Genomic DNA, 56,608 nt, shown 5'->3' with positions numbered 1-56,608 from the left:
AATCCCAGCAGGGCTGCCGTGAAGAAGATGGGGCTGAAGTTGTCAATCAGCAAGGTCAATGGCCGCGGCGGCCGCGCCTCTTCCTCGCCCGGCTGCACGCGCATGGCCAGCACCGCCAGCAGCAGGAAAGGCATGCTGGGCAGTATCTCGCTGGGACCGGATTCGGCCAGCGCGTGCAGGGTCAGGTAATTATAGGCGCCCGCGCAGGCGGCGTAGCACCACAGGAACACACTGAGCAGAAGGTAGAAGCGCCCTTGTGCGCCATCGCGGCGGTGCGCCAGCAGGCGCAGCGAGGCGCAACAGGCCAGGACGAGGTTTTCCACGTTGTACGTCGTCACCAGCAGGCTGGCAGGTATCGGCGCGATCGAGCGCTGGTCGAAGGGCGAGACGGAAAAGATGGCCGTGTAGGTCAGGTAGGCCGCCAGCAGCACTTGCACGGCGTCCAGCCATTGCAGGGTGCGCGAAGGGTGCCGGTCGCTGACGGAGGAAATGGCCAGCAGCAAGGGCGCGCCATACATGAAATAGGCAAAATCGGAGAAATACGTCGTGTCGGACGCCACATGGCCGCTCAGGTCTTGCCAGGCAGAAAGGGCCATGCCCACGCTCCAGAACAGCATGGCGGCCGCAAACAGGCCCCAGCCCGTGCGCACGACGCCGGGTGCGCTCAGGCTGGCGTTGCGGCAGCAGGCGGCCAGCGCCAGCAGTGGCGCCGTCACGCCGAACAGGTAGCTCACGGCGGGACCGCGCGTCCCGGCCCAGGCCGTCAAGGCCAGCTGCGCCAGCACGTAGCCGCCCGCCAGCGCCAGCCAGAATGTCGTGGTCTTCCTCGCATACTGCATGGATGGGACTCCCCGCTCGAATTGCCAACACAGCATGATTGCATGCCCTGCTCTTGTTGCAGGGTAAAGCGATCATTGCGCTATCGCAAGCGAAGATTCATTCCGCAAGGAAATTGTGCTGCTTTGAGGGAAAGGTTGCCGGAGGAGGGGGATGGCGCGCCTGCCTGGCGCGCCATCGGGGGAACAGCGGTTTTACGTGTTGGCGGGGCGGGCCTTGGTGGGCGGCGTGCCCATCACCTGGCTTTTATACGCCCACACGAGCAGCGCGATGGCGCCGACGATCATCGGCAAGGACAGCATCTGGCCCGACGTGATCGGCACGCCCAGCCACACGACTTCCCAGTCCGGCGTGCGGAAGTATTCCGTGAAGAAGCGCGCGCAGCCGTACAGCAGGGTGAACATGGCGCCCACGGCCATGCGCGGACGCTGCTTGCGCGCATACAGCCACAGGATGATGAACACCAGGATGCCGTCGACCAGCATCTGGTAGATCGGCGACGGGTGCACGGGATACGGGATGCCCGGCCATTGCATGGCCCATGGCAGGGTGTCCGGGGCGATGCGGCCCGGCAGTTCGGCATTGATGAAGTTGCCCAGGCGGCCGGCCGCGTAGCCGAGCGGCACCAGCGGCGCGATGAAGTCGAGCACGTCGAACAGGTTGCGGCCCGCCTTGCGGCTCCACAGGTACATGGCCAGGATGACGCCGAGGAAGCCGCCGTGGAAGGACATGCCGCCATGCCACACCATGAAGATCTCGAGCGGATTGTGCATGAAGTATTCGGGGCGGTAGAACAGCACTTCGCCCAGGCGACCGCCGATCACCACGCCCAGCATGCCGTAGAACAGCATGTCGTCGAGGTCTTCCTTCTTCCAGCCCAGCACGGCGATATGCGGCTGCTTGATGCGCACGCGGCCCAGGATAATGAACAGGGCGAAGGCCAGCACATACATCAGGCCGTACCAGTGCACGGCGAGCGGGCCGATCTGGATGGCTATCGGGTCGGGCATCGGGTGTATCAGCATGGGGTTTCTTTCTTTGTTTAAAGCTAAGGTTGCGTAGTATGGGGGCGCTTGCGGTTTTTTGCCTTAGCGGCCACTTAATTTAACTGGCAGTACCGCCGATCTGCTTGCGCAGCAGCGCCAGGAAACCTTGCAGCACGGCGGAAGGGTTGTCGCGGCGCCAGGCCAGGCCTGTTTCCACCAGCGGCGTGGCGTCCTGCAGCGGCCTGTATTCTACGCCCGGGCGCATCAGATTCGATACCGATTGTGGCACAAGCGCGATGCCCATGCCAGCCGAGACGAGGCTGACGATGGTTTGCATCTGGATCGCTTCCTGGCCGATCTGAGGCGTGATGCCGGCCGCGCGGAACACGCCGAGGATGGCGTCATGCAGGGCGGGCGAGATCGCGCGCGGGAAGATGATCAGGGGCAGGGCCGGCACGTCGCGCAGGCGTACGGGGCCCGGCGTGTTCAAGATGTCGAGGCCGGACGGCGCGGCCAGCACCAGCGGTTCGGCCAGCACGGGCAGGTAATCGAGTTCCCCCTTCGCCTTCTCGGGCAGGGGCGGGATCAGCAAGCCCGCATCCGTGCGCCCGGCCAGCAATTCGTCCAGCTGCAGGTCGGACGTGGCTTCCTGCAGCGCGATCTGCACCTGCGGATAAGCCGTCTGATACGCGCGCAGCAGCGGCGGCAGCACGCTGTAATCGGCCGAGGAAACAAACGCCAGGCTCAGACGCCCCGCCTCGCCCTGCGCGGCCCGCCGCACCAGCGCCGGCAAGTCCTGCGCCTGGGCCAGCAGCCGGCGCGCCTCGGGCAGCAGGGCGTTGCCGGCCGGCGTCAGCTGCACCTCGCGCCGGGTGCGCACGAACAGGGGCGCGCCCAGCAAGTCTTCCAGGGCCATGATGGTTTGCGACAGGGGCGGCTGCGTCATGTGCAGGCGCGCGGCGGCGCGGCCGAAGTGCAATTCCTCGGCTACCGTGACGAAATAGCGAAGTTGTCGTAATTCAAGATTCATATGCATTTCCATGCTGATCGGATGCTGTGATACATAAAACGACTCACAGACACGTGCATCATATATTTGACAGTGGGACGCGCGCAAGGCAATCTGGCGTACCCCCACTGCATGCAGGGTTTTACTGCAAATTTTTCTGTAAGCCCGCACAGTCAGGCACCAACACTTTTGGAAGGTCCATCATGCCGCAATACCGCTCCCGCACCACCACCCACGGCCGCAACATGGCTGGCGCCCGCGCCCTGTGGCGCGCCACCGGCATGAAGGATGGCGACTTCGACAAGCCGATCATCGCCGTCGTCAACTCGTTCACCCAGTTCGTGCCCGGCCATGTGCATTTGAAAGACCTGGGCCAGATGGTGGCGCGCGAAATCGAAGCGGCCGGCGGCGTGGCCAAGGAATTCAACACCATCGCCGTCGATGACGGCATCGCCATGGGCCACGGCGGCATGCTGTATTCGCTGCCGTCGCGCGACCTGATCGCCGACTCCGTCGAATACATGGTCAACGCCCACTGCGCCGACGCCATGGTGTGCATCTCGAACTGCGACAAGATCACGCCGGGCATGCTGATGGCCGCCATGCGCATCAATATCCCCGTCGTGTTCATTTCCGGCGGGCCGATGGAAGCGGGCAAGGTCGTCAAGGTCGTCAACGGCACGCAGAAGATCATCAAGCTGGACCTGGTCGACGCCATGATCAAGGCGGGCGACAGCACGGTGTCCGACGCCGATGTGGCGGAAATTGAACGCTCGGCCTGTCCGACCTGCGGTTCCTGCTCCGGCATGTTTACGGCCAACTCGATGAATTGCCTGACCGAGGCGCTGGGCCTGGCCCTGCCCGGCAACGGCACCATCCTGGCCACGCACTCGGACCGCCAGCAGCTGTTCCTGCGCGCGGGCCGCCTGATCGTCGAACTGGCCAAGCGCCATTACGAGCAGGACGATTACAGCGTGCTGCCACGCTCGATCGCCACCAAGGCCGCGTTTGAAAACGCCATGGCGCTCGACGTCTCCATGGGCGGCTCGACGAATACCGTGCTGCACTTGCTGGCCGCCGCGCACGAGGCGGAAGTGGCATTCACGATGGCCGATATCGACCGCATCTCGCGCAAGGTGCCGTGCCTGTGCAAGGTGGCGCCGATGACGGACAAATACCATATCGAAGACGTGCACCGCGCGGGCGGCATCGTGGGCATCTTGGGCGAACTGGCGCGCGCCGGCCTGCTCAACACGACCCTGCCGACGATCCACGCGCCCACCCTGGCTGACGCCATCGCGCAAAACGACATCATGTGCACGGACAATCCGGCCGTGCATGAACTGTTCCGCGCCGCGCCGGGCGGCGTGCCGACGCAGACGGCGTTCTCGCAGTCGGAGCGCTTCGCCGCCGTCGACACGGACCGCAGTACGGGCTGCATCCGCGACAAGGCCCACGCCTACTCGCAGGATGGCGGCCTGGCCGTCTTGTACGGCAACTTGGCCGAAAAGGGCTGCATCGTCAAGACGGCGGGCGTCGATGAAAGCATCCTGAAATTCTCGGGCAAGGCGCGCGTGTTCGAAAGCCAGGACGCGGCCGTCGCTGCCATCCTGGAAGACACCGTGCATGAAGGCGACGTCGTCATCATCCGCTATGAAGGCCCGAAAGGCGGCCCCGGCATGCAGGAAATGCTGTACCCGACGTCCTACATCAAATCCAAGGGCCTGGGCAAGGCGTGCGCGCTGTTCACGGACGGGCGCTTCTCGGGCGGTTCCTCGGGCCTGGTGATCGGCCATGCGTCGCCGGAAGCGGCCGAAGGCGGCGCCATCGGCCTGGTGGAAGAGGGCGACTTCATCGACATCGACATCCCCGAGCGCACGATCAACCTGCGCGTGACGGATGCCGAACTGGCCGCGCGCCGCGCCGCCATGGAAGCGAAGGGCGATGCGGCCTGGCTGCCCGTCAACCGCGACCGCTACGTATCGCAGGCGCTGCAGGCGTATGCGGCCCTGACGACGTCGGCCGACCGGGGCGCCGTGCGCGACCTGTCGCAGCTGAAGAAGCGCTGATTTGTTGCGCAGGTAAGACAGCCGGCCCCGATCTGCTGCGCGGGGCCGGCTGTCGTTACATCGCCTTACAAACAACATGGTCATGGGCGCGCAGATGGGGCAGAATATGACTGCCTCTCGTCTACATTGCGTTACTACATTGAAACGCTTGATCTGGGCTCGTGGTGCATCTGCGGAAACACAGTAAAATGCCGCAGGAAGTAACTTTGGAGAAAAGACAATGAAACGTTTTATGTTGGTGAGTGTATTGACCGTATCGGCTCTGGCATCGCAAGCAGCGTTGGCCAATCCGGACCTGGCGAAAGCAAAAAACTGCATGGCTTGCCACGCGGTGAGCACGAAACTGGTGGGCCCTGCGTTCAAGGACGTGGCAGCCAAGTACGCTGGCCAGAAAGACGCGGAAGCCAAGCTCGTGGCGAAAGTCATGAAGGGCGGTTCCGGCACCTGGGGCGCGATCCCGATGCCAGCGAACCCGCAAGTGAGCGATGCTGAAGCCCACACCCTGGTCAAATGGGTACTGGCACAGAAATAATCTGTGCCGCAGTACCTGCAGTCAGCGCGCCGGCAATCCCGGCGCATTTTTTTTGTCTGCCGCCTTCAGATTGCCCATGCCTTCCAGTGTCGCCCGCACCGCCTCGTCGAGCGGCGTATGCGCTTCCTGGCCCAGCACGGCCAGCAGCCGCGCATTGTCCATGGATAGGGGCGTTTGCCACAGATAGCGCATCTCGCGCATTTCGCGCAGGGTCGCCACGAACGGCGACGCCAGCGCCACCAGCCACCACGGAAAACGCCGGATGACAGGTGGCGCGCCCGTCGCCTGCTCCACCGCGCGGGCAATCGCGCCAGTCATTTGCAGGCCGTCGTGGTCCCAGTGGCCCGCCATGTGAAAGCGCGCAAAGGCGGGCAAGGTGGCGCGCATGGCCAGCAATCGCACCATCGTGCGCGCCACGTCGGGCAGGTAGGACCACTGGTGGCCCACGCCGGGCGCGCCCGGATACAGGATGCTGCGTACGCTCTGGCCCGGTTTCACCAGCCCCTGCGAAAACCAGTTATTGCCGGCGCGGGGGCCGAAGAAGTCGCCCGCGCGCACGATCAGCACCCTGGCGCCCTGCGTGGCGGCCCGTTCCAGGCGCGCTTCCAGTTCCACGCGGATGGCGCCCTTGCGCGTGAGCGGGCGCTGCGGCGCGTCCTCTGTCAAGACAGGAAAGGCGTTGGGGCCGAAGTTGTACACGGTGCCAGGCAGCACGATGGTGGCGTTTTCGGCAATCGCCGCGGCGATGGTGTTGTCGAGCATGGGCAGCACCAGCTGGCCCCAGTGGCGGTAGCCGGGCGGATTGACGGCGTGCACGATGACGGCGCAGCCTTTCGCGGCCGCCAGCACGTCTGCGCGCGACAGCGCATCGCCGCGCAGCCATTCGACGTGATCGCCCCGTGGCGACGGCGTTTCTCCCCGCGTCAGGGCGCGCACCTGCCAGCCCGCCGCCAGGAGCTGGCGCACCATCTCGCCGCCGATGCCGCCCGTGGCGCCCAGTACCAATGCCGTGTTTTTCGTGTTTTCCATCCTGACCTCCGTGTGGTTGATGGAGCCAGTATCTGCCGCGCAAGGTTAATTGGGAATTGACGAGTATCGATCACAGGCTATACATTTATGTATGACTACCGCCATCGCCTGGGAATACTATCGTTCGCTGCTGGCCGTGCTGAAGCACGGTTCCCTGTCCGGCGCGGCCCGCGCGCTGGGCATCACGCAACCCACCGTCGGCCGGCATATCGCCGCGCTGGAACAGGCGCTGGGCGCGACCCTGTTTACGCGCTCCCAGCTGGGCTTGCTCCCCACGGAAGTGGCGCTGGCGTTGCGGCCCCATGCGGAAACCATGGAGCACACTGCCGCCCTGATGGAGCGTGCCGCCAGCAGCCAGGGGCAGGGCGTGGCCGGCGTCGTGCGCATCGCGGCCAGCGAAGTGGTGGGCGTGGAAGTGCTGCCGACTATCCTGGCCCGCCTGCGCGCGCGCCATCCGGACTTGACCATTGAATTGGTATTGAGCAATAAAGTGCAGGATTTGCTGCGCCGGGAAGCGGACATCGCCGTGCGCATGCTGCGCCCCCGCCAGGAGCAGCTGGTGGCGCGCAAGGTGGGGGACATTGAATTGGGCCTGCATGCGCACGCGGATTACCTGGAGCGGCACGGCACCCCACTGGCATTGGCCGACCTGGCGCGCCATGCCGTCATCGGCTACGACGAAGTGAGCCCCTTCGTGCGCAACGCGGGCGCCGCCTTCCAGGGATTTTCGCGGGACAACTTTGCCTGGCGCAGCGACAGCGACCTGGCGCAGCTGGCCCTGATCCGCGCGGGCGCGGGCATCGGCGTGTGCCAGGCGGGGCTGGCGGCGCGCGATCCGGCCCTGCGGCGCGTGTTGCCGCAGGCGTTTGCGCTGCCGATGGAAACGTGGGTCACCATGCATGAAGACTTGCGCGGCAGCCTGCGCTGCCGCGCCACCTTCGACGCGCTGGCCGAAGGATTATTGGCTTATGTGGCCGGACAGCAAGAACCGTAGCGAGCGGATGTGAGTTGTGGCTGAGAAGCGGAGCTGTGCAAATGCACAGTGAGCATCGCAGGCCGCAAATCGCGCCGCGCAGTAGGTTCTATTATTTGACCACTTCCATCTTGGTCTTCTTGCCATCTCGATAGGTGAACAAGGTCAGCGCGCCATCCTTGATGTCGCCGTTGGCATCGAACGAGATCGGCCCCGTCACGCCCTGGTAGTGCACCTTGGCCAGGAATGGCAGGTAGACGGACGGTTTCGACGACTTGGCGTCGGCCATGGCGGTGGCCATGGTCATCACGGCATCGTAGACGTAGGGCGCGTACAGCTGCACTTCCATGTTGTATTTCTGCTTGTAGCGGGCGCGGAAATCGTCCATGCCTTTTTGCTGCGCGCCCGTCACGCCGCCCGCTTCCGCGCAGGTGACCATGTCTTCCCCCACGGCGTCGCCCGCCAGCTTGCCCAGCGGTTCCGTGCACAGGCCGTCGCCGCCCATGAACTTGGCCTTGATGCCCAGCGCCTTCATCTGGCGCAGCATGGGGCCGCCCACGGAATCCATGCCGCCAAAGAAGATCAGGTCGGGATTTTTCGACTTGATGCTGGTCAAAATGGCATTGAAATCGGTCGCGTTGGCATTGGTAAATTCCTTGCCGACGATTTGCACGCCTGGCGCTGCCTTCTTGGCGCCTTTGACGAACTGTTCCGCCACGCCCTGGCCGTAGGCCGTGCGGTCATCGATGACGGCGATTTTCTTCGCCTGCAGCTTGCCCACGGCATACGCGCCCAGGGTGCCGCCCAGCTTGTTGTCATTGGCCACCACGCGGAAGGCCGTGTTGAATTTTTGCTGGGTATACGTGGGGTTGGTGGCGGCAGGGGAAATTTGCGGAATGCCCGCATTGAAGTAAATGCGCGAGGCGGGAATCGTCGTGCCCGAATTCAGGTGGCCGACGACGCCGTTGACCTTGGCGTCGACCAGCTTTTGCGCCACGGCCGTGCCCTGCTTGGGATCGGCTGCGTCATCTTCGGGCACCAGCACGAATTTGACGGCTTTGCCGTCGATCTTGAAGCCTTTGGCGTTCAAATCCTCTATGGCCATCTTGGCCGCGTTCTCGTTATCCTTGCCCAGGTGGGAGCTGGCGCCAGAGACCGGGGCGACGTGGCCGATCTTGATGATTTCCTGCGCGCCCGCATGGCCGGCAAAGGCGAGGGCGAGGGCGAGAGGAAGGACTTTGGTCTTGAGCAGCATAAACATTCTCCAATGGATAAAGATACGGCGGCGTCTCGTGAAAACCGCTTCGAGGGGCGGTGCATTTGAAGAAGGTACAACAAAAAACAGGCGGCGCAAAGCCGCTTTTTGGGCTTTTTGCATTTTGTCGCAACAATCACCAAAGTGAGGCGCGATGCACCGATTTCGCAGGCGCGAGCGCACCAAAGAATGGCGTTGGGAGGGATACAGGTGTAGAGAAATCAGGCCAAATATGCCTAGTAAACTGACAGCACCTGATAAAACCGTAGCGAGCGGAAGGAAGAGGTGGCTGAGAAGCGCAACCGTACTAGGGTACGGTGAGCATCGCAGGCCGCCTATACCGACGCGCAGTAGGTTTTTGCAGGTGTCTTAGTGCGCGGGAGGGTGCAGGTGACCCAGCTCGTGGCTGACCGCATGCGCCACGATTTGTTCCAGCGACTGCTGCAAGTCCTCGCGCAGGGCGCCGCGCATGCCGATCAGGGCGTTTTGCAGGGCCGTCTGCAGGACGTGGGCAATGCGCTCTTCCAGCAGGTGGTCGATCTTGCCTTGCACCTGGTGCAGGATGCGCTGCGTCAGGCGCTGTTCGATGGCGTCCCAGTCGGGTTGCACTATGCTCGGGGGCAACACCGGCGCTTCCTCGACGGCAGGCGCAGCCGCAGCTGGAGCGACAGGTTCCGGTACTTCCGGCCCCAGCAGTACTTCCGTCAGCAGGGGGATGCCCTGGTCGAATGGTTGATCACTCATGACTTGCCTGCCACGAAGTGGGTCGGTTGCACGTTTTGCTGGCGGTAGTGCAGGAAGCGCTGGCGGCCCGCCTGCGCATCTTGCTCATCCATGGAAACGATCTCGAAGACGCGCTGGAATTGCGCGTAATTAGCGGGCGGCAACTGCGACAGGTTGACGAGGATGTCGTGGTGCGGCAAGTCCGCCGCTGCATCATCGGTCAGGATGATGGGTGTCTGCGCCGCCAGCGGATCGCCGGCCAGCACGTGGGGCAGGAAATCCGTGGCGGAAATGGTCCACATGGCGCTGTTCAAAGCGTCGAGCTGGGCACCATCTTGCGCCAGCACGACGACCTTGTTGCCGGCCATATAGGCCTTGCGCGCCAGGCGGCAGGCGTAGGCCAGCTTGTCCGGCACGTTGCTGTGAAAATCGACGCGGCTCATGGCGATCAAGCGGCCATGCCGCTGTGGCGCAGCAGGGCGTCGATCGATGGTTCGCGGCCGCGGAAGGCCGTGAACGATTCCAGCGCGGGGCGCGAGCCGCCGACGGACAGAATTTCCTGCAGGTAACGCTTGCCCGCTGCCGTGGTGGCGGCAGGCCCCAGCACCTTGGCTTCTTCAAACGCGGCATACGCGTCGGCGGACAGCACCTCGGCCCACTTGTAGCTGTAGTAGCCAGCCGCGTAGCCGCCGGCGAAGATGTGCCCAAAGGAATTCTGGAAGCGGTTGAACGGCGGCGGAATCAGCAGCGAAAACTTGGCGCGCACGCCGTCGATCAGCTGCTGCACGCTCTGGCCCGTGCTGGCATCGTAGTCATAGTGCAAATGCATGTCGAGCAAGGAAAATTCCACCTGGCGCAGGGTTTGCAGGCCGGACTGGAAATTCTTGGCCGCCAGCATCTTGTCGTACAGCGCGCGCGGTAGCGGCGCGCCCGTGACGGCATGCGCCGTCATGTGCTCGAGCACTTCCCATTCCCAGCAGAAATTTTCCATGAATTGCGATGGCAGTTCCACGGCATCCCATTCGACGCCGGCAATGCCCGACACACCCAGCTCGTCGACCACCGTCAACATGTGGTGCAGGCCGTGGCCGAATTCGTGGAACAGGGTGATGACTTCATCGTGCGTGAACAGGGCTGGCTGTACCTTGCCGTCGACCACGGCTGGTTCCGTGAAGTTGCAGGTGAGATAAGCGATCGGCGTTTGCACGTGTTGCGCGTCGGCGCGGCGGCCGCGCGCGTCGTCCATCCAGGCGCCGCCGCTCTTGCCCGCGCGCGCATACAGGTCCAGGTAGAACTGGCCGATCAGCTTGCCGTCGCGCTCGATGCGGTAAAAACGCACATCCTTGTGCCAGACGGGCGCCGTATCCAGCTTGATCTCGACGGCGAACAGGTTCTGGATCTGGCGGAACAGGCCGTCGATCACCTTGTGTTCAGGGAAATACTGTTTGACTTCCTGGGCCGAGAACGCGTAGCGGCGTTCCTGCAGCTTTTCGGAAGCGTACGGCACGTCCCATGCTTGCAGTTCGGCAATCCCCAGTTCTTCCTTCGCGAATTGTTTCAGTTCTAACAAGTCTTTCTCGGCGAACGGGCGCGCGCGTTGGGCCAGGTCTTCCAGGAAAGCGATGACTTGCGCGGGCGAAGTGGCCATTTTGGAGACCAGCGACACTTCGGCGAAATTGGCGTAGCCGAGCAGTTGTGCCTCTTCGTTGCGCAGTCGCAACAGGGTCACGATGTTGTGCGTGTTGTCCCACTCGTCCTTCTTGCTGAAGACGTCGCCCTGGTCCGATGCCTTGGTGGCGTTGGCGCGGTAGATGGTTTCGCGCAGCGCGCGGTTGTCGGCAAATTGCAGGATCGGGTAATACGAGGGGAAGTGCAGCGAGAATTCATAGCCTTGCTTGCCCGCCTTGTCGGCGGCGGCGCGCGCGGCAGCCTTCACGTCGTCGGGCAAGCCGGCCAGGTCAGCTTCGTTCTCGACCAGCAACTTGTAGTCATTGGTGGCGTCGAGCACGTTTTCGGAAAAGCGCGTCGACACGGCCGCGTGTTCTTCCTGGATGGCGCCGAAGCGCTCTTTCTTGTCCTCGGGCAACTCGGCGCCGCCCAGGCGGAAGTCGCGCACGGCATTGTCGACGATGCGCCGGCGCGCCGGCGACATACTGGCGAAAGCGGGGCTCGCTTGCAGTTGCTTGTATTTGCCGAAGAGGATGTCGTTCTGCTCCAGTTCGGTCCAGAATTCCGTCACCTTGGGCAGGTTCGCATTGTAGGCGGCGCGCAGTTCCGGCGTATCGACCACGCTGTTGAGATGGTTGACGATGCTCCAGGCGCGGCCCAGGGTTTCGTCGATCTGGTCCTGTGGCGTGACGAAGTTCTCCCAGCTCACTTCTTCCATGGGCGCTTCCAGCTGCACCACCGTGGCGCGCGCCTGGGCCAGCAGGGTATCGATGGCAGGCGTGACATGCTCGTGCGTGATCGCGTCGAAGCGTGGCAGGCCGGAAAAATCAAGCAGGGGATTGGTATTCATCGTCGGTTCGTCCATTCTGTCTTCATATATGGAGCGCCTGAAAAATGTTCAAGGCCAGGCAACGCCACCATGAGCATTGTCTCAGGTGCTCCTCTTAAATGCGCTCGGCGGCTTCGACCGTGTTCATCAGCAACATGGTAATCGTCATCGGACCCACGCCACCCGGTACCGGGGTGATGTGGGAAGCGATATTTTTCACTCCGGCAAAATCCACGTCGCCGCACAGCTTGCCGTCATCGTCGCGGTTCATGCCTACGTCGATGACGATGGCGCCCGGCTTGACCATGTCGGCCGTCAGGGTGTTGCGGCGGCCGACGGCGGCCACGACCACGTCCGCCTGGCGCGTGTACAGGCCCAGGTCCGGGGTCGCACTATGGCAGATGGTGACGGTAGCGTTCGCTTGCAAGAGCAGCAGGGCCATCGGCTTGCCGACGGTATTGCTGCGGCCGATGACGACGGCGTGCTTGCCGCGCAAGTCCACACCCGTGCTTTCGATCAGTTTCATGCAGCCATACGGCGTGCACGGGCGGAAGCCGGGCAAGCCCGTCATCAGTTCGCCGGCGCTCAGGACGGAATAGCCGTCCACGTCTTTCGTCGTGGCGATCGCTTCGATGACCTTGTGCGGGTTGATGTGCTTGGGCAAGGGCATTTGCACGAGGATGCCGTGGATGGCCGGGTCGGCATTCAGGCTGGCGATGCGTGCCAGCAAGTCCGCTTCGGACAGGTCCGCTTCATATTTTTCCAGCACCGAGTGGAAACCCACGTCGCCGCACGCCTTGACCTTGTTGCGGACATACACCTGGCTGGCCGGGTCTTCGCCGACGAGAATCACGGCCAGACCGGGCTGGGTGCCCTTGGCCGTGAGGGCAGCGGCGCGCGTGGCGATCTCGCTGCGCAGTTTTTGGGAGAGGGCGATTCCGTCGATCAGTTGTGCTGGCATGGTAGGGAGGCTGTGTGGGAGGGAAAAGACAGATTATAAAGCCGGGCGGCGCAAAGGGGCGGTTTTGGCGCCAAGCCTTTAAGTTAAGCAGTGCCATGCGTTTAAAAGCGCAAGGCTTAACAACAGCGGGCCGGAAACGCGGGCCTGAGAAAATGCCGATGGCGGCGTTGCAGCTCCTTGCCGTACTGGCGTACTGTCTGCGTCGCCGCGCCTTGCCCTCGACATTTTTCAGGCTCGCTTGGCCCGGTATACCTGTGCGGACGACCGGGGTTTAAATTCGGTTTGTTGGTGTGCTCGTGAGCCGTACCCCTCCCGAGATTTGCTTTCAAGGGGAGGGCGGCGCTCACTTGCCGGCATTCCGCTTGTGGCGCCGCTATTTGCTACTCTGATCACCCTAATTTCCGGGCAGAATTTGCGGCAGTGCAGCATAAATTTCATAGGGTGATTTCACAATGCGAAATGCTATATCGTAATTTGAAAAATAGTAAATACGCTGTTAGAATCCCCACACTAAACCGACTTAATAGTAAATAATCAGCGAAATACCGTCCGACAGCGATCCGGAAAATCGGGGTGGGGCGTTCACAAAGGAGACTCAACAGATGTCAGCTCAACTGAACCAGGTAACGACACAGATCGGCACCGACCCGGATATGCAGGAAACCAAGGAGTGGCTGGACGCGCTCGAAGCCGTGCTGGAAAATGAAGGTCCGGAACGCGCGCATTACCTGATGGAGCGCATGGTTGACCTGGCCCGCCGCCGCGGCGCGCAGATCCCGTTCTCCAGCACCACCGCCTACGTCAATACCATCCCCACCAAGCAAGAAGCACACTGCCCCGGCAACCTGGAATACGAAGAGCGCCTGCGCTCGTGGATGCGCTGGAACGCCATGGCCATGGTCGTCAAAGCCAACCGCGCCGACGGCGACCTGGGCGGCCACTTGTCCTCGTTCGCTTCGCTGGCGAACATGCTGGGCATCGGTTTCAACCACTTCTGGCACGCGCCGACGGCCGACCACGGCGGCGACCTGCTGTACATCCAGGGCCACTCCTCGCCCGGCGTCTACGCGCGCGCCTTCCTCGAAGGCCGCTTGACGGAAGAGCAAATGCTGAACTTCCGCAAGGAAGTCGACGGCAAGGGCCTGTCCTCGTACCCGCATCCGAAGCTGATGCCTGACTTCTGGCAGTTCCCGACCGTGTCGATGGGCCTGGGCCCGCACATGGCGATCTACCAGGCGCGCTTCCTGAAGTACCTGCACGCACGCGGCATCGCGAAAACCGACAACCGCAAGATCTGGGCCTTCTGCGGCGATGGCGAGATGGACGAGCCGGAGTCCTTGGGCGCGATCGGCCTGGCCGCACGCGACATGCTCGACAACCTGGTCATCGTGGTCAACTGCAACCTGCAGCGCCTGGACGGCCCTGTGCGCGGCAACACCAAGATCATCCAGGAGCTGGAAGGCGAATTCCGCGGCGCCGGCTGGAACGTCGTCAAGGTCATCTGGGGCCCGGGCTGGGACGCCCTGCTGGCACAGGACAAGGAAGGCATCCTGCAGCGCGTGATGATGGAAACCGTCGACGGCGAATACCAGAACTACAAAGCGAAAGACGGCGCCTACGTGCGCAAGCACTTCTTCGGCAAGCATCCGAAGCTGCTGGAAATGGTTGCCAACATGACGGACGACGACATCTGGCGCCTGACCCGTGGCGGCCACGATCCGCACAAGATCTATGCGGCATTCAAGATCGCCCAGGAACACAAGGGCCAGCCGACCGTCCTGCTGGTGAAAACCATCAAGGGCTACGGCATGGGCAAGTCCGGCGAAGCGCGCAACACGGCGCACCAGACGAAAAAACTGGACGACGAAGCCATCCGCGAAATGCGCGACCGCTTCTCGCTGCCGATCCCGGACGACAAGCTGGCCGACATCCCATTCTTCAAGCCAGCCGACGACGCGCCGGAAATGGTCTACCTGCACGAGCGCCGCAAGGCCCTGGGCGGCTACCTGCCGCAGCGCCGCCAGAAGTCGGAAGAAACCCTGCCCGTGCCTGGCCTGGACGCGTTCAAGAACGTGCTGGAAGCGACTCCTGAAGGCCGTGAAATCTCGACCACGCAAGCGTTCGTGCGCGTCATTTCGACCCTGCTGAAAGACCCGAACCTGGGGCAGCGCGTCGTGCCTATCCTGGTCGATGAATCGCGTACCTTCGGCATGGAAGGCCTGTTCCGCCAGATCGGCATCTACAACCCGAAAGGTCAGTTGTACGAGCCGGTCGACAAGGACCAGGTCATGTACTACCGCGAAGACAAGGCTGGCCAGATCCTGCAAGAGGGCATCAACGAAGCGGGCGGCATGAGCTCGTGGATCGCCGCGGCGACGTCGTATTCGACCAACGACCGCATCATGATCCCGTTCTACACCTTCTACTCGATGTTCGGCTTCCAGCGCATCGGCGACCAGGTATGGGCTTCGGCCGACATGCGCGCCCGCGGCTTCCTGATGGGCGGCACGGCTGGCCGTACGACCCTGAACGGCGAAGGCTTGCAGCACGAAGATGGCCACAGCCATATCTTCGCCGCGACCATCCCGACCTGCATGCCGTACGACCCGACCTTCAGCCATGAAGTCGCCGTCATCATCCAGGACGGCCTGCGCCGCATGATCGCCAACCAGGAAGATGTGTTCTACTACATCACGATCATGAACGAGAACTACGCCCAGCCAGGCATCAAGCCAGGCCAGGAAGAAGGCATCCTGAAAGGCATGTACAAGCTGCAGGAAGGCCCGGCCGACGCCAAGCTGCGCGTACAGCTGATCGGTTGCGGCACCATCCTGCGCGAATCGATCTTCGCCGCCGAATTGCTTGCCAACGACTGGGGCGTGGCTGCGGATGTGTGGTCTGCGCCGTCGCTGACCCTGGTGGCCCGTGATGGCCAGGATGCGGAACGCTGGAACATGGTCAACCCGTCGAAAGAGCAGCGCGTGCCTTACGTGACGTCGCTGATGCAGGACACGGACGGCCCGATCGTCGCCACGACCGACTACATGCGCGCGTTTGCAGAACAGATCCGCGCCTTCATGCCGAAGGGCCGCACTTATAAAGTGCTCGGCACCGATGGCTTTGGCCGCTCGGACAGCCGCGCCAAGCTGCGCGAGTTCTTCGAAGTGAACCGTTATTATGTCACCGTGGCTGCGCTCAAATCGCTGGCTGACGAAGGCAAGATCGACGTGTCGGTGGTGGAGCAGGCGATCGCCAAGTACGGCATCGACGCCAACAAACCGAATCCGGTGACCCAGTAATCGTTGTGCGGACCCGATGATGCCAGGGCGGTGCGAAAGTGCCGCCCTGGCGTGTGTGCGGGTCCATCTGACAAATAAAATAACGGAGCAAGCTATGAGCATTGTGGAAGTCAAAGTCCCGGATATCGGCGATTTCAAGGAAGTCGAGATCATTGAACTGATGGTCAAGCCAGGCGATACGGTCAAGGTCGACCAATCCCTGATCACGGTCGAATCGGACAAGGCCAGCATGGAAATTCCATCGAGCCACGCCGGTGTCGTCAAGGAATTGAAAGTCAACGTGGGCGACAAGATCGCCGAAGGCTCGCTGGTCCTGCTGCTGGAAGTGGCGGACGACGCCTCGGCCACGGCTGCCCCTGCGGCCGCACCGGCGCCAGCCGCCGCGGCACCTGCGCCTGCCGCAGCCCCCGCGGCCGCGCCAGCACCTGCCGCCCCAGCCGGCGCGCCGGCCCTGGTCGACGTGACCGTGCCCGATATCGGCGACTTCAAGGAAGTCGAAGTCATCGAACTGATGGTCAAGGTGGGCGACAGCATCAAGGTCGACCAGTCGCTGCTGACGGTCGAATCGGACAAGGCCAGCATGGAAATTCCATCGAGCCACGCCGGTATCGTCAAGGAATTGAAAGTCAAGGTCGGCGACAAGGTGGCCAAGGGTTCGCTGGTGCTGGTCGTGGAAACGACCGGTGGCGCCGCTCCTGCCGCTGCCGCCCCGGCCGCAGCGCCGGCGCAAGCTGCCGCCGCACCTGCCGCCGCAGTCGCTTCGGCGCCGGTCGCCGCTGCTGCCCCGGCACCAGTTGCCGCCGCCCCTGCCGTGAATGGCAAGCTGGCGCACGCGTCGCCTTCGATCCGCAAGTTTGCGCGCGAACTGGGTGTGGACCTGGCCCGCGTGGGCGGTTCCGGTCCGAAGGGCCGCATCACCCAGGAAGACGTGCAGAACTTCGTCAAGGGCGTGATGTCGGGCGCCGTCGCCGCGCCGAACGCACCGGTCGCTGCCAAAGGCGGTTCGGGCGTGGGTCTGGACCTGCTGCCTTGGCCGTCGCTGGACTTCAGCAAGTTCGGCACGACCGAATTGCTGCCGCTGTCGCGCATCAAGAAAATCTCGGGTCCGAACCTGCACCGCAACTGGGTCATGATCCCGCACGTCACGCAGTTCGACGAAGCGGATGTGACGGACCTGGAAGCGTTCCGCGTCGACACCAACGCGGCCAACGCGAAGAACAAGGATGCGGCCAAGCTGACCATGCTGGCCTTCGTCATCAAGGCGTCCGTCGCCGCGCTGAAGAAATTCCCCGCGTTTAACGCTTCCCTGGATGCCAAGGGCGAGAACCTGATCCTCAAGCAGTACTACAACATCGGCTTCGCTGCCGACACGCCGAACGGCCTGGTGGTACCCGTGATCAAGGGCGCGGACCAGAAGTCGGTCTCGCAAATCGCCCGCGAAATGACGGAACTGTCGCTGCAGGCGCGCGAAGGCAAGCTGAAACCGGCCGACATGCAGGGCGCCAGCTTCACGATTTCGTCCCTGGGCGGCATCGGCGGCACGCACTTCACGCCTATCGTCAATGCGCCGGAAGTGGCCATTCTGGGTCTGTCGAAAGCCTCGATCAAGCCGGTATGGGATGGCAAGGCCTTCCAGCCGCGCCTGATGATGGGCACCTCGCTGTCCTACGACCACCGCGTGGTCGATGGCGCGATGGGCGCGCGATTCTCCGTGTACCTCGGCGAAGTCCTGGCCGACATGCGCAAAATTCTGCTGTAAGGAGCGATTGATGAGCACAGTAGAGGTAAAAGTACCGAATATCGGCGACTTCAAGGAAGTCGAAGTCATCGAACTGATGGTCAAGGTCGGCGACACCATCAAGGTGGACCAGTCCCTGATCACGGTCGAATCGGACAAGGCCAGCATGGAGATTCCATCGACCCACGCAGGCGTCGTCAAGGAAGTCAAGGTCAAGGTCGGCGACAAGATCGCCGAAGGCAGCGCGCTGCTGGTGCTGGAAGCATCTGAAGGCGCGGCGGCAGCCGCACCGGCAGCCGCTCCTGCGCCTGCAGCAGCTGCTCCGGCGGCTGCCCCAGCGGCAGCACCGGCAGCCGTTGCCGCCATCCCGGCCGGAAATTACAGCGGCCAGGTTGACATCGATGTCGACATGATGGTGCTGGGCGGCGGTCCTGGCGGCTATTCGGCGGCGTTCCGCGCGGCCGACCTGGGCATGTCAACGGTCATCGTCGAGCGCTACGCCACCCTGGGCGGCGTGTGCCTGAATGTGGGCTGCATCCCGTCGAAGGCGCTGCTGCACGTCGCGTCCGTCATCGATGAAACGGCGCACATGTCGAACACGGGCGTGACGTTTGCCAAGCCCACCATTGATATCGATCAGGTACGCAAGTACAAGGAAGGCGTAATCTCGAACATGACGGGCGGTCTGGCCGGCATGGCCAAGGCGCGCAAGACGCAAGTCGTCACGGGCGTGGGCCAGTTCCTCTCCGCGAACCACATCGAGGTGACGGCAGGCGACGGCTCGAAAAAAGTCGTGCAGTTCAAGCAAGCGATCATCGCCGCCGGTTCGTCCGTGGTGAAGCTGCCCTTCGTGCCGGAAGACCCGCGCATCGTCGATTCGACGGGTGCGCTGGAATTGCGCCAGATCCCGAAACGCATGCTGGTCATCGGCGGCGGCATCATCGGCCTGGAAATGGCGACCGTCTATTCCACCTTCGGCGCGCGCATCGACGTGGTCGAAATGATGGATGGCCTGATGCAGGGCGCGGACCGCGACGCCGTCAAGGTGTGGCAGAAGTTCAACGAGAAGCGCTTCGACAACATCATGACCAAGACCAAGACGGTGGCCGTCGAGGCGTTGCCGGAAGGCATCAAGGTTACGTTCGAAGCGGCCGAAGCGGGCGCCACGGCGCCGGCGCCGCAGATCTACGACCTGGTGCTCGTCGCCGTGGGCCGCAGCCCGAACGGCAAGAAGCTGGCAGCCGACAAGGCCGGCGTGCAGGTGACGGACCGCGGTTTCATCAACGTCGACAGCCAGATGCGCACCAACGTGCCGAACATCTTCGCCATCGGCGACCTGGTGGGCCAGCCGATGCTGGCGCACAAGGCCGTGCATGAAGCCCACGTGGCCGCGGAAGCGGCTTCCGGCCAGAAGTCGCACTTCGACGTCAAGGTGATCCCGTCGGTCGCCTACACGGATCCGGAAGTGGCATGGGCCGGCATCACGGAAGACGAAGCGAAAGCCAAGGGCATCAAGGTCGAGAAGGGCCACTTCCCGTGGGCCGCCTCGGGCCGCGCCGTGGCCAACGGCCGCGCCGAAGGCTTCACCAAGCTGCTGTTCGACGCGGAAACGCACCGCATCATCGGGGGCACCATCGTCGGCACGCATGCGGGCGACATGATCGGCGAGATCGCGCTGGCCATCGAAATGGGCTGTGACGGCACCGACATCGGCAAGACCATCCATCCGCACCCTACCCTGGGCGAGTCGATCGGCATGGCCGCCGAAGTGTACGAAGGCGTGTGCACGGACTTGCCGCCGCCGCGCAAGCGCTGATGCTGTAGCCGTACCTTGTTACACTCAAAAACCCGCAAGCGATTGCGGGTTTTTTATTGGAGCGGGCTACCACCTGCACCCGCCCCTGCGTGAATCGATCTGCAGGTTGAAAAAACCGCGGAAGTGTACGAAGGCGTATGCACGGACTTGCCGCCGCCGCGCAAGCGCTGATAAAGAGTTAATTTTCAGTACAAAAAACCCGCAAGCGATTGCGGGTTTTTTTATATCCCTTGATCCTGGCAGCGTAAACCGCAGATGGGGCGTGGCGGATAAGCCCCATGTGAAAATTGGTGAGTATTGCCGTATGGAAAAAGTGGCAGAATGGAGGTCTGTCACCATGTTCTTCTTTTTGCTGCAATGGAAGCGTGTGATTTTTCCAGGAATGTTGCCAGCGTGGGGTTCGGTCAAGTTCCGCTGTATCGATGAAAGCCTGCCCCGGTGGATGAATGCATCCCCTGCTGGCGCCCCTCGGAAGCGGGGACTGCGGTGATCGTCGTCGCGTGGCTCGCCCCGCGTGCTCCTCACGCCTTGTCCGTGCTCCTGATGAACTGCCAGCAGAAGACGCTCCCTACTGGGATAGGCCCCAAGAAAGTTTTGCAACAATGAAAAAATTTACCGCCCTCCATATTGCCGACGTCCGTTTGCGCCGGGCCGATGAGCAAGAGCAAGCCGTGATGCTGCATGCCTTGTACCAGGATGTGGCCGCTATCCTGGCGGCGGGTAAGAGGATCGATGCGATTTTCTTCACGGGCCAGCTGGTGGCGCCCGACGCCTGTGCCGACACGACGCCCGTGTATGTCTACGAATACTTCCTGCGTCCCTTGCTGCAGGCGGCCAGCCTGCCGGGCGCGCGTTTTTACCTGGTGCCGGGCAGCCGCGCGCAGGGTGTCGCGGCGGCGGCGCTGGGCAATGCCGGCTTCAGCTTTTTCTCCGCCGATGAGCATGCAAGTGCCGAGCAGCGCGCGCACTACAAGAATATCCACGCCGTGTTCCATGGCCACCAGCATACGGGCGATGCCAGTTCGCTGATGAAGTCGCTGGGCATCTTGTTCAAAAGCAATCCCGGCAGCCTGTACGGTGCGCATGGCCAGATGGCGGCGTTTGCCGTACTCGAGTTCGGTGCGGATGCGGACGCGGCCGATGACGGCAAGGCAGGCACGCAGTGGACGGTGTCCCTGCGCGAGTTCGATGACGTGAGCAAGAACTTCGCCCTGTCGGTGCTGTACACGCCGAATGGGCAGGAAACGGGGCAGGTGGATGCCGAGTATGTGTTTGCCACCTTGCTGCCGCAGCTGGCAGGCGAGCGCGCCTATCTCGATGGCTTGCTGGGCATGGCGGGCGCGCCGCGGCGCGTGGACGCCGGCGCGGCTGCCGATGCGCGCGAATTCCTGATGGAGCTGGCGTTCGTGATGTTCGAAGCGAAGACCGTCTTCCTCAGCGCAGCGGAGCTGGAGCGCTTTGCCGGCGACTATTGTGGCGTGAAGGGCTGGAACATGGCGGCCGGGGACTGGCTGGCGCCGTTGTATGCGCATGGCTTGCTGCTGCGGGCCGATGGCCAGGTGGCGTTTTCCTTCGATTACTTCCGCACGTATTTCCTGGCGCAGCGCTTTGAAACGTCGTTCGACCTGATGCGCTATGGTCCCGAGCGCTACGATGGAAGTGAGTCTTCACTCAGTCTCGATGGCGCATCGGCGGCCCAGCCTTTCCTGCGCGCGCTGGGCTTGAACGATGAACACGCCGACGCGGCGGTGACGGAAGACTGCAGCCGCCCCGGCTGACCTGGCGGGTCAGCCGTCCCGCGTCAGTCCGCCAGTGGCTGGCGCAGGGTGCCGCGCAGGAACAGGTCGAGACTGACCGTCACCTTGGCGCGCAATTGCGCCACGTCCGGTTGCGCCTGCGGCGGGAACAGCAGGCGCGACATCTGGTCGCCCAGCAGGCAATTGAGCAGGTGCAGCGCCAGCATGGACGGCGTCAGTTCTGCGCGGAACAGGGGCGCGATGTCGGGTCGGCTGAAAAACTTGACCAGCATCTCGCGCGTCTGCCCCGGCCCCACCTTGTAAAACGTTTCCGCCAGTTCCGGGTGCGTGGCCGCCTCGGCCACCACCATGCGATTCAGGCGGATCGCCGCCGGCATGGTGACGAGCTGCACGAACAGCAGGCCGAACTCGCCCAGGATGGTGGGCAGGGGCCGCATATCCGTTTCCAGCGCCGGCATGGTCGAGAAGTAGGCGGCGCGGCGCAGTTCCACCACGGCATTGAACAAGCCCGACTTGCCGCCAAACTTCACATAGATCGTGCGCACGGCCACGTGGGCTTCGCGGGCGATCATTTCCAGGCTGACCTTTCCATACCCCTTTTCCAGAAACAGGCAACCGGCCGTGTGCAGCAGGTTTTCCATGCGCGCTTCCATGTCGGCCGCGCGCGGGCGGCCGGCTGGCTTGCCGCAGCAGGAAAGCTCCTGGGCAGCTTCGTCGGATTCTTTATCGGTTGGCAAGGTATCGCTGAGGCCGGGATCGGGCATGGTCTGGGTCTCTTTATAAGTGGGAAGGTAAGTGATGGCTCACACTGTAGTGCAAATTAAAATGAAATGCAATCGTTTCATTTCTTGACTTTGGCTTTTCTTTGCCCAATAATGAACCTACATCATTTCATTTCCGGAGCGAGTATGTCCAACCAGCCAGGCCAAGCAGAGCACAAGGTGCTGAGCGCCGTCCCACCCGTGGCCCCGGCCGCACCTTCCGCACCTTCCGCGCCCGCCGCTTCCGCCAGCTCCGCAGCACCGAATAACCGCGTGAAAATCATCGCCGGCCTGATCGTCCTGGTCGCCCTGGGCGCCGGCGCGCGCATGTGGTACCGCAGCCACTACTTCGTGGAAACGGAAAACGCCTATGTGGCCGGCCACGTGCATCCCGTCTCGGCGCGTATTTCCGGCGTCGTCACCAAGGTCTTCATCGACGACAATCAAATCGTCAAAGAGGGCGACGTGATCGCCGAACTCGACCCGTTCGACCAGCGCGTGAAAACCGAGCAGATCGCCGCCCAGATCGCCAGCGCCGAACAGCAGGTGCTGCAGGCGGACGCGCAGATCGCCCAGGTGCAGGCGCAAGCCAGCGGCGCCCAGGCGCAAGTGGCGCAAGCGGACGCGCAATTGCTGCGCGCGAAACAGGATGCGGAGCGTTATGGCCAGCTGTACACGAGCCAGATGAAAGCCGTCTCGAAAGCGGAACTCGACGCGGCCAATGCGGCCCGCTCGAGCGCCGTGGCCGACCTGGCCGCCCGCCGCGACAGCGCTTCGGCCGCCAAGGCGCAGATCGGCGCCGCCCAGGCCGCGCGCGACGTGGCCAAGGCACAAGTGGCCGTGCTGCGCGTGCAATTGAAGGACGCAGAACAGCAGCTGCAATACAACCGCATCCTGGCGCCCGTCGCCGGCCGCATCGGCAAGCGCAACGTGGAAACGGGCATGCGCGTGCAGCCTGGCCAGCAATTGACGGCCATCGTGCAGGACAACGTCTGGGTCACCGCCAACTTCAAGGAAACGCAGCTGGCCGACCTGCATCGCGGCCAGAGCGTGCACGTGACGATCGACGCCATGCCGGGCAAGAAACTGGTGGGCACCGTGGACAGCTTCGCCCCTGCCTCGGGCGCGCAATTCGCCTTGCTGCCGGCCGATAACGCCACCGGCAACTTCACCAAGATCGTCCAGCGCGTGCCGGTGAAAATCGTCTTCCAGCCGGAAGACATCAAGGCCATGAATGGCCGCCTGGTGCCGGGCATGTCGGTGATCGCCGAAGTGGAAGTGAACCAGCCCGTGTCGGAAAAGGATGCGCGCCACGCCGCCGCTCCTGCCGCCCAGACCGCCACCCGCTAAGCTTCCATGAGCAGCTCCTCCACCACGCTGGCGAAGCCGCCAGCGTTTCCCGTGATCGACGAGAAAGTCTCCGGGCGCACCTGGCTGGCGGTCGCCGCCGGCATGCTGGGCGCCTTCATGGCGGTGCTCGACATCCAGATCACGAACTCCTCGCTCAAGGATATCCTTGGCTCGCTGTCGGCCACCCAGGAAGAGGGCTCGTGGATTTCCACGGCCTATCTGGTTGCCGAAATTATCGTCATTCCCCTCACCGCGCTGCTGGCGCGCGTGTTCGGACTGCGTACCTACATGATCGGCACCACCGCCTTCTTCCTGCTGTTCTCCACCCTGTGCGGGGCGGCGTGGAACCTGGAAAGCATGATCGTCTTCCGCATGCTGCAAGGGTTTACGGGCGGCGCGCTGATACCGATGGCGTTCACCCTGGTGATGCTCAAGCTGCCGGCGTCGAAGCGCGCCGTCGGCATGGCCATCTTCGGCCTGACGGCCACCCTGGCGCCGGCCATGGGCCCGACTCTGGGCGGCTACCTCTCCGAGCTGTATGGCTGGCCTTCGATCTTCTACATCAACTGGGTACCGGGCGTGCTGCTGATTGCCGGCATGATCTATGGCCTGGACAAGGAGCCGATGCAACTGAAGCTGTTCTGGAAAGCCGACTGGCTGGGCATCTTCTTCATGGCCCTGGGCCTCGGTTGCCTGACCATCTTCCTGGAAGAGGGCAATTCGAAGGACTGGTTCGACTCGGGTTTCATCATCGCCTTCGCCGCGCTGGCCCTGACGGGCATCCTGGGCTGGGTCGTCACCAGCGCCACGCGCGCCGAACCGTTCGTCAACCTGGCCCTGTACGGCCAGCGCAATTTTCTCGTCGCCACCGTGCTGTCGGCCGTGACGGGCATGGGCCTGTATGGCTCGGCCTTTTTGCTGCCCCTGTTCCTGGGCCAGATCGCCGGCTATTCGCCGATGCAGATCGGTGAAGTCATCATGTGGGTGGGCTTGCCGCAGCTGTTCATCATGCCGTTTGTCGCCAAGCTGTCGTCGAAGGTGGACAACCGCATCCTGTGCTCGTTCGGCCTGCTGCTGTTCGGCGGTTCGTGCATGATGAATGCCTACATGGACGCTTCCACCGGTTACGACCAGCTGCTGTGGTCGCAGGTGGTGCGCGCGCTGGGCCAGCCCTTCGTCATGCTGACCCTGTCGAACTTCGCCATGAAGGGCATCGCGCCGAAGGACATGGCGTCCGCTTCGAGCCTGTTCAACATGACGCGCAACCTGGGCGGCTCGATCGGCATCGCCCTGCTGGCCACCGCCCTGAGCACCCGCGAGCACTTTCACTCGCAGCGCCTGGGTGAAGCGATCAACGCGTATTCCAGCGCCACGCAGCTGCGCATCGACCAGTTGACGTCCTCGTTCATGGCCAAGGGCTATGACGCCGTCACGGCCGGCAACCAGGCCTTGCAGGCGATCGACGGCATCGTGCGCCGCGAAGCGTATGTGATGGCTTACAACGACGGCTTCTTCCTCGTCGGCGCCATCCTGCTGGCCTGTATCGTGCCCCTGTGGCTGGCCGACAAACTCAAAGCCCCCGGTGGCGGTGGCGGCGGTCATTGACCGCGCACAGGCCGCACGTGCAGCACCTCAAGAACAAGAAGGTACACATCATGAACACAGTTATGACCAAAATCGCCGCAGCCGCCTCGCTGGCCGTGCTGCTTGCCGCTTGCGGCACCGTGGGCCAGGATTTCAAGGCGCCCGCCAATCTGGCCGGCATCGACACGGCCACGTTCCGCCACGGCGCGGGTAGCGCGGACGCCGCGCAATTGCCGGCCGAATGGTGGAGCGTGTTCGGCGACGACACCCTGAACCGGCTGGAACAAGCCGCGCTGCGCGACAACCCGAGCGTGAAAGCGGCCGGCGAACGCCTGCTGCAGGCGCTGGCGCAAAGCGGCACGGCGCGCGCCAACCAGGGCCCGAGCGTGAACGTCAGCACGGGCATCTCGAACTCGCGCACTTCGGCCAACACCTCGCAGGGCCTGGCCCTGGGCAACCGCTCGATCAGCGGCAACAATTTTTCCGTCGGCGGCACGCTGTCGTATGAAGTCGACTTGCTGGGCCGCGTCAAACGCATGGTCGAAGCGGCGGACTCGCAGGCGCTGGCGGCGCAGGCGGACCGCGACGGCGTGCTGCTGATGCTGTCGGCGCAAGTGGCCAGCAATTACTGGCAGCTGCGGGGGCTGGACGCGGAAATGGCGATTTTGAACGGTGCGCTCGACACGCGCCGCGAATCGGCCCAGCTGGTCGAGGCGCGCTTCAACGCGGGCCTGACGAATGAGCTGGACCTGGCGCGCGCGAAAGTGGAACTGTCGAACGCGCAAGCCGACCTGCATGAAGTCAAGCGCCAGCGCAACCAGCTGGAAAACAGCCTGGCCACCCTGACGGGCAAGCCGCCGTCGGCGCTGCAGCTGCCGGTGGCCGCCGAGCCGTCGTCCTTGCCGCTGCCGCCAGGTATCCCTGTCGGCTTGCCTGCCAGCCTGCTGGCGCACCGTCCGGACCTGGTCTCCAGCGTGGCGGGCCTGCGCGCGGCGAATGCGCAGGTGGGCGTGGCAGAAGGCGCGTTTTACCCGTCGCTGCAATTGACGGGCAATTTCGGTTATGCGTCCGAAAAGCTGCGCGACCTGGCGCAGGGCGGTTCGCGCCAGTTCAGCTTTGGTCCGCTGGCCCTGTCCCTGCCCATCTTCGACGGTGGCCGCAACCAGGCCAACCTGGATTTGTCCAAGGCGCGTTATGCGGAAGCCGTGGCGAACCATGAAACCAAGCTCTTGACGGCCTTGCGCGAAGTGGAAGATGCGCTGTCCGACGTGGAGCAGCGCCAGTTGCAGGGCGACGCCCAGGCCCTGTCGCAGGCAGCGGCGGCGCGCGCCTACCTGGTGGCGCGCACGCGCTACGAGCGCGGCATCTCGACCTACCTGGACGTGACCGATGCGCAGCGCAGCTCGCTGGCGGCGGACCGCGCCGCCGCGCAGATCAAGACCCAGCGCCTGCTGGCGACGGTCGCCGTGGCCCGCTCTTTAGGTGCCGGCTGGCAGCCGGACGGCGAACTGGCCAAGCTGGCGTCGGCGCCCGCCGCAAAGGCCAACTAGGCTTCCCGGTTACGTGAGCGTGGCCGGCGGCGGTATCGCCGCCGGCCCGTAGCGTTCCAGCAGAAAATCGATGAAGGTCGTCAGCTTCGGCGTGGGCTGGCGGTCGCGCGCATACACGAGGTGCATGGGGCGCGGCGCCGGCACGTAGTCGGCCAGCAGCGGCACCAGCTTGCCGGCGGCGATATCGCCGGCCATCAGGATTTCCGCCTGCATGACGATGCCGAAGCCGTGCAGGGCCGCCACGCGCAGCGCCTGCCCATTGTTCGAGCGGAAGCGGCTCTCGCGCACGGGGCTGCCGTCGTCGTCGCCGCTCCTGGCCAGGCGCCAGCGCACATGGCGCGTCCACTGCATGAAATCGAGGCATTCGTGGCGCGCCAGGTCGGCCGGCGTGCGCGGCGTGCCGTGTCTGGCCAGGTAGGCGGGCGCGGCGCAGATCACCATCGCATACGGCCGCAGCGCGCGCGCCACCATGGCGGAATCTTCCAGTTTGCCGATGCGGATGGCGGCGTCGAATCCTTCTTCCACCAGATCCACCGTCCTGTCGTTCAGGTTCAATTCCAGGCTCACTTCCGGATACGCATCGAGGTAGTCGGCCAGCAGCGGCGCGATGCACTCGCTGCCGAACGACACGGGCGCCGTGATCTTCAGCTTGCCGCGCGGCGCCGTGCGCATGGCTTCCGCACCCCGTTCGGCCGCATGGATGCTGGCCAAAATCTGGCGGCACTGCTCCACATATTGCTGGCCGATTTCCGTCAGGCTTTGCCGCCGCGTCGTGCGCGCCAGCAGCCGCGCGCCCAGCCGTTCTTCCAGGTATTTGATGTGCTTGCCCACCATCACGGGCGAAATCTGGAATGCCTCGGCGGCGGCCGTGAAACTGCCCGCATCGACGACGGCGACAAAAATTTCCATGCTGCGCAATTTATCCATGGCGCCTTGATTGCAAACTGTAGATTAGTAATCTTGTAAATTCTAGCGTATTTATTCCTTTTTGTAAGCGGCGCATACTGGCTCCATCGTTCAATCAGACAAGGAAGCATCATGAAAATCGTTATCATCGGCGCCAGCGGCACCATCGGCACGGCCGTCGCCGCCCAACTGGCGCAACGCCATGAAATCATCGAAGTGGGCAGCCGCAGCGGCACGCACCAGGCCGACATGGGCGACATCGCGCAAGTGCGCGCCCTGTTCAAGCGCATCGGCAAGGTCGATGCCGTCGTCGTCACGGCCGGCAAGCTGCATTTCGGCCCCCTGGCCGAATTTACGCCCGAGCAATTTCAGCTGGGCCTGGACAGCAAGCTGATGGGCCAGGTCAACGTGGCGCTGGTGGCGCAGGAATACCTGAACGACGGCGGCTCGATCACGCTCACGAGCGGTATCGTGGCCGACCAGCCCATCCGCTTCGGCACGGCCGCCACCATGACCAACGCGGCCGTGGAAGGTTTCGTGCGGGGCGCCGCCATCGAGTTGCAGCGCGGCGTGCGCATCAATGTCGTCAGCCCCACGGTGCTGGAAGAGTCGCTGGAGTCGTATGGCCCCTTCTTCTACGGCTTCGAACCGGTCGCCGCCAGCCGCGTGGCCCTGGCTTACAGCCGCAGCGTGGAAGGGGCGCAGACGGGGCAGGTGTACAAGGTCTGGTAAGCCGCTTGCCATGCCATGGGGCAGGTGGGACAATCGCAGGCTGAACAAGGAAGCGGCCGCGCCGTGATGGTGCGGGGCGCTTGCTTGCTGTGAACCATACACCGAGGCCCCATGAAAAACATCCTGATTCCCCTGCTGATGGCCGCTGCCGTCGGCAGCGCCTGCGCCGCGCCACAGGCAGCCACGCCGGCAACACCGGCCACCGCGCAACAACTGACCAGCATGAGTGCCCGCTATGCGCCCGTCGCGCTGACGGCCGATGTCACGCACCTGTCCGCAGGCGACCGCCAGGCCATCGCCAAGCTGGTCGAGGCGGCCAAGTTGGTCGACGTGCTGCAGCTGCGCCAGCGCTGGTCCGGCAATGAAGCGTTGTGGGCGGCCTTGAAGAAGGACAAGTCGGCGCTGGGCCAGGCCCGTCTGAACTATTTCTGGATCAACAAGGGTCCCTGGTCGGTGCTCGACGCCCACGCCTCGTTCATGCCGGCCAGCTATGCGGGCATCACGATTCCCGCGCACAAGCCGGAAGCGGGCAATTTCTATCCGCAGGGCGCCACCAAGGCCAGCCTGGAAACGTGGATGAACGGCTTGCCGGCGGACGACAAGCAGCAGGCGCAGTGGTTCTTCACGACCATCCGCGCGGGCAAGGACGGCAAATACCACACAGTAAAATATTCGGATGAATACAAGGTGGAACTGAAGCAATTGGCCAAGCTGCTCGACGAAGCGGCGGCCGCCACGGACAATGCATCGCTGAAGAAATTTTTGACCTTGCGCGCCAAGGCTTTCCTCGACAACGACTATCTGCCGTCCGACTTCGCCTGGATGGACCTCGATTCGCCCGTCGACATCACCATCGGCCCGTACGAAACGTATAACGACGAGCTGTTCGGCTACAAGGCCGCCTTCGAAGCCTACGTGAACATCCGCGACCAGGCGGAAACGCAAAAGCTGAACTTCTTCGCCAAGCACATGCAGGAGCTGGAAGACAACCTGCCGCTCGACGCCCAGTACCGCAACCCGAAAGTGGGCGCGCTGGCGCCGATGGTGGTGGTCAACCAGGTGTATGGCGCGGGCGACGGCAACATGGCCGTGCAGACGGCCGCCTACAACCTGCCGAACGACGAGCGCATCATCAGCGCGCGCGGCTCCAAGCGCGTCATGCTGAAAAACGTGCAGGAAGCCAAGTTCAAGGCCACCCTGACGCCGATCTCGAAACTGGTGCTCACGCCCGAAGCGCAGCAGGACGTGGATTTCAATTCCTTCTTCACGCACATCCTCGCGCATGAAATCATGCACGGCCTGGGCCCGCACGCCACCATCGTCGACGGCAAGCCATCGACGCCGCGCCAGGACTTGAAGGAAGCGTATTCCACCATCGAAGAAGCCAAGGCCGACATCACGGGCCTGTTTGCGCTGCGCTACATGATGGACAAGGGCCAGTTGAACGATACCCTGGGCCAGGGCGACGTGGCCGAGCGCAAGCTGTACAACACTTTCCTCGCTTCCGGTTTCCGCACCCTGCATTTCGGCTTGACGGATTCGCATGCGCGCGGCATGGCCATCCAGATGAATTACATCCTCGACAAGGGCGGCTTTGTGTCGCTGGGCGATGGCAAGTTCGGCGTCGATTTTGGCAAGATCAAGCAAGCCGTGATCGACCTGGACCGCGAATTTCTGACCATCGAGGCGACGGGCGACTATGCGCGCGCGCAAGCGATGATGAGCAAATACGTGGTCATCCGCCCGGAAGTGCAGGTGGCGCTCGACAAGATGAAGGCCGTGCCGAACGATATCCGTCCGGAATTCGTCACGGCCCGCGCGCTGGACAAGGCGGCGAAGAAATAAGCCCGAGCTTGATTCTTGTCAGTGTGAAAAGCCGGCGCCTTTGCGCCGGTTTTTTTTCGTCTTTATTTATGAAAAGTTGCCAGTTTTTCCTTGTGGAAATATCCGCGCCGCTTACCCTGCAATGGTTGCTGCCCCATTTGTCCTGTCGCCCCCATGCCCAATCCGCTTTTGCTGATGAGCTTGCTCATCGCCCTGTCTCCTTTGCCTGCCGTGGCTGCCGCCAGTCTCACGGATCTGGAAACCCGCTGGCTGCAGGCGGGCCAAGCCGTGATCGCATTTGCGCGGGCGCAAGGTTTGCCCATCGATATCATCGTGCAGCCGCAGGAGGCGCCCGGCGCCGTGCCGCTGGCGCTGGGCTACGCAGCCGGGCGCTGCAAGCTGGTGCTGTCCTTGCGCGGCAATGCCATGGCCGATACCGTCTTGCAAGGCGTGCCGCCCGCGCGCCATGGCGCGATGATCGAAGCGATGACGGCGCATGAGATCGGTCATTGCCAGCGCTATGCACAGGGCGACTGGCATGCCTTGCCGCGAGGCTTTGTCGAGCCGCTCAGCATGCAGCGGGGCAGGTTGACACCGCTGGCGCAGGAGTTGCGCGAGACGCGCCGCGAAGAGGGCTATGCGGATCTGGTGGCCCTGGCCTGGATGCATGGGCGCCACCCCGGCCAGTACCAAGAGGTGCTGGCCTGGATGCGCGGCGTGCGCGCGGCTGGCGAGGCCGTGGATGGTTCGCACGCCACGCAGGCATGGCTGGCGCTGGCCGATGGCGCGGGTGCATTTGATGACTCCGCTTCACCATTTGAACAGGCGCAAGTATTGTGGCGGAAGGGCTTGAGCGGCGACAAATAAACATGATTTTTCACGCGGATGGCCTGTCAGCGTGTGCTGTCGCACGGAGTTTTGCGTCCGGCAGGGGTCTAATCTGGGCATCAATTAACCAGAGAGGAACCATCATGAACAAAATGATCGCACTCATGCTGGCCGCCAGTGCCAGCGCCCTGCTTGCCGCCACGCCCGCGTATGCGCAGGATGCCTCATACAAGAGTTTGACGGACAAGGCTTCAAATGATTACAAGCAGGCCAAGGCCGCCTGCGACAGCCACAGCGGCAACGCGAAAAAAGTCTGCGTGGAAGAAGCCAGGGTGGCGCGCGCCAAGGCCGATTCGGACGCCGTGGCCCAGTACCGCAACACGCCGCGCGAGCTGGGCAAGGCCCGCAAGGACGTCGCCAATGCAGAGTATGACCTGGCCAGGGCCAAGTGCGGCGACCGCACTGGCGCCGATAAAACCACGTGCATGAACGATGCCAAGGCGGCGAAAACGGCGGCCCTGGCCGATGCGAAAACGGGCGCCAGGGCCGGCACCAATGTGGCGCAAAATCCGCCCGCCACGACGAAGGAAAATTGCGACGCCATGGATGCGACGGCCAAGGCCGCCTGCGTGACGCGCAACGCGGCCGGCAGCACCAAGACGGCCGTGGCCGACTCCGTCATCACCACCAAGATCAAGGCTGACCTCGTCAAGGACAATGACTTGAAAGCGCTCGATGTGCACGTGGAAACGGTGAACGGCGTCGTCATGCTCAGCGGCTTCGTGCCTTCCCAGGCGCAAGTGAAAAAAGCGGCCGACCTGGCCCGTGGCGTGGAAGGCGTGACGGATGTGAAGAATGGCTTGAAAGTGAAGTAAGCGCATTTTGTACAGATGTTAAGGCCAGGGCTGGAGCCGCACGCAGCAGTGCAGCTCCAGCTTTTTTTGATTGTATAAATTACGATCATAATATAACATGGGAAAAAGCCCGCCAGCAGGCGGTGCTGGGCTAACTCTTTTCTCATGGGGACTGCATGCTTTCCTATCCTTTTTCGCAATGGCTGGAGCGGCGCGGCATCCACTTTGCCTGGGTCATCGTCGCCATCACTTTTCTCACGGCATTAACCTCGTCGGCCGCGCTGGGCTTGCCGGGCGCGCTGATGCAACCGTTGAGCCGAGAATTCGGCTGGGATGCGGAGCAGATTTCCTCGGCCTTGGCCGTGCGCTTCGTGCTATTCGGTTTGATGGGCCCGTTTGCCGCCATCCTGATGGAGCGCCTCGGCTTGCGCAATATCATCTGCGTGGCGCTGGGCCTGATCGCCGCCGGCATGCTGCTGGCCACGCGCATGACGCAGTTCTGGCACCTGGTGGCCCTGTGGGGCATCTTGCTGGGCCTCGGTTCGGGCATGACGGCGCTGGTCTTGAGCGCCGTGGTGGCGAACCGCTGGTTCGAGACGCACCGGGGCCTGGTGGTGGGCGTGTTGACGGCCAGCTCGGCTACGGGCCAGCTGCTGTTCCTGCCCGTGGGCGCCTGGCTGATCGAGCACTACGGCTGGCGCACGGCCGTCATGCCCGTGTTTGCCGCCTGCGCCATCGTCGCCGTGCTGGCCTTCCTGTGCATGCGCAACCGTCCGCAGGATGTGGCCTTGCGTCCGTATGGCGCCGATCCGGCCACGCCGCTGGCGCCACCGCCAGCAGCGAAGATGACGTTTGCCACGCCCTTTTTGATCTTGCGCAGTGTTGCCGCGAATCGCACCTTCTGGATCCTGTTCGGCACCTTCTTCATCTGCGGCCTCAGCACCAACGGCTTGATCCAGACGCATTTCATTTCCCTGTGCGGCGACTCGGGCCTGTCCGCCGTGCCGGCCGCGTCCGTGCTGGCCATGATGGGCGCCTTCGACCTGTTCGGCACGATCCTGTCGGGCTGGCTGTCGGACCGCTATGACAACCGGAAATTGCTGTTCTGGTACTACGGCTTGCGGGGCTTGTCGCTGTTCTGGCTGCCGTATTCGGAATTTACCTTGTACGGCCTGTCGCTGTTCGCCATGTTCTACGGCCTGGACTGGATCGCCACCGTGCCGCCCACCGTCAAATTGGTGGGGGCCACGTTTGGCCGGGAGCGGGCGGGCATGGTGTTCGGCTGGATCTTCGCCGGCCACCAGCTGGGCGCCGCCGTGGCCGCGTATGGGGCGGGCCGTATCCGCACCCTGATGCTGACCTACAACCCGGCCCTGTTCGCGGCTGGCGCCGCCTGCCTCGTGGCCGCGCTGATGGTGCTGGCAATTCAACGCCAGAAGGCGGCCGTGGCCGCCGCCCAGCCCGCATGAAAAAAGCCAGGCCCGCGTGTGCGGAGCCTGGCTTTTTCATTTTTTCAAGATTTCAAGAACGCCTCAGAACACGTTCAGGGCAAGGCGCATTGCCGAAGGCAGTACGAATAGTACGACTAGGCAATGCAACGCCGCCATGGACTGTTCTGTGGTGTTCTTATTTTAAGTACTTGGCCAGCCAGCCTTCCAGTTCGCTGTAGAAGAAGCGGCTGTTCTCGCCCTTCAAGATCCAGTGGTTTTCGTCCGGGAAGACCAGCAGTTTCGCCGGCACGTTCAGGCGTTGTTGCACGGCAAAGTTCATCAAGGCATTGTTGGCCGGCACGCGATAGTCGAGCTCGCCCACGGTGATCAGGATCGGTGTCGTGAAACCCGTGCCTTTTTCATGATTGCCCGCTTGCATGACCGGGCTTTGGTCGCGCCACACGGGCAGGTTCGACCAGACGGGGCCGCCTGCATTCGTTTCTCGGCCGAAACCGCCGTCGCTGGTGCCCCACTGCATGATCAGGTCCATTTCGCCCGCGTGCGAGACGATGGCCTTGTAGCGCGTGGTGGTCGCTTGCAGCCAGTTGGCCAGGTGGCCGCCATAGCTGGCGCCGCCGGCGGCCAGTTTCGTGCCGTCGATGAATGGATATTTCTTGATGGCTTCATCGACACCCTGGTTGACTTCGTCGCCCGGGCCCTTCAGCGGGTCGAACTGAATCGAGCGCGAGAATTCCTCGCCATAGCCGGTGGAACCCTTGTAGTCCGTCAGCAGCACGACATAGCCGGGCTTGGCCAATAAATGATAGTTCCAGCGCAGCACGAACTGGTCGCGCCACATGCTGGCCGCGCCGCCGTGGATGACGGTAAACAGCGGATATTTCTTGTTCGGGTCGAAATTGGCCGGCTTGACGAGCATATTGTGGATCTGGCGGCCGTCGGCCGTCGTGAACCAGAAGTGCTCGGGCGCCTGCCAGTCGATCTTGCTCGCCTTGTCCGTGTTGAAAGCCGTCAGGCGTTTCGGCTGCTTGCCGTTGAAGGCATAGATTTCCGGCGGGTTGATGGCGGACTCCCACACGCCGACCAAAGCCTTGCCGCCGCTGCTCAGCGAGTTGATGGTGCCCGTCGGCAAGGATGGCTCTTCGCGCACGTCGCCGCCCCTGGCGTCGATCGAGTACAGCTTTTCCAGGCCCGCATGTTCATAGCTGAAGAGGACGCGCTTGCCGCCTTCGGGCAGCACGAAGCGCGAAATCGAACGGTCCAGCTTGGCCGTCAGGATGGTCGGTGCAGGGTTGCTCATCGGCCAGGCGAAGCTGGCCAGGCGCTTCACGTCATACACTTTACCGGGCGTTTGCGCGTCGCTGAGGGCGAACAGGGTCTTGCCGTCGGCGGCAAATTTCAGGGAACCGTAGCTATGTTTGTCCTGCGTCAAGCGCTGCGCTTCGCCGCCCGCCACGGGCAGCAAGTACAGTTGCGAGTAGACGGCTTCGCGCTGGGCCGCATCGCGGTTGGTGGCCGCGTTGAAGACGACGGCTTTGCCGTCCGGCGTCCAGACGGCGTCCAGCGATTGTCCCTCGTCGCCCTGGCCGCCGCCAAAGCCCGGCAGAGTGACCAGTTGCGTGCCCGACAGGATGTCGCGCGGCGTATTTTCACCTTTCGTATCAGGCTGCGCATCGACGATGAACAACCGCACTTGCTTGTCGGTCAGCCATTTGTCGAAATAGCGGGGCGCCGTCGTTTCATACGAACGGGCGCTGTATTTGCGTTCCTTGCGCTCTTTCGCGCTTTGCTTGACGTCGGCTTCCGTCTTGTTGCCTGGATAGATGTCGCTGATGAACAGCAATTGCTTGCCGTCCGGACTCCATTTCGGCATGCGCGCGCCCAGGGTGAGCGAGGTCAGGCGTTGCGCTTCGCCGCCGGCGGCCACGTCGAGGCGGTAAATCTGGCCCGCTTCATCGCCGTCGCGCTTGGCAACGAAGACCAGCTGGCGGCTGTCCGGCGACCAGGCCACGGCGCTTTCGCCGCCCTTGGAGAACGTCAAACGGCGCGGGGCGCTGTCGTCAAGCAAGGACTTGATCCACAGGTCGGACGATTGGTCTTGGCTAGAGTAGGCACTGTCGACCACGGAAAACACGGCCCATCGCCCATCGGGGCTGGCGACGGGCGCGCCCACCCGTTTCATCAGCCACACGTCTTCATGCGTGATGGCGTGCCTGGCCTGCGTGGCGGCAACTGGGGTGGTGGCCTTGGTATCGGCGGCGTGGACGGTCGTTGCCAGCGAGGCGCAGGCCGCTGCGATCAGCAGCGAGCCGAGGGAGCGGCGAAGACGGGGTGAGGTCATGGGCGTGGTCCGGAGTAGTGAAAAAAGTACAGCGGGCAACATTATTGCCCATCGTTTCCTGCACTGCCAAGGCTGTGTACCGTTACTTACCAGGCCGGCGCACGCATGGCGGACGGGTGGGGCGTATCCGATCAGTTAAACTTGCCGCTTTACTCACGCTGGCGCCGATTCAACATGAAAATTAGTCTACCCTTATTGAAAACGCTATTGCTGGGCGCGAACTGCCTGCTGGCCGCCCCGGTTTTTGCCGCCGCCGCCGCACCGTACCCGAATACCAGCGCCATGGGCGTGGGGCACGCGGAAAGCACGGCCTGGTATGCGGCTTGCCTGAAGGTCATGGATGCGGCGCCGCCGCCCGCCGATTTGCCGGCGCCGTCCGCCGTGGCGTCGCTGCAGCAATGCCAGGCGACGGACCTGTATTACGATACCAAGAGTATGTCCTCGCCCAAGCCGGCCGACTGGCGTCCCGCGCGCCATTGCGCCATGGCCACGCAGAACAGCGCCGTGCTGATGATGCTGTACCAGAATGGACAGGGCGTGCAGAAAGACCCGTTGCTGGCGCTGAAGTATGCGTGCAGCATCGATGCGGCGCCGGCCGAGATGCGGGGGCGCATCGAACACTTGCAGCAGATCAATGCCAGCGGACGCGGCATGATCGACCTGTGCGACGACATCACCAGCGGCTACATGATGGGCGTGTGCAGCGCCATCGATGCGCGGCAAAAGCAGCGCGTGCGCGCGCAGGCGACAGATAAGGTCAGTGCGGCCATGCCGGCCGTGGCGCAAGCGTCGCTGCAAAAGCTGCAGGCGGCGGCAAGCAAGTTTGCCGACGCGCGCGCGGCGAATGAAACGGATTTGAGCGGCACGGCGCGCGCCGCCCTGAGCATCGCCGCCCGCACGGCCGAGCTCGACCAACTGGCGCACGATCTGCGCGAGTATGAAGCGGGCAAGTTGCCAGAAAGCATGTCCAAGGAACAGGCGGCGGCGCTCGACAAGGAACTCAACGCCATCTACGGCAAGCTCATGAAAAAGCCGGCGGAAACCCATGCGGGCGCTGTGGGCAAGGATGGCATCCGCGCCACCCAGCGCTTGTGGCTGGCGTACCGCGATGCCTGGATGAACTTTGGTGCCGTGCGCTATCCAGCCGTGACGAGCGAGACCTGGGCCGGCCGGTTGACGTCGCGACGCAATGTGCAACTGCAAGATTTGCTGGGGAATTGAGCCATGCGGGAAGCGTACTACCACGAAGACGATTTTTGCATGATCGAACTGTTACCGCTGGATAATTTACAGCACTGTCTGACGCAGATGGGCGAGCAGCAGGCGTTCGCCGACGCGCACCGCAGCGGCGCCGGCTGGACGGACATGTACGTGCCCGAGGCGCCGCCGTCGCCGCTGCGCGCGCTGGGCATGACGGCGGACCAGCTGCGCCTGGCGCTGGCCGACGCCTTGCCGCCCTACGACGCCGTCTACACGGGCTACAGCAGTTACCGGGTGGAATGCAAGAACGTGCTGGCCTTCGGCGGCGAGCACACGGAAATCCTGTTCGCCGGCCTGGATGACAAGGGCATCGTGTGCGACCTGTGGTGCAGCGATGGCATGCCTGAGCTGATGCTGCTGCCCTTGAAAGAGCGGTTGCTGCTGGCCGACTGGGGCGCGGGGTTTGTGTGCCCGCTGGCCGATGGGGAACTGTTCGCCCGTTATCTGCAGGAATACGAACTGGACTGATTTATTCGCAGGCGATGGCGTTCGGCTGCGCCACTTTGACGACCGACGCCAGGCGCGCCATGTCGTTGCCGTCGCCTTGCTCCACATACGGTTGATACATATCAATGACGATGCGCGCGCGCGCCTGCCAACCGCAATTGTCGGCCTGGCGCGCGGGCACGCGCAGCAGCCGGCGCGCCTCGCCATCGTTGCTGAAACAAAACCACGCATCGTGCGCGGCGGCAGGCCGGGGCAAACGGCCCCATTGCGCCTTGTCGGGCACGAAGCAGACGCGGTTGCCGATGATCTCCAGGCTCATCTCGTCCGTGCGCGCGCTGTACTGGCCGTCGAGCACGATGGGTGTTTGCGCCTGTGCGGACAGGCAGGCGCAGGCCAGGAGGAAGAGGGTGGCGGCAAGTTTCATGCTTTTCTTTCAGGGCTGGCAAGACGAAGGGCCAGTATAACCGGGGGCTGGAAACGAAAAAAGCCAATCCCGGAGGATTGGCTTTTTAGTACTGCGCATTCGTGGTAGGCCGTGCGGGATTCGAACCTGCGACCAACGGATTAAAAGTCCGCTGCTCTACCAGCTGAGCTAACGACCCGAAAGAGGCCGCATTATATATCAGTTGAAAAAGAATGCAAAGCATTCCTGCGAGAAAGTGCCGGCCTGCTAAGGCAGGGCCGCCGTGAGCTTCAGCACTTCGTCGAGACTGGTCGTGCCATCGATGATCTTGCGCGCGCCGGCGATGCGCAGCGGCGTCATGCCGTCCAGCAGGCTCTGGCGGCGCAGCGCGTGCAGGTCGGCGCCCGCCTTGACCAGCTGGCCGAACGTTTCCGTCACGCCCAGCAGTTCATAGATGCCGGCCCGCCCCAGGTAGCCGCTGTGCCGGCACAGGGCGCAGCCGACGGGGCGGTACGCTGCGGCCGGCCGTTCCAGCTGGCCGCCCGTCAGGCGCTGCCAGGCAGCGGCGCCGGGGGCGGCGTCCAGCTGCTTGCAAGCTGCGCACAGGCAGCGCAACAGGCGCTGCGCCAGCACGCCGGCCAGGCACGCTTCCAGCAGATAGGCGGGCAAGCCCAGTTCCAGCAGGCGCATGACGGCCGAGGGCGCGTCGTTGGTGTGCAGGGTCGACAGCACCAGGTGCCCCGTCAGCGCGGCCTGGATGGCCATCTCGGCCGTGGCCAGGTCGCGGATTTCGCCCACCATGATGATGTCGGGATCCTGCCGCATCAGCGCCCGCACGCCATCGGCAAACGACAGTTCGATGCCGGCCTGGGTTTGCACCTGCATCTGGTTGAAGGCCGGTTCGACCATTTCGATGGGGTCTTCCACCGTGCACACATTGACTTCGCTGCCGGCCAGCGCCTTCAGGGTGCTGTACAGGGTGCAGGTCTTGCCCGAGCCGGTCGGGCCCGTCACCAGCACGATGCCGTGCGTGCGCGTCGTCAGCTGGCGCCAGCGTTCGGCGTCCGCGGGTGGAAAGCCCAGCTCGGCCAGGCTCTTGACGGCCACTTCCGGGTCGAAGATGCGCATGACGAGCTTTTCGCCGAAGGCCGTGGGCAAGGTCGAGAGGCGCAGTTCGATTTCCTGGCCCTGCGCATTGCGCGTCTTGATGCGGCCATCCTGGGGACGGCGCTTTTCCACCACGTCCATGCGTCCGAGCAACTTGATGCGCGCCGTCATGGCCAGCAAGACCACGGGCGGCAACTGGTAGGCCTGGTGCAGGCGGCCGTCGATACGCAGGCGCACGAGGCCCGCGTCGCGCTTCGGTTCCAGATGGATGTCGGAGGCGCGCTGGGCAAACGCGTATTGCCACAGCCAGTCGACGATGCGCACCACGTGCTGGTCGTTGGCGTCCAGGTTACCCTTGTTGCGCCCCAGTTCCACCAGTTGTTCGACATTCTGGCGCAGCGCCAGGTCTTGCGTGGAGGCTTGCCGGGCCACCTTGACGGAACTGGCCAGGCTGAAAAATTGCGCGATGGCATCGGCGATGTGCAGCGGATTGGCGATGACCAGGCTCAGCTTGCGCGGCGCCAGCTTGCCCAGCTGGGCCTGCCAAGCGAGCGCGTACGGCTGGGCCGTGGCGATGACGATGCGCTCCGGCGTGCTTTCCACGGGCAGGATGTTGAAGCGGGCCGCATAGCCGGCCGTCATGACGTCGGCCACCTGGCTGAAATCGATGTGCAGGGGATCGATGCGTACATACGGCAGGCTTGCGCGTTGCGCCAGCCAGGCGCACAGGGTGTCGAGCGTCAGTGCGCCGTGGGCGATGCTGCACAGCGGATGCAGGGCCGGCGCCGGCAGCAGGGCGGCCTGGGCGTCGATGGCGGCCGCTTGCGCCGCGTCGAGCAAGCCGTCTTCCTGCAGCCAGGCCAGCAGTTGCGGCAGTTGCAGCGGCGTATCGGGAGAAGGAGGGGATGCGGGCATGGCCGGCGCCTTTCCGGGCTGCCGGCCTTGCCTGGACTTGCCGGCGGTTACAGGGTGCTGACGATGCCCTTGACCCAGGACTTGGCGGGCAGCTTGGTCTCGGCGACGATCTGCTTGGCGCGCTCGAGCAGGGCGGCTTGCGCTTCGGCATCGAGTGCCACTTTCGTCTTGAAAGCGATGGCCACCACGTTCCCATCATGGACTTCCGGCAGGCAGATCACCTGTTCGAACGCAAACTTCATCGCCTTGATGTTCTTTGCATAGCTGGGGTGGTCGCCAAACAGATTGACCGTCATGATGCCGTGCGGCGCCAGGCAGGCGCAGCAGGCGGAATAGAACTCGGCGCTGTCGAGCACGGGACCGCGCGCCGTGGCGTCGTACAGGTCCACTTGCAGGGCGTCCAGCGTGCCGTGGTTGGCCTCGTCGTTGACGTAGTCGAGCGCATCCATCTCGCGCACGTGCAGGCGCTCGTCGTTGGGCGGCAGCTTGAACATCGAGGCGCAGATGGTGATGACGGACGGGTTCAGTTCGATGGCCTCGACCTGTGCCTGCGGGAACTGGCGGTAGCAGAACTTGGTCAGCGCGGCCGTGCCCAGGCCCAGCTGGGCGAGGCGCTGCGGCTGTTCGATCCACAGCATCCACGCCATCATCTGCTGCGCGTATTCGAGTTCCGGCCAGTCCGGCTTGCGGATGCGCATGGCGCCCTGCACCCATTCCGTGCCGAAATGCAGATAGCGCACGCCGTCCATTTCCGACAGGGTGACAGGGGCGTAGCGGGGCTTGCGCGCAGGGCGCGAGGATTCGACTTGTTCGATGGATTTTCGTTTGATAAGCATAAGGCGGCCTGAAAGTGTGCCGCATTATAGCCCGTGCCGGGGCGCCATAAAAAATGCCAGCCGCTGGGGCTGGCATGGTACGGGCCGGTTGCCGCGCTTACTGTTGAGCAGGCTCGATCGACACGCGCAGACGGATGCGTTCGCCCGGATCGTAGGACATGATGCTCGTGTAGTTGCGGCCGCGGTAGTCGTAGGTGACCTGGTAGCCATTGTTGCGCGATTCCCAGTGGTCGACCTGACGGCATTGCTTGACGGCTTGTTCCTGCATGCCGCCCTGGTAATTGTTCTGGTTGTCGACACGGTCGCCGACGACGGCGCCGGCAATCGCGCCAGCGGCTGCCGCAGCCGTGCGGCCATTGCCGCCGCCGACCTGGCTGCCGAGCAGGGCGCCGGCGATACCGCCGACGATGGAGCCGCCAGCGCTGCGCTGTTGCGGCGGTGCCTGGACTTGCACGTATTCCGTACGGCATTCCTGGCGTGGACGATTGATCTGTTCCACTTGCGGCACGACGCGCACGACCTTGCCGAAATCTTCAAAGTCGGCGGCCTGGGCGAGTGGCAATGCACCGATACAAAGGGCTGACATCATCAATTTGGCTTGCAAGTTCATTTGTAACCTCGTTATCTAGAGAATCTTTCAGGGTATTTTTTACAACTTGGGGCTATAGTAATCCCGCCGGGCGGCGACAAGTGTTTCGCGTGGCAACAAAATGTAACAGCCCAAGCCCCTTGCCCCACAGTCTGTAACATGCACTTTCAATCGATACAAGATGTTGAAGTGACTTGAAACCAGCGGTTTGTAACAAATCTTGCGTTTGACATCATATTCGGGTTGATTCATGCAGGACAACACGTTACCCTAATACGCGTATGGCTTATATAAAATCGCACTGAATCGCATAAAAGTTGATACAGATCGAATCACCGCGTGCGCATTGACCCGCGTGCGGGGATGCAATAAGAAGAGCAGCTAGAAGATATCCATACATAACAGGTCGATTTGAGGGAAAAATGAGTTTGTTACTAACCGTGCCGCCCAACCTTGTCCAGTCCATCCGTGCCTTTCGCGTGACCGAATTACAAGACGAGGCGATCCGTCTCGGGCAGCACTTTTTATATGCGCATTGCAACGCTGGACAGACCAAACAACAAGTCATCGGCATTATTGCAGAAGCATTCCTGTTTCCGAAGAACCTGGCGAAGAATTTCGACGCCCTGCGCCTGTGCCTGACGGATACCATGTTCAAGGCGGGCACGCAGACCGGCTTCCTGGTGGTGCTCGAGCAATTGCCAAATACGCAAAAATTCGACAAGGAAGCGCGCGAGATCCTGCTCGACGTGTTCCGCGACGCGGCCGACTACTGGGCCGAGAAGAAAGTCCCGTTCCGCGTCTTCTATTCGTTTGAGTAAATACTTACTCTTGCCGCAGCGCCCTCAAGCGGGCCTCCGGCGCAGGTGAAAACCGGCATCGCCGGGCGGCTGCGGCGCGCCGGCGCTCATGTTGCGCCGCAACAATAATACCGGCCTTTCTAGATTCGCATCGCCATAGCGGGTACAATGCGCGCTATGAAAAATATCGTTATCCTCATTTCCGGACGCGGCAGCAACATGGAAGCGGTCGTCCGCGCGGCGCAAGCCGAGCAATGGCCAGCCCGTATTGCCGCCGTCATCAGTAACCGGGCCGATGCCCAGGGACTGGTGTTTGCCGCGGAACACGGGATAGCGACGGCAGTCGTTGCCAACAAGGATTATGCCAGCCGCGAACAGTTCGATGCGGCGCTGCAAGCCGTGATCGACGGCTTCGCCCCCGACCTGGTCGTGCTGGCCGGTTTCATGCGCATCCTGACGCCGCCCTTCGTCGAGCATTACGCGGGGCGCATGCTCAATATCCACCCGTCGCTGCTGCCGCTGTTCCCGGGCATGGCGACGCACCGCCAGGCGCTCGAGGCGGGCGTGACGGAACACGGCGCGACCGTGCATTTCGTGACTGCCGAGCTTGACCATGGCCCGGCCGTGGCGAGCGCGGTGGTGCCAGTCTTGCCAGGCGACACAGAAGACAGCTTATCGGCGCGCGTGCTGGTACAGGAACATCTGCTTTACCCGCGCGCCATCCGCCTGTTCATTGACGATAAACTGTCAGTCGAGCATGGCCAGGTCCGCGTGGACCCTCAATAAAATATTACAGGAAGAATAACAATGAGATTGCCACCAGCGATACTTGCCAATGCTGAAGAAGTATTGCGCGAAATTTTACGTTTCACGGCCCCGGCCGACACCACCCTGTCGCGCTATTTCCGCGACCATCCGCGCCTCGGTTCGCGCGAACGCGGCGCCATCGCCGAAGGCATTTATGCCGTCCTGCGCAACAAATCGTTCTTCACGGACTTCGCCGAAGCGGGCAGTGGCCCGACCATGCGCCGCCTGACCATCCTCGGCCTGGCCGAAGCCGTCGGTGCCGACTCCTTGGGCGGCCTGACGGAAGAAGAGGTGGAATGGCTGGAACGCATCACGCAGATCGACCGCAGCCTGATGCCGTCGAACATGCGCGCCAACATGCCGACCTGGCTGTTCGACAAGCTGATCGCCCAGTTCGGCGAAGCGGAAACCATGAAGCTGGCCGATGCGCTGAACGCGCCGGCGCCGCTGGACTTGCGCGTCAACTCGCTCAAGGCAACGCGCGACGACGTGATGCTGGCCCTGGCCGAAGCGCCTATCCTCAGCACGCCGACGCCGTATGCCCCGCTGGGCTTGCGCGTGATCAAGAAGCCATCGTTGCAAAACCTGCCATTGTTCCAGAGCGGCGCCATCGAAGTGCAAGATGAAGGCAGCCAGATCCTGTCGCAGATCGTCGGCGCCAAGCGCGGCGAGATGGTCGTCGATTTCTGTGCCGGCGCGGGCGGCAAGACCCTCGCATTGGGCGCGCTGATGCGCAACACGGGCCGTTTGTACGCGTTCGACGTGTCGGAAAAGCGTTTGGCCAAGCTGAAGCCGCGCATGGCCCGCAGCGGCCTGTCGAACGTGCATCCGGTGCAGATCGCGCATGAGCGCGATGCCAAGATCAAGCGCCTGGCCGGCAAGATCGACCGCGTGCTCGTCGACGCCCCATGCAGCGGCCTGGGCACCCTGCGCCGCAATCCGGACGTGAAATGGCGCCAGCAGCCGAACTCGATCGTGGAATTGCAAGCCAAGCAGGCAGCCATCCTGGCCGGCGCGGCGCGCCTGGTCAAGGGCGGCGGCCGCCTGGTGTACGCCACCTGCAGCTTCCTGAATGAAGAAAACGACTTTATCGCCGAGCAATTCCTGGCCGCCCATCCGGACTTCACCCTGGTGCCGATGAGCAAGGTGCTGGCCGAACAGAAGATCGAGCTGGAAATGGGCGACTACCTGAAATTGTTGCCGCACCTGCACCAGACCGACGGCTTCTTCGCCGCCGTGTTCGAGCGCAAGGTCATGCCGAAAAAAGTCTACGCCGATGAAAAGCCGGCCGACGACGCTGACGCTGAACAAGCCGAGTAAGCCTGTCACGGGCCGCCGCTGCACCTGGCAGTGGCGGCTTTCAATGCCGCCAGCCCGCCTGGCGGCATGGGCCTAGCCCCTCCGTATCACCTCCGTCCCACCCGTCTCACCTTCCGGACCGCATCCGCCATGAATGAAACTCCACTGCTGAATCTGATCACTGACTTTGTCGATGATTTCCGTCAACCGGCCATCCTGTGGCAGGCGCTGGTCATCGTCGCCTGCCTGGCGCTGAGCTGGCTGCTGGTGCGGCAGTTGCGCGTATTCCTGCATCAGCGGGCGGAAGCGGCCACCGTGCCGGCCACGCCGGAAACCTTGCAGCGCACGGACAGTTTCATCCGCATCCTGACGCCCGTGCTGGCGGCCATGCTGCTGGGCATTGCGCAGCATTTCCTGGCCAAGTTCCAGTCCGTGAACCTGCTCAGTATTGCCATTCCCCTGTGCACCTCGATGGCGCTGGTGCGCTTCGGGTTTTATGTGCTGCGCCGCATTTTTGCCCGCCACGGCGACATCAGCCCGACCATGTTGCTGCTGGAAAAGATCTTCACGGTGGTGGTGTGGGCGGGCATGGCCCTGTACATCACGGGCCTGTGGCCGGAATTGCACACCTTCCTGGAAGGTATCGTCGTGCCGCTGGGGCGCAACAAGGTGTCCGTGGCTGCCATCTTGCAAGCCGCGATTTCCGTGGCCGTGCTGCTGGTGCTGGCCATGTGGGCCGGCACTTCGCTCGACGAGCGCCTGATGAAAATGCAGGGCCTGCACACTTCCTTGCGCGTGGTGCTGTCGCGCATGGGGCGCGCCGTGCTGATCCTCGTTTCCGTGCTGGTCAGCCTGTCGCTGGTGGGCATCGACCTGACGGTGCTGTCCGTGTTCGGCGGCGCCTTCGGCGTGGCGCTGGGCTTCGGCTTGCAAAAGATCGCCGCGAACTTCGTGTCCGGTTTCATCATCCTGCTGGACCGCAGCCTGACCATCGGCGACATGATTACGGTGGGTCAATTCACGGGCAAGGTCACGCAAATCAATACGCGCTATACTGTGTTATTGGGTGGCGATGGCGTTGAATCCATCGTGCCGAATGAAATGCTGATTTCCGGCGGCGTGCAGAACATGTCGCTGAGCAACCGCATGGTCTGGCTGTCGACGGCCGTGTCGGTGGGCTATGAAACGGATCTGGATGTCATCTTCCCCTTGCTGGAAGCGGCGACGGCCAAGGTGCCGCGTGTGTCGCAAAGCAATCCGCCATCGGCCACCCTCGTGCGCTTCGGTGCTGACGGCCTGGATGTGCAGATCGGCTTCTGGATCGCGGACCCGGAAAATGGCACCGGCGGCGTGAAGTCGAATGTGAACCGCGCCATCTGGCGCACCTTGCAGGAACATAAGGTCACTGTACCGTTTCCGCAACGCGAATTGCGTATTGTTGGTACGCCTCCTGCCCCGCTCGCCAGCGCGGCAGAGGGTGAGTCCGCCCCATCCGGCACCCAGCCTTAACCTCGCTGCCTGCCTCCGATTTTGCCTGACCGCACCCATTAGGGCGTACAATCACGCCTAAAATTAACTCTGCCGGACCTCCAGAGTCACTGGAGCGACCGTGCGCACGCCCTGTCCACTTGGAGTAGTAGTAATGACATTGAGTTCCGTTTTACACGACGTTTTGCAGTTCATGGCAACTGGCATTACCGATCTGTCCGCATGGCAAGTTTTCCTGTACACCATGGTGGTCACGCATATCACCATCGCCAGCGTCACGATTTACCTGCACCGCCACCAGGCCCACCGGGCGCTGGAATTGCATGCGATCCCCAGCCATTTCTTCCGTTTCTGGCTGTGGCTGACGACGGGCCAGGTGACCAAGGAATGGGCGGCCATCCACCGCAAGCACCACGCCAAGTGCGATACGGAAGAAGATCCGCACAGCCCCGTGACGCGCGGCATCAAGAAAGTCTTCTGGGAAGGCGCCGAGCTGTACCGCGCTGAATCGAAGAACATGGAAACCATGGCGAAATATGGCCACGGCACGCCGACGGACTGGATCGAGCGCAACCTGTACACCAAGTACAGCTGGCTGGGCGTGGTGTCGCTGTTCGTCATCAATTTCATCCTGTTCGGCGTGATCGGCATTTCCGTGTGGGCCGTGCAAATGATGTGGATACCCATCACGGCGGCCGGCATCATCAACGGCATCGGCCACTACTGGGGCTACCGCAACTACGATTGCGCCGATGCGGCCACCAACATCATTCCGTTCGGCATCCTGATCGGCGGCGAAGAGTTGCACAACAATCACCATACCTATGCGACTTCGGCCAAGCTGTCGTCGAAATGGTATGAAATCGATATCGGCTGGGCGTACATCCGCGCGCTGGAAATGCTGGGCCTGGCCAAGGTGAAAAAGCTGGCGCCGGAGCCGAAGTTCTCGCACGGCAAGCTGGAAGCGGACTTCGAGACCTTGCAATCGGTCATCGCCAACCGTTACGACGTGATGGCCAAGTATGCGAAATCGATCAAGCATGCCTGGAAGGAAGAGCTGGAACACTTGAAGCACAAGGCGGAACTGGAAAAGCGCTTCCTGAAATCGTCGCGCAAGCTGATGCAGCGCGAGCCGGGCAAGCTGGCCGATGCGCACCACGAACAGCTGTCGGAATTGTTCCAGCACAGCAAGGCGCTGGAAACCATGCACCACATGCGCGTGGAGCTGGGCGCCATCTGGGAGCGTTCGCACTTTACGCGTGAGCAATTGCTGCAAAAGCTGCAAGACTGGTGTACGCGCGCCGAAGCGTCGGGCATCAAGTCGCTGCAAGACTTTTCCTTGCGCCTGCGCAGCTATGCCTGAGTAAGCTGTTGCGTCATATCAAGGCCCTGGTTTCCAGGGCCTTTTTTTCGTCCCGGCACAAGGGGAGAGCGGCGGGAGGAAAATCAGGGCGAAAAAAAACCGCTCATCGGAGCGGCTCTTTTTACAGAACACAATATCAATTACTTGATTTTGGTTTCTTTGTACGTTACGTGCTTGCGTGCTTTAGGATCGAATTTCATGATCTCCATTTTCGCAGGCGTCGTACGCTTGTTTTTGGTGGTCGTGTAGAAGTGACCCGTACCGGCGGTCGATTCTAACTTGATTTTGTCGCGGCCTGATTTTGCCATGATAGCTCCCTTATTCTGCTAATTAGACTTTTTCGCCACGAGCGCGCATATCGACCAATACGGCGTCGATGCCGACTTTATCGATGACGCGCAGACCGGCGTTGGACAAACGCAGGGAGACCCAGCGGTTTTCAGATTCAACAAAAATACGACGATTCTGCAAGTTAGGCAAAAAACGACGTTTGGTTTTGTTGTTTGCATGGGAAACATTGTTGCCGACCATCGGCTTCTTCCCAGTGACTTGGCAAACACGTGCCATGGCGCACTCCTTAAAGATATTCCAAATTGGAAAAACGAGAGTATATCCAAAATAAGCCGATTTATCAATGACTTGCGAAAAACAATTGTGTCATGTTGTATTGAAATAATTTAACAATTTGACTTTTCCCCTTCTTCATAGGGGAAGGCACTGGTAAACAGCGCTGTTTACTGTTAGATAAGCGTCTCGCTGCAGTGACGTATGTCCTTGTTTACACATGGTTAACTGTCGCCTGGCCAGCCCTGGCCTAGATCTGGCCATGTTCCGCGAACGAATGCACGTGCCGTCCGGCCACGACGAAATGGTCGAGGATGCGCACGTCTACCAGCGACAACGCTTGCACCAGCGCGCGCGTCAGCAATAGATCCGATTCGCTGGGCTCGGGCGCGCCGGACGGGTGGTTGTGCGCCAGCATCACGCTGGCCGCGTTGTGCAGCAGTGCCTGCTTGACGACTTCGCGCGGATACACGCTGGTGTGGGTGAGGGTGCCGCGAAACATTTCCTGGGTCGTGATCAGGCGGTTCTTGACGTCCAAAAACAACACGTGGAATGCTTCATGCGCCAGGTGGCCCAGGGTCAGGCGCAAATAATCTTTGACGGCGTGCGGCGAATTGAGGGTCTGGCCCACCTGCAAGTCTTCGATGATGGCGCGCCGCGCCAGTTCCAGCACCGCTTGCAGCTGGGCAAACTTGGCGCTGCCCATGCCGTGCACGGCGGAAAAGCTCACGAGGCTGGCGCCAAACAAGCCCCGCAGGGAACCGAAGTGCTCGACCGTGTCGCGCGCCAGTTCCACGGCGCTCTTGCCGCGCACGCCCGTGCGCAGGAAGACGGCCAGCAATTCCGCGTCCGACAACGATTGCGCGCCATCCTCGATCAGGCGTTCGCGCGGCCGTTCGCCGGCCGGCCAATCCTTGATGCCCATGCTGTTCTCCTGTTTGTCACCGGCGCGTGCCCCGGCATGGTCTTCTTTGACGAAGCCATGGGGCAGGCGCGGCCAGTGTGGCTTACAATATCGTTTTGCATCAGCTACTTGAAAACTCACTATGTCCAACGAGCAACCAGCAGTCGTCACCGAAGCGGCTTACCTCACCCTGCATTATCGTCTTGCTACTGTTGACGGTACTGATATTGTCACTACCTTTAGCGGAAATCCTGCTACCTTGATGCTGGGACAGGGCCAGCTGGCGCCGTTCCTCGAGCAGCGCTTGCTGGGCTTGCCTGAAGGCACGCACCAGACGTTCGAGCTGGCGGCCGGCGAAGGCTTCGGCGAGCGCAATCCCGAGCTGGTGCAGTCCGTCTCGCGCGCCACCCTGGACGAGAACTCCGTGCCGGGCGCCGACTACAAGATCGGCGACCTGGTCGATTTCGCCGCGCCGGGCGGCGGCCGTTTTGCCGGCGTGCTGCGCGAAATGCGCGAGGACTCGGCCCTGTTCGACTTCAACCATCCGCTGGCTGGCCAGCCGCTGCGTTTTGAAGTCAAGCTCATCTCGGTCCTGTAAGGAGTAGCGATGGATAAGGAACTGTTACTGGCCCAGCCCCGCGGCTTTTGCGCTGGCGTCGACCGGGCGATCGAAATCGTCGAGCGCGCCTTGCAGCAATTTGGCGCACCGATCTATGTGCGCCATGAAATCGTCCACAACGCCTATGTGGTGGCCGACTTGCGCAACAAGGGTGCCATCTTCATCGATGACCTCGATGACGTGCCTGCAGGCAATACGCTCGTGTTTTCCGCGCATGGCGTGTCGAAAGCCGTGCGCGCCGAGGCGGAATCGCGCGGCCTGAGCATTTTTGACGCGACTTGCCCGTTGGTCACCAAGGTGCACATGGAAGTGAGCAAGATGCGCCGCGAAGGCCGCGAGATCATCATGATCGGCCACGATGGCCATCCCGAGGTGGAAGGCACGATGGGCCAGGCCGATATGGGCATGCATCTGGTGGAAACGCTCGAGGATGTGGCGAAATTGCAAGTTGCCAATCCGGAAAGCCTAGCCTATGTTTCGCAAACAACGTTGTCAGTTGACGACACTAGCGACATTATTGCGGCCTTGAAAGCGAAATATCCGAATATCGCCGAGCCTAAAAAAGGCGACATCTGCTACGCCACCACCAACCGCCAGGAAGCCGTGAAATTCATGGCCCCGCAAGTGGAAGTGGTGATCGTCGTGGGCAGCCCGAACAGCTCGAATTCGAACCGCTTGCGCGAAGTGGCCGAGAAGATGGGCACGCCTGCCTACATGGTCGACAATGCTTCGCAAATCGATCCCGCCTGGCTGGAAGGCAAGCTGCGCGTGGGTGTGACGGCCGGCGCCTCGGCGCCCGAGGTGCTGGTGCAAGCCGTCATCGACCGCTTGAAGGAGTGCGGCGTGAAGAGCGTGCGCCCGCTCGACGGCGTACAGGAAGCCGTCACGTTCCCGATGCCGAAAGGCCTCGATGGCATCAAGCGCGACGTCGCCTGAGTCTGTACGGCTGTTGAGTATCGATGAAATAGTTACCTCAAAACCGAATTTAATTCGGAAATGATCGATTTATTCCAAGTTTAGTTTTTGCAAAAGATCGTTATGATTGCCTCAAGCTTGAATATGTTGTCGTTATGACTAAGCAAGGTCACGCCCTTTTTGAGTGCGTGCACCATGCTGGTGAGAACGGTCCGGGGATGGCACTGCAGGAATTCTTCCTCCGGTGCCGTTTTTGTATCAGCGACCCATGTTCTGGCGGAAGTTGTTCCCGAAAAATGCATATTTGATAGGGCAATCATGGATACATTCATCCAGCAGATCATCAACGGCTTGGTGTTGGGCAGCATGTATGCCTTAGTCGCCCTCGGTTACACAATGGTGTATGGCGTCTTGAATCTGATCAACTTCGCCCACGGCGACGTGCTCATGATCGGCGCCATGGTGGGCTTGAGTATTCTCAAGCTGCTGGGCATTTATGTGCCGGACTGGCCCGGCTATCTGAAACTGGCCACCGCCATCCTCGGCGCCATTCCTATCTGTATTCTGGTCAACATCATCATCGAGCGGGTCGCCTACCGCCGCCTGCGCAATGCCCCCCGCCTCGCCCCCCTGATTACCGCCATCGGCGTCTCCATCCTGCTGCAAACCTTCGCCATGATGATTTGGACGCGCAATCCCTTGCCTTTCCCGCAATTGCTGTCGACCGACCCCATCAACATAGGGGGCGCTGTGATTTCGCAAACGCAAGTGCTGCTGCTGGCCCTGGCCGCGCTGTCGATGGGCGGATTGGTATTGCTGGTAGAAAAAACGAAAATGGGCCGCGCCATGCGCGCCACGGCGGAAAATCCCCGCGTGGCGGGCCTCATGGGCGTCGATTCCGACAAGGTCATCGTCGCCACCTTTGCCATCGGCGCCGCGCTGGCCGCCGTGGCGGGCGTGATGTGGGGCGCCAATTACGCGTCCATCCAGTTCTCCATGGGCGCCATCCCCGGCTTGAAAGCCTTTTGCGCGGCCGTGCTGGGCGGCATCGGCAATATCTACGGCGCCATGCTGGGCGGTGTCTTGTTGGGCATTATCGAGAGCCTGGGCGCCGGCTATATCGGCGACATCACGGGCGGCTTCCTGGGCAGCCACTACCAGGATATCTTTGCCTTCGTCGTGCTGATCATCGTGCTGACCCTGCGCCCGTCCGGCATCATGGGCGAACGTGTGGCCGACCGTGCCTGATGTGAAACTGGGAGACTGAATCATGGCACTACTCGATTTTGACGCTAAGAAAAATCCGACCAAAGCCTACGCCGGCATGCTGGGCCTGGCCGCGCTGCTGATGGTGTTCCCGTTTTTTGCCGCGCAGTTCGGCAACTCGTGGGTGCGCATCATCGACATGGCCTTGCTGTACATCATGCTGGCCCTGGGCTTGAACATCGTCGTCGGCTTCGCCGGCCTGCTCGACCTCGGCTACATCGCCTTCTATGCCGTGGGCGCCTACCTGACGGCCTTGCTGGCGTCGCCCCAGTTCGCCATCCTGCTCGAATCGGTGGTGAACCAATATCCGGTGCTGGGTGCATCCCTGGTGCATCTGATGGGGCCGGAAATCCGCGAAAACGGCATCCACCTGTCGATCTGGATCATCGTGCCGCTGGCCGCTGCCGTGGCAGGCCTGTTCGGCGCCCTGCTGGGCGCGCCCACATTGAAACTGCGCGGCGACTACCTGGCCATCGTGACCCTGGGTTTTGGCGAGATCATCCGCATTTTCATGAACAATTTGAACGATCCGATCAATTTCACGAACGGTCCGCAAGGCATCAATTTGATCGACCCGATCCGCATCTTCGGCGTCAACCTGGCGGGCGAGGCGGGCACCAACAGCACCGTGACGGTGGCCGGTTTTTCCATGCCGTCCGTGAATGCCTATTACTTCCTGTTCCTCTTCCTGTGCATCGCCGTCGTGTTCGTCACCAAGCGCCTGCAGCATTCGCGCCTGGGCCGCGCCTGGGTGGCCATCCGCGAAGACGAGATCGCCGCCAAAGCCATGGGCATCAACACGCGCAACGTGAAATTGCTGGCTTTTTCCATGGGCGCCTCGTTCGGCGGCGTGGCTGGCGCCATGTTTGCGTCTTTCCAGGGCTTTGTTTCGCCGGAATCGTTCTCGCTGACGGAATCGATCGCCGTGCTGGCCATGGTGGTGCTGGGCGGCATCGGCCATATCCCCGGCGTGATCCTCGGCGGCGTGATCCTCGCCTCGATCCCGGAAGTGCTGCGCCATGTGGTGGAACCGGCCCAGCAGGCGCTGTTCGGCCACGTGGTGATCGAGGCGGAAGTGCTGCGCCAGCTGCTGTACGGCCTGGCCATGGTGTTGATCATGCTCAATCGTCCTGCGGGACTGTGGCCATCGCCGAAGCACGAAGACCGGCCCGACCACGATGTGGACCAGCCGAACAAATCCACCGGCGTCGTGTCCGCTTAAGGGAGGGATAGGTATGAGCGAACAGATCATTCTCAATATCGCCGGCGTGAACAAGCGTTTCGGCGGCTTGCAGGCGCTCACCGACGTGGGCATCACCATCCGCCAAGGGCAAATCTACGGCTTGATCGGCCCGAACGGCGCCGGCAAGACGACGTTTTTCAATGTCATCACGGGCCTGTACCAGCCAGACACGGGCACCTTCGAGCTGGCCGGCAAGCCGTATTCGCCGTCCGCGCCGCACCAGGTGGCCAAGGCGGGCATCGCGCGCACCTTCCAGAATATCCGTCTGTTCGGCGACATGACGGCGCTGGAAAACGTCATGGTGGGGCGCCACGTGCGCTCGCACCAGGGCGTCTTCGGCGCCATCTTCCGCCACAAGGCGGCGCGCGAGGAAGAGGCGTCCATCCGCAAGCGGGCCATGGAGTTGCTCGATTTCGTCGGTATCGCCCAGTTCGCCAACCGGACGGCGCGCTTCCTGTCGTATGGCGACCAGCGGCGCCTGGAAATCGCCCGCGCGCTGGCCACGGACCCGACCCTGCTGGCGCTCGACGAGCCGGCGGCCGGCATGAATGCGACGGAAAAGCTGGCCCTGCGCGAGTTGCTGGTGAAAATCAAGGCAGAAGGCAAGACCGTGCTCCTGATCGAGCATGACGTGAAACTGATGATGGGGCTGTGCGACCGCATCACGGTGCTCGAATATGGCAAGCGCATCGCGGAAGGCTTGCCGGCCGAAATACAACAAAACCAGGCCGTCATCGAGGCTTACCTGGGGGGATCGCACGCATGAGCAATATATTGAAGGTGGCGGGCCTGCACGTGGCCTACGGCGGCATCAAGGCGGTGAAAGGCATCGATCTGGAAGTGAACGAGGGCGAGCTGATCGCCCTGATCGGCGCGAACGGCGCCGGCAAGACGACGACCCTGAAAGCCATCACGGGCACTTTGCCTGCCTGCAAGATCGAGGGCACGATCAGCTACCTGGGCGAATCGCTGAAGGGCACGAAATCGTTCCACCTGGTGGAGCGGAAACTGGCGATGGTGCCGGAAGGGCGGGGCGTGTTTACCCGCATGTCGATCCGCGAAAACCTCATGATGGGCGCCTACACGCGCACGGACAAGGCGGGCGTCGAGGACGACATCGCCCGCTGGTTCGACGTGTTTCCCCGCCTGAAGGAAAGGGCGGCGCAGATGGCCGGCACCCTGTCCGGCGGCGAGCAGCAGATGCTGGCCATGGCGCGCGCCCTGATGAGCCATCCGAAGCTGCTGCTGCTCGACGAGCCGTCGATGGGCCTGTCGCCCATCATGGTCGAGAAAATCTTCGAGGTGATCCGCAAGGTGTCGTCCGAAGGCATCACGATCTTGCTGGTCGAACAGAATGCCCGGCTGGCCCTGCAGGCGGCGCACCGCGGCTATGTGATGGATTCCGGCCTGGTCACCATGGGCGGCAACGCGGCCGCCATGCTCGACGACCCGCGCGTGAAGGCGGCGTATCTGGGCGAGTAAGCGCGTTCGGGAAGTGTTCAGGCATAAAAAATGCCCCAGCTGGGCTGGGGCATAATGGCATCCGTCGGGGAAGTGCGGGATGGATGCCTGGAGGAGCTGGTAACAGCAGACCGCCGTGGCGGTCGCTTGATAATTACTTGGCGGCAGTGCGTGGCACGATTTTTTCAGCCGCTTGCGTGAACTGGTTCACGGCCGACGTCAGGTTCGCTTCGATGGCTTCGACGGCTTGCTTGCTGGTTTTCGAGAATTGCTCGTAGCCTGCATTGGCGTTGCCGATGGCGCTTTTCAGGATGGCGACGGCGTTTTCCGAACCGGCTGGCGCGTTCTTGGTGACTTCTTCCACCAGCGACAGGACTTTACGGTTGGTTTCAGCGATTTGCGATTCAGCAGCTTTGCTGAATTCGGCTTGCGTGCCCGACGTGATGGCAGCCAGGTGACGGCCGTAAGCGATGGCTTTTTCGGCGCCAGGCTGGGCTTGGGCAGAGGCCAGCGAGAAGAATTCTTGTGGATCTTTTGCCGACAGCAATTGCTTGGCGGCGGCGGTCGATTCTTCCAGCGTTGCCTTGGCAGCGGTCAGGTTCAGTTCGACGATCTTTTCGATGCCTTCGAAGGCCTTGCCCGTCAGCGACGAGAACAGGGCGAATTGGGCTTCCAGGTTGGCTTTGGTAGCGGACGAAAATTGCTCAGGAATTGAAAACATATAAATCTCCAAAAAATCGAAATCTGGTTAATTTGATGCTGCGTGTACCGTTTGGGAAAGCAGGTGAATCTAAATTTTTCAAGCTGAACAAGAATTGTGCAACGCAACAAACCCTATTCTACGGCGAAAAAAACGTAAGTCAAGCGATTCTTGTGCGATGCAACAATTGAATAGATTTGCATCAAAAGTCATTGTTTCTAAAGAGAAATATTTGATTTCTACCTGTTAATGGTTTGTGCTTAAACTATCGTTTCCAGTGCCTGCGGGGACGATCGCGGCGCAGCATGCTAGACTTTGCCTCCCGCACTGGGCAACGCCCCGGTGCCGATCCCGTTTCCCGAGTCGATACCATGTCCAATCCTCCCGCCGCGGCTGGCGCCAGCAGCAAAGCCTCTTTCCTGACCACTGTGGCGCCGATGGCCTTGCCCGGCTTCTTTGTGTTGTTATGGAGCACAGGTTTTATTGTGGCCAAGTTCGGCTTGCCGTATGCGCCGCCGCTGACCTTTTTGCTGCTGCGTTTCCTGGGCGTGCTGGTCATTTTGTTGCCGCTGGTGCTGCTGTTGCGCGCGCCGTGGCCCGTGGGCCAATTCCGCCAGATCGCCGTGGCCGGCATCCTGATGCAGGCCGGCTACCTGGCCGGCGTGTGGTGCGCCATCAAGCTGGGCATGCCGGCCGGCCTGTCTGCGCTGATTGTCGGCATGCAGCCCGTGTTGACGGCCTGCGCTGCGCCCCTGATCGGCGAATCCGTGCGCCCGCGCCAGTGGCTGGGCCTGTTCTTTGGCTTGCTGGGCGTGGCCCTCGTCGTGTATGCGAAGATCAACCTCGTGGGCCTGACCGTGGAAAGCGTGCTGCTGTGCGTGTTCGCGCTGCTGTCGATGACGGCCGGCACCATGTACCAAAAACGCCACTGTCCGCACTTTGACTTGCGCACCGGCACGGTGGTGCAGTTTGCCGCCTCCATCGTGGTGGTCTTGCCATTCGCCCTGTATTACGAAGGATTGGACTTGCATTTCAGTAATGTTCAATGGACGGCGAATTTCATCGGCGCCTTGCTGTGGTCGGTGCTCGTGCTGTCCATCGGCGCCATCTTCCTGCTGTTCGCCCTGATCCGCCGCAGCGATGCGACGAAAGTGACGGGCTTGCTGTACCTGACGCCGCCCACGACGGCCGTGATGGCCTGGTTGATGTTTGGCGAAGCCTTTAATATGCTGGGCATCGCCGGCATGCTGGTGGCCGTGGTCGGCGTGGTGTTCGTGGTCAAGAAATAATAAGCTATAGCGGGAGAGCCGGGCAGTGAACAAGCAAGCATCTGAAACACGGTCGGCGCAGCAAGCCGTCGATAGCGTCATCCTGTCGCGCCGTTCCATCCGCGCCTTTTTGCCCACGCCGGTGGCGCAGGACGAGATCGCGCGCATCCTGGAAGTGGCGGCGCGCGCGCCTTCGGGCGCCAACATGCAGCCGTGGAAAGTGTATGTGCTGTCGGGCGAGGCCCGCCTGCGCCTGTCGCAGCGCATCCTGGCCGCCTATGCCGCGCCGAAGGCGCCCGATGCGCCCGCGCGCACGGCCTCATATATCTATTACCCGCGCCAGTGGACGGCGCCGTTCATCGAGCGCCGCCGCAAGATCGGCCTGGACCTGTACCAGTTGCTGGGCCTGGAGCGGGGCGACACGGCCGGCATGGCGGCCCAGCATGGGCGCAATTTCCAGTTTTTCGATGCGCCCGTGGGCCTGATTTTTACCATCGAGCGGGTACTGGAACAGGGTTCCTGGCTCGACTACGGCATGTTTTTGCAAAACATCATGCTGGCGGCGCGCGCGCGGGGACTCGACACGTGCCCGCAAGCGGCCTTCATCCATTACCATGACATCATCCGCGACGAACTGGGCGTGCCGGCCGGCGAAATGGTGGTGTGCGGCATGGCCCTCGGTTATGCCGACCCGG

At 62.5% G+C, this 56,608-nt stretch carries 51 protein-coding genes and 1 tRNA gene (2 of these 52 cut by a window edge); 30 read left to right on the top strand and 22 right to left on the bottom strand.

What is annotated here, in order from left to right; translation table 11 throughout:
- From O3298_RS04220 to O3298_RS04210, 3 genes are all read right to left on the bottom strand, one after another.
- Window positions 1-875 carry the 5' portion of a diguanylate cyclase gene (locus tag O3298_RS04220; RefSeq protein ID WP_305058579.1) on the bottom strand. Its footprint begins 643 nt before the window's first position, so 875 of the gene's 1,518 nt are visible here — the first part of the coding sequence; it begins with the start codon at window positions 873-875; its stop codon lies off the left edge, out of view.
- Window positions 876-1,031: 156 nt separating this feature from the next.
- Window positions 1,032-1,862 (bottom strand): prolipoprotein diacylglyceryl transferase, encoded by an 831-nt coding sequence (lgt, locus tag O3298_RS04215; protein ID WP_152283306.1) that lies wholly within the window; start codon window positions 1,860-1,862, stop codon window positions 1,032-1,034.
- A 79-nt stretch (window positions 1,863-1,941) separates the two neighbouring features.
- The gene (locus tag O3298_RS04210) at window positions 1,942-2,853 is read right to left on the bottom strand and encodes a LysR family transcriptional regulator (protein WP_289911280.1); all 912 of its coding nucleotides are present in this window, start codon (window positions 2,851-2,853) and stop codon (window positions 1,942-1,944) included.
- A 182-nt stretch (window positions 2,854-3,035) separates the two neighbouring features.
- Between O3298_RS04210 and ilvD the strand changes: the two genes are divergently transcribed.
- Together ilvD and O3298_RS04200 are read left to right on the top strand one after the other, a co-directional pair.
- Complete coding sequence (gene ilvD, locus O3298_RS04205; protein WP_289898712.1) at window positions 3,036-4,901, top strand: dihydroxy-acid dehydratase; 1,866 nt, start codon at window positions 3,036-3,038, stop codon at window positions 4,899-4,901.
- Between the two features lie 220 nt (window positions 4,902-5,121).
- Window positions 5,122-5,433, top strand: coding sequence for a c-type cytochrome (locus O3298_RS04200; protein ID WP_099666767.1), 312 nt, complete (start codon window positions 5,122-5,124; stop codon window positions 5,431-5,433).
- Window positions 5,434-5,454: 21 nt separating this feature from the next.
- On the opposite strand, the gene O3298_RS04195 is transcribed toward O3298_RS04200, so the two are convergent.
- The gene (locus O3298_RS04195; RefSeq protein ID WP_289911279.1) at window positions 5,455-6,462 is read right to left on the bottom strand and encodes an NAD-dependent epimerase/dehydratase family protein; all 1,008 of its coding nucleotides are present in this window, start codon (window positions 6,460-6,462) and stop codon (window positions 5,455-5,457) included.
- 91 nt (window positions 6,463-6,553) lie between these two features.
- Between O3298_RS04195 and O3298_RS04190 the strand changes: the two genes are divergently transcribed.
- Window positions 6,554-7,456: a LysR family transcriptional regulator gene (locus tag O3298_RS04190; protein WP_289911278.1), complete on the top strand. Its 903-nt coding sequence runs from the start codon at window positions 6,554-6,556 to the stop codon at window positions 7,454-7,456.
- A 91-nt stretch (window positions 7,457-7,547) separates the two neighbouring features.
- Here the strand turns inward: O3298_RS04190 and O3298_RS04185 are convergent, their stop codons facing one another.
- The 5 genes from O3298_RS04185 to folD form a co-directional block, all read right to left on the bottom strand.
- A complete protein-coding gene (locus O3298_RS04185; protein WP_070301412.1) occupies window positions 7,548-8,690 on the bottom strand; it encodes a branched-chain amino acid ABC transporter substrate-binding protein in 1,143 nt (380 codons plus the stop codon).
- 369 nt (window positions 8,691-9,059) lie between these two features.
- Complete coding sequence (locus tag O3298_RS04180; RefSeq protein ID WP_289911277.1) at window positions 9,060-9,434, bottom strand: hypothetical protein; 375 nt, start codon at window positions 9,432-9,434, stop codon at window positions 9,060-9,062.
- The gene (locus O3298_RS04175) at window positions 9,431-9,856 is read right to left on the bottom strand and encodes a DNA polymerase III subunit chi (RefSeq protein WP_289911276.1); all 426 of its coding nucleotides are present in this window, start codon (window positions 9,854-9,856) and stop codon (window positions 9,431-9,433) included. Before O3298_RS04175 ends, O3298_RS04180 begins: the two co-directional genes overlap by 4 nt.
- A gap of 5 nt (window positions 9,857-9,861) precedes the next feature.
- Window positions 9,862-11,946 carry a M3 family metallopeptidase gene (locus tag O3298_RS04170; protein ID WP_369811460.1) on the bottom strand — a complete coding sequence of 695 codons (2,085 nt, stop codon included), beginning with the start codon at window positions 11,944-11,946 and terminating at the stop codon, window positions 9,862-9,864.
- A gap of 79 nt (window positions 11,947-12,025) precedes the next feature.
- Entirely contained in the window at window positions 12,026-12,871 is an 846-nt protein-coding gene (gene folD / locus O3298_RS04165) for a bifunctional methylenetetrahydrofolate dehydrogenase/methenyltetrahydrofolate cyclohydrolase FolD (protein ID WP_289911275.1), read from the bottom strand.
- Window positions 12,872-13,473: 602 nt separating this feature from the next.
- On the opposite strand from folD, the gene aceE reads away from it, so the two are divergent.
- The 4 genes from aceE (at window position 13,474) to O3298_RS04145 (ending at window position 21,502) form a co-directional block, all read left to right on the top strand.
- A complete protein-coding gene (gene aceE, locus O3298_RS04160; RefSeq protein WP_251350656.1) occupies window positions 13,474-16,170 on the top strand; it encodes a pyruvate dehydrogenase (acetyl-transferring), homodimeric type in 2,697 nt (898 codons plus the stop codon).
- Between the two features lie 94 nt (window positions 16,171-16,264).
- Window positions 16,265-17,929, top strand: a complete 1,665-nt coding sequence (gene aceF / locus O3298_RS04155; protein ID WP_305058578.1) for a dihydrolipoyllysine-residue acetyltransferase — start codon at window positions 16,265-16,267, stop codon at window positions 17,927-17,929.
- A gap of 10 nt (window positions 17,930-17,939) precedes the next feature.
- Window positions 17,940-19,724, top strand: a complete 1,785-nt coding sequence (lpdA, locus tag O3298_RS04150) for a dihydrolipoyl dehydrogenase (RefSeq protein ID WP_305058577.1) — start codon at window positions 17,940-17,942, stop codon at window positions 19,722-19,724.
- Between the two features lie 602 nt (window positions 19,725-20,326).
- The gene (locus O3298_RS04145) at window positions 20,327-21,502 is read left to right on the top strand and encodes a hypothetical protein (RefSeq protein ID WP_305058576.1); all 1,176 of its coding nucleotides are present in this window, start codon (window positions 20,327-20,329) and stop codon (window positions 21,500-21,502) included.
- Between the two features lie 23 nt (window positions 21,503-21,525).
- Here O3298_RS04145 and O3298_RS04140 read toward each other — a convergent pair whose 3' ends face one another.
- Complete coding sequence (locus O3298_RS04140; protein WP_289903832.1) at window positions 21,526-22,245, bottom strand: TetR/AcrR family transcriptional regulator; 720 nt, start codon at window positions 22,243-22,245, stop codon at window positions 21,526-21,528.
- 144 nt (window positions 22,246-22,389) lie between these two features.
- Between O3298_RS04140 and O3298_RS04135 the strand changes: the two genes are divergently transcribed.
- From O3298_RS04135 to O3298_RS04125, 3 genes are all read left to right on the top strand, one after another.
- A complete protein-coding gene (locus tag O3298_RS04135; protein WP_305058575.1) occupies window positions 22,390-23,592 on the top strand; it encodes an HlyD family secretion protein in 1,203 nt (400 codons plus the stop codon).
- A gap of 6 nt (window positions 23,593-23,598) precedes the next feature.
- Window positions 23,599-25,197: a DHA2 family efflux MFS transporter permease subunit gene (locus tag O3298_RS04130; RefSeq protein ID WP_077408028.1), complete on the top strand. Its 1,599-nt coding sequence runs from the start codon at window positions 23,599-23,601 to the stop codon at window positions 25,195-25,197.
- 62 nt (window positions 25,198-25,259) lie between these two features.
- Window positions 25,260-26,726: an efflux transporter outer membrane subunit gene (locus tag O3298_RS04125; RefSeq protein WP_099666777.1), complete on the top strand. Its 1,467-nt coding sequence runs from the start codon at window positions 25,260-25,262 to the stop codon at window positions 26,724-26,726.
- 9 nt (window positions 26,727-26,735) lie between these two features.
- Here the strand turns inward: O3298_RS04125 and O3298_RS04120 are convergent, their stop codons facing one another.
- The gene (locus O3298_RS04120; protein ID WP_305058574.1) at window positions 26,736-27,653 is read right to left on the bottom strand and encodes a LysR family transcriptional regulator; all 918 of its coding nucleotides are present in this window, start codon (window positions 27,651-27,653) and stop codon (window positions 26,736-26,738) included.
- A 111-nt stretch (window positions 27,654-27,764) separates the two neighbouring features.
- On the opposite strand from O3298_RS04120, the gene O3298_RS04115 reads away from it, so the two are divergent.
- Complete coding sequence (locus O3298_RS04115) at window positions 27,765-28,364, top strand: short chain dehydrogenase (RefSeq protein WP_099666779.1); 600 nt, start codon at window positions 27,765-27,767, stop codon at window positions 28,362-28,364.
- Window positions 28,365-28,475: 111 nt separating this feature from the next.
- Complete coding sequence (locus O3298_RS04110) at window positions 28,476-30,209, top strand: hypothetical protein (RefSeq protein ID WP_305058573.1); 1,734 nt, start codon at window positions 28,476-28,478, stop codon at window positions 30,207-30,209.
- Between the two features lie 62 nt (window positions 30,210-30,271).
- Here the strand turns inward: O3298_RS04110 and O3298_RS04105 are convergent, their stop codons facing one another.
- Window positions 30,272-30,397, bottom strand: coding sequence for a hypothetical protein (locus tag O3298_RS04105; RefSeq protein WP_285817169.1), 126 nt, complete (start codon window positions 30,395-30,397; stop codon window positions 30,272-30,274).
- On the opposite strand from O3298_RS04105, the gene O3298_RS04100 reads away from it, so the two are divergent.
- The 3 genes from O3298_RS04100 (at window position 30,384) to O3298_RS04090 (ending at window position 33,339) form a co-directional block, all read left to right on the top strand.
- Complete coding sequence (locus O3298_RS04100) at window positions 30,384-31,055, top strand: hypothetical protein (RefSeq protein ID WP_305058572.1); 672 nt, start codon at window positions 30,384-30,386, stop codon at window positions 31,053-31,055. The two genes, O3298_RS04105 and O3298_RS04100, sit on opposite strands and share 14 nt — an antisense overlap.
- A gap of 104 nt (window positions 31,056-31,159) precedes the next feature.
- Window positions 31,160-31,891, top strand: a complete 732-nt coding sequence (locus tag O3298_RS04095; protein WP_099666781.1) for a BON domain-containing protein — start codon at window positions 31,160-31,162, stop codon at window positions 31,889-31,891.
- Between the two features lie 155 nt (window positions 31,892-32,046).
- Window positions 32,047-33,339, top strand: coding sequence for an MFS transporter (locus O3298_RS04090; RefSeq protein ID WP_305058571.1), 1,293 nt, complete (start codon window positions 32,047-32,049; stop codon window positions 33,337-33,339).
- A 157-nt stretch (window positions 33,340-33,496) separates the two neighbouring features.
- On the opposite strand, the gene O3298_RS04085 is transcribed toward O3298_RS04090, so the two are convergent.
- On the bottom strand, window positions 33,497-35,659 hold the full coding sequence (locus O3298_RS04085; protein WP_305058570.1) for a S9 family peptidase: 2,163 nt from the start codon (window positions 35,657-35,659) through the stop codon (window positions 33,497-33,499).
- Window positions 35,660-35,833: 174 nt separating this feature from the next.
- On the opposite strand from O3298_RS04085, the gene O3298_RS04080 reads away from it, so the two are divergent.
- Window positions 35,834-36,880 (top strand): lysozyme inhibitor LprI family protein, encoded by a 1,047-nt coding sequence (locus O3298_RS04080; protein ID WP_305058568.1) that lies wholly within the window; start codon window positions 35,834-35,836, stop codon window positions 36,878-36,880.
- A gap of 39 nt (window positions 36,881-36,919) precedes the next feature.
- A complete protein-coding gene (locus O3298_RS04075) occupies window positions 36,920-37,387 on the top strand; it encodes a hypothetical protein (protein WP_305058567.1) in 468 nt (155 codons plus the stop codon).
- Window position 37,388: 1 nt separating this feature from the next.
- Here O3298_RS04075 and O3298_RS04070 read toward each other — a convergent pair whose 3' ends face one another.
- The 5 genes from O3298_RS04070 to O3298_RS04050 form a co-directional block, all read right to left on the bottom strand.
- Window positions 37,389-37,790: a hypothetical protein gene (locus O3298_RS04070; RefSeq protein ID WP_305058566.1), complete on the bottom strand. Its 402-nt coding sequence runs from the start codon at window positions 37,788-37,790 to the stop codon at window positions 37,389-37,391.
- 102 nt (window positions 37,791-37,892) lie between these two features.
- Window positions 37,893-37,968 (bottom strand) — tRNA-Lys (locus O3298_RS04065).
- Window positions 37,969-38,036: 68 nt separating this feature from the next.
- Complete coding sequence (locus O3298_RS04060; RefSeq protein WP_305058565.1) at window positions 38,037-39,791, bottom strand: GspE/PulE family protein; 1,755 nt, start codon at window positions 39,789-39,791, stop codon at window positions 38,037-38,039.
- A 47-nt stretch (window positions 39,792-39,838) separates the two neighbouring features.
- Window positions 39,839-40,627: a spermidine synthase gene (locus O3298_RS04055; RefSeq protein ID WP_289903846.1), complete on the bottom strand. Its 789-nt coding sequence runs from the start codon at window positions 40,625-40,627 to the stop codon at window positions 39,839-39,841.
- 97 nt (window positions 40,628-40,724) lie between these two features.
- Complete coding sequence (locus O3298_RS04050) at window positions 40,725-41,237, bottom strand: glycine zipper 2TM domain-containing protein (RefSeq protein ID WP_034785134.1); 513 nt, start codon at window positions 41,235-41,237, stop codon at window positions 40,725-40,727.
- A gap of 401 nt (window positions 41,238-41,638) precedes the next feature.
- Between O3298_RS04050 and O3298_RS04045 the strand changes: the two genes are divergently transcribed.
- The 5 genes from O3298_RS04045 (at window position 41,639) to O3298_RS04025 (ending at window position 46,973) form a co-directional block, all read left to right on the top strand.
- Window positions 41,639-42,037 carry a barstar family protein gene (locus tag O3298_RS04045; protein ID WP_034747450.1) on the top strand — a complete coding sequence of 133 codons (399 nt, stop codon included), beginning with the start codon at window positions 41,639-41,641 and terminating at the stop codon, window positions 42,035-42,037.
- 156 nt (window positions 42,038-42,193) lie between these two features.
- A complete protein-coding gene (purN, locus tag O3298_RS04040) occupies window positions 42,194-42,802 on the top strand; it encodes a phosphoribosylglycinamide formyltransferase (RefSeq protein ID WP_099666788.1) in 609 nt (202 codons plus the stop codon).
- Window positions 42,803-42,823: 21 nt separating this feature from the next.
- On the top strand, window positions 42,824-44,143 hold the full coding sequence (locus O3298_RS04035; RefSeq protein WP_099666789.1) for an RsmB/NOP family class I SAM-dependent RNA methyltransferase: 1,320 nt from the start codon (window positions 42,824-42,826) through the stop codon (window positions 44,141-44,143).
- Window positions 44,144-44,272: 129 nt separating this feature from the next.
- Entirely contained in the window at window positions 44,273-45,631 is a 1,359-nt protein-coding gene (locus O3298_RS04030; RefSeq protein WP_289903849.1) for a mechanosensitive ion channel family protein, read from the top strand.
- Between the two features lie 172 nt (window positions 45,632-45,803).
- Entirely contained in the window at window positions 45,804-46,973 is a 1,170-nt protein-coding gene (locus O3298_RS04025; RefSeq protein ID WP_369811458.1) for a fatty acid desaturase, read from the top strand.
- Between the two features lie 140 nt (window positions 46,974-47,113).
- On the opposite strand, the gene rpmG is transcribed toward O3298_RS04025, so the two are convergent.
- The 3 genes from rpmG to radC form a co-directional block, all read right to left on the bottom strand.
- Complete coding sequence (gene rpmG / locus O3298_RS04020; RefSeq protein ID WP_010400929.1) at window positions 47,114-47,281, bottom strand: 50S ribosomal protein L33; 168 nt, start codon at window positions 47,279-47,281, stop codon at window positions 47,114-47,116.
- 22 nt (window positions 47,282-47,303) lie between these two features.
- A complete protein-coding gene (gene rpmB / locus O3298_RS04015) occupies window positions 47,304-47,540 on the bottom strand; it encodes a 50S ribosomal protein L28 (protein WP_010400928.1) in 237 nt (78 codons plus the stop codon).
- A 247-nt stretch (window positions 47,541-47,787) separates the two neighbouring features.
- Window positions 47,788-48,462, bottom strand: a complete 675-nt coding sequence (radC, locus tag O3298_RS04010; protein WP_305058564.1) for a DNA repair protein RadC — start codon at window positions 48,460-48,462, stop codon at window positions 47,788-47,790.
- Between the two features lie 121 nt (window positions 48,463-48,583).
- Between radC and O3298_RS04005 the strand changes: the two genes are divergently transcribed.
- The 6 genes from O3298_RS04005 (at window position 48,584) to O3298_RS03980 (ending at window position 53,966) form a co-directional block, all read left to right on the top strand.
- Entirely contained in the window at window positions 48,584-49,039 is a 456-nt protein-coding gene (locus O3298_RS04005; RefSeq protein ID WP_070224501.1) for a peptidylprolyl isomerase, read from the top strand.
- 9 nt (window positions 49,040-49,048) lie between these two features.
- Window positions 49,049-49,996, top strand: coding sequence for a 4-hydroxy-3-methylbut-2-enyl diphosphate reductase (ispH, locus tag O3298_RS04000; protein WP_289916901.1), 948 nt, complete (start codon window positions 49,049-49,051; stop codon window positions 49,994-49,996).
- Between the two features lie 297 nt (window positions 49,997-50,293).
- Complete coding sequence (locus O3298_RS03995) at window positions 50,294-51,223, top strand: branched-chain amino acid ABC transporter permease (RefSeq protein WP_077407985.1); 930 nt, start codon at window positions 50,294-50,296, stop codon at window positions 51,221-51,223.
- A gap of 22 nt (window positions 51,224-51,245) precedes the next feature.
- On the top strand, window positions 51,246-52,463 hold the full coding sequence (locus O3298_RS03990) for an ABC transporter ATP-binding protein (protein WP_289916900.1): 1,218 nt from the start codon (window positions 51,246-51,248) through the stop codon (window positions 52,461-52,463).
- 13 nt (window positions 52,464-52,476) lie between these two features.
- Entirely contained in the window at window positions 52,477-53,250 is a 774-nt protein-coding gene (locus O3298_RS03985) for an ABC transporter ATP-binding protein (RefSeq protein WP_099666795.1), read from the top strand.
- Window positions 53,247-53,966, top strand: a complete 720-nt coding sequence (locus tag O3298_RS03980; protein WP_070256673.1) for an ABC transporter ATP-binding protein — start codon at window positions 53,247-53,249, stop codon at window positions 53,964-53,966. The genes O3298_RS03985 and O3298_RS03980 overlap by 4 nt, the downstream gene beginning before the upstream one ends.
- Window positions 53,967-54,099: 133 nt before the next feature.
- Here O3298_RS03980 and O3298_RS03975 read toward each other — a convergent pair whose 3' ends face one another.
- Window positions 54,100-54,666 (bottom strand): phasin family protein, encoded by a 567-nt coding sequence (locus tag O3298_RS03975; RefSeq protein WP_099666796.1) that lies wholly within the window; start codon window positions 54,664-54,666, stop codon window positions 54,100-54,102.
- A gap of 350 nt (window positions 54,667-55,016) precedes the next feature.
- Here O3298_RS03975 and O3298_RS03970 point away from each other — a divergent pair, with 350 nt between their 5' ends.
- Both O3298_RS03970 and O3298_RS03965 read left to right on the top strand, forming a co-directional pair.
- Entirely contained in the window at window positions 55,017-55,934 is a 918-nt protein-coding gene (locus O3298_RS03970; protein ID WP_305058563.1) for a DMT family transporter, read from the top strand.
- A 25-nt stretch (window positions 55,935-55,959) separates the two neighbouring features.
- Window positions 55,960-56,608, top strand: the 5' portion of a protein-coding gene (locus O3298_RS03965) for a nitroreductase (protein ID WP_305058562.1). 71 nt of this gene lie beyond the right edge of the window; only the first 649 of its 720 coding nucleotides appear in the window; it begins with the start codon at window positions 55,960-55,962; its stop codon lies off the right edge, out of view.

The sequence above is a fragment of the Janthinobacterium sp. SUN137 genome, assembly GCF_030587265.1.
Lineage (GTDB): Bacteria > Pseudomonadota > Gammaproteobacteria > Burkholderiales > Burkholderiaceae_D > Janthinobacterium > Janthinobacterium kumbetense.
Note: the sequence above shows the minus strand (reverse complement) of the source record. Positions and strands in the feature narration are given on the sequence as shown.

Coding starts and splice junctions, on each gene's coding strand:
- O3298_RS04095 (WP_099666781.1), top strand. CDS start 31,160: ATGAACAAAATGATCGCACTCATGCTGGCCGCCAGTGCCAGCGCCCTG.
- O3298_RS04055 (WP_289903846.1), bottom strand. CDS start 40,627: ATGCTTATCAAACGAAAATCCATCGAACAAGTCGAATCCTCGCGCCCT.
- ispH (WP_289916901.1), top strand. CDS start 49,049: ATGGATAAGGAACTGTTACTGGCCCAGCCCCGCGGCTTTTGCGCTGGC.
- radC (WP_305058564.1), bottom strand. CDS start 48,462: ATGGGCATCAAGGATTGGCCGGCCGGCGAACGGCCGCGCGAACGCCTG.
- O3298_RS03975 (WP_099666796.1), bottom strand. CDS start 54,666: ATGTTTTCAATTCCTGAGCAATTTTCGTCCGCTACCAAAGCCAACCTG.
- O3298_RS04025 (WP_369811458.1), top strand. CDS start 45,804: ATGGCAACTGGCATTACCGATCTGTCCGCATGGCAAGTTTTCCTGTAC.
- rpmB (WP_010400928.1), bottom strand. CDS start 47,540: ATGGCACGTGTTTGCCAAGTCACTGGGAAGAAGCCGATGGTCGGCAAC.
- aceF (WP_305058578.1), top strand. CDS start 16,265: ATGAGCATTGTGGAAGTCAAAGTCCCGGATATCGGCGATTTCAAGGAA.
- rpmG (WP_010400929.1), bottom strand. CDS start 47,281: ATGGCAAAATCAGGCCGCGACAAAATCAAGTTAGAATCGACCGCCGGT.
- O3298_RS04210 (WP_289911280.1), bottom strand. CDS start 2,853: ATGAATCTTGAATTACGACAACTTCGCTATTTCGTCACGGTAGCCGAG.
- O3298_RS04080 (WP_305058568.1), top strand. CDS start 35,834: ATGAAAATTAGTCTACCCTTATTGAAAACGCTATTGCTGGGCGCGAAC.
- O3298_RS04190 (WP_289911278.1), top strand. CDS start 6,554: ATGACTACCGCCATCGCCTGGGAATACTATCGTTCGCTGCTGGCCGTG.
- O3298_RS04195 (WP_289911279.1), bottom strand. CDS start 6,462: ATGGAAAACACGAAAAACACGGCATTGGTACTGGGCGCCACGGGCGGC.
- O3298_RS04075 (WP_305058567.1), top strand. CDS start 36,920: ATGATCGAACTGTTACCGCTGGATAATTTACAGCACTGTCTGACGCAG.
- ilvD (WP_289898712.1), top strand. CDS start 3,036: ATGCCGCAATACCGCTCCCGCACCACCACCCACGGCCGCAACATGGCT.
- O3298_RS04130 (WP_077408028.1), top strand. CDS start 23,599: ATGAGCAGCTCCTCCACCACGCTGGCGAAGCCGCCAGCGTTTCCCGTG.
- O3298_RS03985 (WP_099666795.1), top strand. CDS start 52,477: ATGAGCGAACAGATCATTCTCAATATCGCCGGCGTGAACAAGCGTTTC.
- O3298_RS04115 (WP_099666779.1), top strand. CDS start 27,765: ATGAAAATCGTTATCATCGGCGCCAGCGGCACCATCGGCACGGCCGTC.
- O3298_RS04185 (WP_070301412.1), bottom strand. CDS start 8,690: ATGCTGCTCAAGACCAAAGTCCTTCCTCTCGCCCTCGCCCTCGCCTTT.
- O3298_RS04170 (WP_369811460.1), bottom strand. CDS start 11,946: ATGGACGAACCGACGATGAATACCAATCCCCTGCTTGATTTTTCCGGC.
- O3298_RS04120 (WP_305058574.1), bottom strand. CDS start 27,653: ATGGATAAATTGCGCAGCATGGAAATTTTTGTCGCCGTCGTCGATGCG.
- O3298_RS04140 (WP_289903832.1), bottom strand. CDS start 22,245: ATGCCCGATCCCGGCCTCAGCGATACCTTGCCAACCGATAAAGAATCC.
- O3298_RS04090 (WP_305058571.1), top strand. CDS start 32,047: ATGCTTTCCTATCCTTTTTCGCAATGGCTGGAGCGGCGCGGCATCCAC.
- O3298_RS04030 (WP_289903849.1), top strand. CDS start 44,273: ATGAATGAAACTCCACTGCTGAATCTGATCACTGACTTTGTCGATGAT.
- O3298_RS04180 (WP_289911277.1), bottom strand. CDS start 9,434: ATGAGTGATCAACCATTCGACCAGGGCATCCCCCTGCTGACGGAAGTA.
- O3298_RS03990 (WP_289916900.1), top strand. CDS start 51,246: ATGGCACTACTCGATTTTGACGCTAAGAAAAATCCGACCAAAGCCTAC.
- O3298_RS04200 (WP_099666767.1), top strand. CDS start 5,122: ATGAAACGTTTTATGTTGGTGAGTGTATTGACCGTATCGGCTCTGGCA.
- O3298_RS04005 (WP_070224501.1), top strand. CDS start 48,584: ATGTCCAACGAGCAACCAGCAGTCGTCACCGAAGCGGCTTACCTCACC.
- O3298_RS04035 (WP_099666789.1), top strand. CDS start 42,824: ATGAGATTGCCACCAGCGATACTTGCCAATGCTGAAGAAGTATTGCGC.
- O3298_RS04110 (WP_305058573.1), top strand. CDS start 28,476: ATGAAAAACATCCTGATTCCCCTGCTGATGGCCGCTGCCGTCGGCAGC.
- O3298_RS04145 (WP_305058576.1), top strand. CDS start 20,327: ATGAAAAAATTTACCGCCCTCCATATTGCCGACGTCCGTTTGCGCCGG.
- O3298_RS04175 (WP_289911276.1), bottom strand. CDS start 9,856: ATGAGCCGCGTCGATTTTCACAGCAACGTGCCGGACAAGCTGGCCTAC.
- purN (WP_099666788.1), top strand. CDS start 42,194: ATGAAAAATATCGTTATCCTCATTTCCGGACGCGGCAGCAACATGGAA.
- O3298_RS03995 (WP_077407985.1), top strand. CDS start 50,294: ATGGATACATTCATCCAGCAGATCATCAACGGCTTGGTGTTGGGCAGC.
- O3298_RS04100 (WP_305058572.1), top strand. CDS start 30,384: ATGAGCTTGCTCATCGCCCTGTCTCCTTTGCCTGCCGTGGCTGCCGCC.
- O3298_RS04085 (WP_305058570.1), bottom strand. CDS start 35,659: ATGACCTCACCCCGTCTTCGCCGCTCCCTCGGCTCGCTGCTGATCGCA.
- O3298_RS04105 (WP_285817169.1), bottom strand. CDS start 30,397: ATGAGCAAGCTCATCAGCAAAAGCGGATTGGGCATGGGGGCGACAGGA.
- O3298_RS04070 (WP_305058566.1), bottom strand. CDS start 37,790: ATGAAACTTGCCGCCACCCTCTTCCTCCTGGCCTGCGCCTGCCTGTCC.
- O3298_RS04045 (WP_034747450.1), top strand. CDS start 41,639: ATGAGTTTGTTACTAACCGTGCCGCCCAACCTTGTCCAGTCCATCCGT.
- O3298_RS03980 (WP_070256673.1), top strand. CDS start 53,247: ATGAGCAATATATTGAAGGTGGCGGGCCTGCACGTGGCCTACGGCGGC.
- aceE (WP_251350656.1), top strand. CDS start 13,474: ATGTCAGCTCAACTGAACCAGGTAACGACACAGATCGGCACCGACCCG.
- O3298_RS04060 (WP_305058565.1), bottom strand. CDS start 39,791: ATGCCCGCATCCCCTCCTTCTCCCGATACGCCGCTGCAACTGCCGCAA.
- O3298_RS04135 (WP_305058575.1), top strand. CDS start 22,390: ATGTCCAACCAGCCAGGCCAAGCAGAGCACAAGGTGCTGAGCGCCGTC.
- O3298_RS04125 (WP_099666777.1), top strand. CDS start 25,260: ATGACCAAAATCGCCGCAGCCGCCTCGCTGGCCGTGCTGCTTGCCGCT.
- lpdA (WP_305058577.1), top strand. CDS start 17,940: ATGAGCACAGTAGAGGTAAAAGTACCGAATATCGGCGACTTCAAGGAA.
- O3298_RS03970 (WP_305058563.1), top strand. CDS start 55,017: ATGTCCAATCCTCCCGCCGCGGCTGGCGCCAGCAGCAAAGCCTCTTTC.
- folD (WP_289911275.1), bottom strand. CDS start 12,871: ATGCCAGCACAACTGATCGACGGAATCGCCCTCTCCCAAAAACTGCGC.
- lgt (WP_152283306.1), bottom strand. CDS start 1,862: ATGCTGATACACCCGATGCCCGACCCGATAGCCATCCAGATCGGCCCG.
- O3298_RS04050 (WP_034785134.1), bottom strand. CDS start 41,237: ATGAACTTGCAAGCCAAATTGATGATGTCAGCCCTTTGTATCGGTGCA.